Here is a 54,958-nt window from a genome sequence, read left to right as displayed (position 1 = left end):
CCACCGACGACTCGTCGCTGCCGTTCACCAGCAGCTTCCAGTTCTTGATCTCGTCGGCGGAAAGGCCGGAAGCGGCGATCAGCTTCTTCGCCTTCTCCAGGTCATAGGCATAGGTCGCGTTGTAGCTCTCGTCATAGGCCGGGCTCGCCGGCGCCCAGGGCAGCGCCACGACCTTGCCCATGCCGGCATAGCCGACGCGCAGGATGCTCGGCCGGTCCATCAGATGATTGAAGGCCTGCCGGAACGCCTTGTTCCGGAACGGTCCGCGCGTCGAGTTGATGCGGAAGACCTGCACCAATGGCCCCGGCCCGGCGAAGACCTGGAAACCGGCATTCTTGAGCCGTACCGCACTGCGCGAGGAGCCGTTATAGACGATGTCGACCGCGCCCGATTCCAGCGCCGCGCTGGCGGACGCATCTTCGCTGAACACGGTGAAGACGAGGTCCTGTACGATCGGCTGCTTCTCGCGCCAGTATTTTGGATTGGCCTTGAGCGTCAGGCTCTGGCCGACGGCGCGGTTGACCAGCGTATAGGGCCCGGTGCCGGCCGGCACGGTCTCGACCGTGTCGATGCCCTTGGGGTCGATCGGGATCAGGAATTGCAGGAGGTCGAGGATCTGGCGCTCGGGCACCGACGCCTTGAAATTGATCGTCACCGTCGCATCGTCCGGCGCCGACCAGTCCTTGACGATCGACATCGTCGGGAAGACGTTCTTGCCGCGCTTGGGATCGGCGCCCTTCTGCAGGGTCGCCAGCACGGAATCCGCTTTGAACGGCGTGCCGCTCTGGAAGGTCACGCCGCTGCGCAGCTTCAGCGTGACGGATTTCTTGTCGGCGGCGATAGCCCATTCCGTCGCCAGGCTCGGCTCCGGCTTCCCCTCCGGCGTGTATTCGATCAGGCTGTCATAGAGGTTCTTGATGACGTGGAAATTCACCGTCGAGAGCTGCTGCGGATCGTAATTCGCCAGCTCGCTCAGCACGGCGACGCGCAGCCTCCCACCCTTGAGCTGCTGGGCTGAGGCCGGCAAGGCCCCCGCCAGGGATACGCCCGCCAGCGCAAGGCCGGCCATGCCGAATTGACGTCGCGACAGCTTTGTCATCGCTTTCCCCTTTGTCGTGTTGGTTTCGTCTCAGCGCGTCCCCGCTCCCGGCTGGGACGAATGTGCCCGCCAGTCGCTTATTGTCTCCAACGGATAGACCGGGCGCGGAATCCGCTGCCACGGCAGGGTGAACACGTCCGATTGCCCCGGCCCACGCGTGTCGGCGCGGACGAGCCCGGAGGCGATCCGGTCAAAATACTGGAAGTTCGATGCCGTCTTGAGCACCGCCATCTTGTAGTCGGAGAGGTCGATCCCGAAGGCCTCGTAGACATCGGGCACGTTGCCCGCGACGCCGCGCAGTTCCGAGATCAGCAGCGTCACCGGCCCGACATCGAAGACCGCGACCCGGCCCATATCGACCTCGGGCTGATGATTGAAGTTCAGCGGGATCGAGCCGCCGCCGAGCTTCCTGACCTTGCCCGTCACGGTCAGCGGCTTGAAGAAGGCGGTTGCCGCATCGCCCCCGAGCGGCAGCGTCACCTCGGCGCCCTCTCCCGCCGCCGTCAGCGTCGCGACGGCCTTGGGCGAGATCAGCGGGATCAGCGCCTTGCTTCTGATGCCGAGCCGCAGCATCGCTTCCAGCAGCAGGTTGCTGTCGCCGGCCGCGCCACCGAAAACGGTGTCGCCGGTATCGCTGACCACGACCATGCCGCGCTCCGCTGCATCGGCCTTGCGCACGGCATCGTCGATGGAGACTGCCTCGCGCACCTGGAAATCGTCGCGCATCGACCAGGCGAGATCGGCCAGCTCGTCAGCAAGCGTCTCGGCCAGCGCCTGATCGCCATCGGTGACCACGATCGTCGACCAGCCGCCCTCGGCGACATCGAGCCAGGGCTGCATCGGATAGTTCGAGGCCTGCAAGACGCGCCGGTCGGACTCGATGGCGCGGGCCCGATCGAACCAGACCTTCATCGGCCCCTTCGAGGTCAGGAACTGTTCCTGATGCGAGAGCAGCGGGATCTTGCGCCAGGCCATGACCGGCTTGCACTTCTCGGTGAGGATGCGCAGCAGCACCTCGGTCCCGACCTTGCCGGTGTCGAATACGTCATGCGGCTGGGTGCGATGGCCGACGATCGCCGTGCAATTGGCCATGATCTTGTGGGTGACATTGGCGTGGTGATCGAGCCCGAGCAGGATCGGCACGTCCGGCCCCAAAATCCTGCGGCAAAGTTCAGCCTGCTCGCCTTCGACATCGTCGATGCCTTCGGCCGCGCAGGCGCCGTGAAGATGTAGGACGAGCCCGTCGATCGGCCCGACCGTCTCGAGCCCTGCCCGGATCTTCGCCTGGAAGAAGTCGAAGGCCTCGCGCGAGATGCGTCCGCCCGCAACGGCCCAGGCGCGGATGACCGGGATCGTCTCGATCGCGAGCCCGCTTTCCTTCACCGCCGCGTAATGCCCGCCGATCTGGCCGATCTCGCCGAACTGCCGGGCGATCTCCTCGCCCTCGACGAGGCCGAACGCCTCGAAATCGGCGAGCGTCGTCAGCAGCGGATTGAAGTCGTTCGTCTCCTGAACGATGTGGATCAGCGCCAGACGCACGGGCATCCTCCCGGATTGCGACCGCTGCTCCGGCCGATGCCGGGCGAAGCGGTTTGTCGACTTCAGGGCATCGCGTTGGGCTGCATTCCAGTCGAACAGCAGCCCGGCCTCATCGTCAAAAGCGTAGTTGCGTCAGATATTTCGCGTCAAGGATTGGATGTTCCACCTGAAGGAACAGGCGCACGTCAGCGTCTTTAGGGGAACTCAGCCCTCATCCTGAGGAGCGCTCGAGACGCAGCCTCCGGATAAGGGCTGTGATGTGGAACCCAGCCTCAGAAGTAGGTCCGGATGGCGCCAGTGACGGTCCAGTCGTCATCGACCAGCATCAGCACCGCCCATTTGTCGAAGGTCGTGCAGGGATGGCCGATGCCGAAGGCGACCATGTCGCCGACCTGCAAGGGGCTCTCCTCAGGCGTGCCGAGATGGCAATGCTGGTCGTTGAGCCCCAGCACCGTATGGCCGGCCGGCATCGGCTCCGGCCGCTTCATCGCTCCGCCCGGCCGATACCAACGTAAGGGCACCGGCATGCCGGAATCGAACGAGATATCGCGCTTGCCGACGGTGAGCAGGCTGCGCCCGCGCTCCGGCCGCGACTGGACATAGGCCCAGACCTCCAGCGCCGGCTCCAGCCCGCCCGGCGGCAGCTTGAGGCTGGTCTCCAGCGTGATCCGCCGGAAGGCAGCCGAATAGACCGTGGAATCATGCGTGAGGTAGCAACCGGAGCGCAGCACCTTGATGATCGGTCGCTTGAAGGCGGCCGCGTTGAAGGCCTCGCCGACTCGGTCGAACAGCGAGGTTCCGCCGGCCGAAAGCACCATCGGCTCCGGCCCCAGCAACCCCTCGCCCTCCGCAGCCGCAGCGACCGCAACGACCTCACCGAGCAGCCTGTCGGCATTGGCGGTATCGCTGTGCAAACCCTCGAAGCATTCGAAGCCGGCGAGCCGCAGGCCCGGCGCACCCGCGATCGCCCGCGCCACGGCCAGCGCCTCCTCGCGCGTCCGCGCACCGGTGCGCCCGCCCATGAAGCCGATCTCGACGAAGATGCGTAGCGGATTTGCGCCCGCGTGGCCCCTCGCCGCCTCCGCCAGCAGGCCGACCCCGGCGACGCTGTCGGCAAGGCAATAGAGCTCGAAACCGGGTTCCCGCAGCGCCTCGAAACAGGCCGCAACCTCCTGCCGCCCGATCGGCTGGTTGGCGAGGATGACGCGCTTCACGCCGAAATGCCGGGCGACGGCCAGTTGCTGCATCGTCGCGACGGTGATCGCCCAGGCACCGTCGGCGATCTGGAGGTCGAAGAGCTGCGGCGCCATCGTCGTCTTGCCATGCGGCGCGATCAACAGATCATTGGCGGCGCTGAACGCGCTCATCCAGGCGCTGTTGGCCCTGAGCACGCTCTCGCGGATCACGGCGAGCGGCATCGGCAGGTCGCCGGCGAGCACGTTCCAGCCCTGCTTGCCGACATCGCCCAGCCTGAGCGAGGCACCCGGCGGCAGTCCCTTCACCAGCACATCGAGGCGCTGGTCCTCGATTTCGCGGAGCGACAGGCGCGGGAGCGGAGCGGAAGCAGTCACAGCCATGGATTCGGGTCCAGCGGAGAGAAGGGGCGTTTCACCTTGGTGTAGGGGATCTTGCTCGCATCGGGCGGGTAGGGTCCACCGCTGTCGAGATAAAGCACCTGTGCCGCGATCGGCGCGAAGGCAGCGTGGAAATGGTTGGAGGATTTCACCACCACCACCGTCTTCGCCGAAAGGTCGATGCCGAGATCGGTGAAGACCGGCGGGCTGAAGGTCTGCGCCCGCGTCGAGGCCAGCACGATGTCGAGCTGGCCGATCCGGATCGCCGCCGCCGGCCCGAGCGACACCCAGCTCTGCGCGAACGGGATCAGCAGGTCCCCGGTCGTGCCCGTAACCGTCACCACCGCATCGATTGGCCGGCCCGAGGATGGCGCCGCCTTCCCGATGAAGCGCAAGGGAATCTCGGCGCCGACGCCCGCCGCCCGGCACAGACTGACCGCCACCGGGTCCCACATGGCGCCGATCGCAGCCGGCACATCCGGATGCCGCAGCAGCGCCTCGACCATCACGGATGAATCGCCGGCGACGCCGCCGCCCGGATTGTCCCAACGATCGGCCAGCACCACCGGCTTGCCGGGTTGGGCCAGTTCCAGCGCCGCCGCGATCCCCTCCTCGGGCTTGTAATGCTTCGGCGAGGCGCCCTGCCCCCAGCGCAGGATTTCGAGGCCGAGCTGTTTCGCCAGCACAGCCGCCTTCGCCTCGTCGCCATCGGCGATCACCAGCACCTTGGTCCCGACATCGGCGACATCCGCCGCCTGGAAGCCATGCGCGACCGAGATCGAGAGGATATCGTCCTTGCCCTCCATCGCAAGCAGCCGGTCGACGAAGCTGCGGCCGGGCTCGCGGCTGGTCATGAAGGCGGCGAGCCCGTGGCAATCGAACACGGCGCTGACCGGTTTCACCTGCTTGCGCGCGGTCTTGAGGCACAATTCCAGCAGATCCTCGGCCCGCGCCAGAAAATCCGTATGCGGAAACTCCTTGAAGGCGACGATGATGTCGGCACCTGCGACCATCTCCGCCGTCAGATGGCAATGCATGTCGAGCTCGGCTCCGACGACGCAATTCGGCCCAACCAGCGCCCTCACCCGCGCGATCAGGTCGCCCTCGCAATCATCATAGCCGCGCGCCACCATCGACCCATGCAGGCCGAGCAGGACGATGTCGATCGGCAGCGCCGCCTTGAGCTGATCGAGGATTTCGTCGCGCAGGCTCTCGTAGCCCTCCTGCGAGACGAGGCCGGCAGGCTCGGCCCAGGTCGCGGTGCCTTCGACCAGCTCGTAGCCCTCGCTGGCGGCGCGGCGCCGTGCCGCGACAGTCGGCGCCGAGCACAGCGTCGGCGTATCCGGATGCGTGCCGGGTGGGCAGTAGAAGGCGCCCTCGAAGGCGCTGCGATCGACGAAGAGCGGTGCAAAGGTGTTGGTTTCCGTCGCCAGCGACGCAGTGAAGACGCGCATCCGCATGCTCTCTCGATCAGGCGCGGCAGCCGCTTCTTCGGGTTGCCGACCGGCCTCATGAAACCGGGACAGGGCGCGGCCTGTCAAAGCACCCGCGTTCCTCCGAACGGAACAATGTCGGCTTGATCCGGAACAGATCGGCGGCCGAGATGCGCAGGCCTCGCAAGCCTGGGAGATTCAGCCGATCATGTCCCGCCGCCGCATCCTGCTGGGATCGCTGTTCCACGAGACCCACAGCTTCATCGACGAAGAGACGACGCTCGCCGATTTCAGCATCCGCAAGGGCGCGGAGCTGCTGGCCCGGCGCGGCGACGGCTCGACGGTGGACGGCTTCCTCGAAGTCGCCGAGGCCGAAGGCTGGGAGGTCCTGCCGACCATCGACTACACCGCCCTGCCCGCCGGCACGGTCGATCATGCCGTGTTCCGGCGTTTCCTTGCGGAGTTCGACACCGGCCTGAAGGCGGCGCTCGCCAATGGCGGCCTCGACGGCATCTGGCTCGCCCTGCACGGTGCCATGGTCACGACCGAATGCCTTGATCCGGAAGGCACGCTCCTCGCCCATATCCGCGCGGTGCCCGGTTGCGAGACCTTGCCTGTCTTCGGCGTTTTCGACCTGCATGCGAACTTCACCGCCGCGATGGCGGAACATGCCAACGCGCTCGTCGCCTATCGCGAGAACCCCCATACGGACGCGCGCGAATCTGCCGTGCGATCAGCCAGGCTGCTGGCGCGAGCGCTCGCGCGCGGCGAACGGCCCCGCATGCTCTCCTGCAACGCCCCAGTGATCTGGCCGCCGACCGGCACCGGCACGGCCGACCGGCCGATGCGCGATCTGGAGGCGCTGGCACGTCGGATCGAGCAGGAGAACCCGGATATCTGGGTGGCCAATGTCGTCGGCGGCTATTCCTTCTCGGATGTGCCCGAGGCCGGCGTCGCCTTCGCGGTCGCCTTCACCGGCCCGGGAGCTCCCGCTCGCGAAGCGCTGGAGCGCCTGTCCGCGACCGCTACGGAACTGCGCGAATTCGGCCTGCCGGCGGAATGGGACATCGACGAGGCCGTGGCCGAGATCCTGCGCTCGGAGGGCGGCCCTTATATCGTGGTCGAGCCGGCCGACAATATCGGCGGCGGCGCACCGGGCGACTCGACCTCGGTGCTGCGCGCCTTCCTGCGCCATGGCGTGGAGAATTGCGCGGTCGCCATTGCCGATCCCACCGCCGTCGCCGCCATGGCGGGCGCCAAGCCCGGCGAGGCCCGCAAGCTCTCGATCGGCGGCAAGGGCAGCGCCATCGCCGAAGGACCTGTCGAGATCGAGGCCAGCTTCATCAGCGCCAGCGACGGCGAATTCGCGCTGGAGGACCTCAACAGCCATCTCGCGGCCTCGCAGGGCTCGCGCTTCAGCATGGGGCCGTGTGTCGTTGTTCAGGTCGAGGGCGTCACGGTGCTGCTGAGCAGCCGCAAGACCCCGCCTTTCGACCTCGGCCAGCTCCGCTCGCAGGGCATCGAGCCGGAGACGCTGAAGGCGATCGGCGTCAAGGCGGCGGTCGCGCATCGGCGCGCCTATGACAAGATCGCGAAGGGGAGCTTCACCGTGACGACGCCGGGCCCCTGTACCAGCGGGATCGCCGGCCTGCCCTACAAGCGCCTGCGCCGGCCGGTGTTCCCGCTGGATTGAAACAGGCCGTCATTCTCGGGCGAAGCGCCTCTCATATCGCACGGAACCACTCCGTCATCCCGGACAAGCGGCAAAGCCGCGCAGATCCGGGATCCATCGTAAAGCGCTGAACCCTCCGATGGATCCCGGCGCTCCGCTTCGCTGCGGCCGGGATGACGAAGTGGTTCCGTGCAAGAACAGCAGCCTGGATCGAGAAAATGGTTTCCGTCATGCTCGGGTCAAACCCGAGCATGACGCCCATGCGGCCGACCTGCATTTTCCCCCTTGAACCTGAAGTGGCTACAGCTTGTAGAGAGGTGTCCGTAACGCAAGAAAAACGGAGACATGTCATGGCCGCCCGCCCCGAAACCCCGAGCCAGACCCTGTCCTGGAAGGTCGGCGGCATGGATTGCGCGAGCTGCGCGACGAAGATTCGCGGTGCGGTCGAGCGCCTGCCCGGCGTCAGCGACGTCAAACTCTCGGTGATGTCGGAGACGCTGACACTCGCACTCGATGCCGGCGCGACCACGCCGGAAGCGATCGAGAAGCGCGTCAACGGCCTCGGCTACACCACGGCAGCACTGGCCGCCCCAGCCGCCGAGCGCCCGGCTGCCAAGCAGGACAATTGCGGCTGCGGCCATGACCATGGCAGCCACGACCATCCCCATGAGCACGCCAAGCATGAGCATGGCGACGACCACAAGCACGACCACGATCATTCCGGCCACGATCACGCTGGCCATGACCACGGCCCGAAGACCGCCGCCACCGCGAACGATCAGGGCCACGGCCTGCCCGGCCATGTCCATGAGGCGACGCCAGAGGGCGCGAGCTGGTACCAGACGGCCAAGGGCCGCCTCGTCATCGCGACGGGCCTGGTCCTCGGCGCGGCCTATGCCGCGGGCGTGATCTGGCCGGGCATCGGCCACCCGGCCTTCATCCTGGCCTGTATCGTCGGCGTCGCCCCCGTGGCGAAGCGCGCCTTTGCGGCGGCCCGCGCCGGCATCCCCTTCACCATCGAGATGCTGATGACGATCGCCGCCATCGGCGCGCTCTTCATCGGCGCCGCCGAGGAAGCGGCGCTGGTCGTCTTCCTCTTCGCGGTCGGCGAAGTCCTCGAGGGCGTCGCGGCCGACCGCGCCCGCGCCTCGATCCGGGCGCTCGGCGATCTCGTCCCCAAGACCGCCATCGTCGAGGAGAACGGCGCGACCCGCCAGGTCGATGCCGCGAGCCTCAGGATCGGCCAGACCGTGCTGGTCCGCCCCGGCGACCGCATCCCGGCCGATGGCGAGATCACCGACGGCACCTCCGGCATCGACGAGAGCCCGGTGACCGGCGAATCCGTGCCCAAGACCAAGGGCGTCGGCGAGCCCGTCTATGCCGGCTCGGTCAACCGCGAGGCGGCGCTGCGCGTTCGCGTCGACAAGGCGGCCGAGGACAACACCATCGCCCGCATCATCCGTCTCGTCGAGGAGGCGCAGGAGGCCCGCGCCCCGACCGAACGCTTCATCGACCGCTTCTCGCGCTGGTACATGCCGGCGATCGTAGGCCTCGCCGTGCTGGTCGCGCTGGTGCCCCCGCTCCTGCTCGGCGCCGAATGGTCGGTCTGGATCTACCGGTCGCTCGCCCTGCTGCTGATCGGCTGCCCCTGCGCGCTGGTCATCTCGGTGCCCGCCTCGATCGCCGCCGCCTTGTCGGCCGGCGCCCGCCAGGGCCTGTTGATGAAGGGCGGCGTCGTCATCGAGACCGCCGCCAAGACCGGCCTCGTCGCCTTCGACAAGACCGGCACCCTCACCCAGGGCAAGCCGCGCGTCACCGATGTCGTGGCACTCAGTGGCAGCGAGGCGGAGGTGCTGGCCTTCGCCGCCGCGGTCGAATACGGCTCGTCACACCCGCTGGCCGAGGCCGTGCTGGAGCGCACCCGCACCGACGGCATCGCCTATAAGCCTGCGACCGAAGCCGCAGCACTGGCCGGCCAGGGCGTCACCGGCAAGGTCGATGGCCGCGCCGTCTTCGTCGGCGCCCCGCGCCATGCCGAGAGCCGCGCGCCCTTCGACAAGCGGGCCCGCGTCACGGCCGAGGAGCTGGAGGCCGCCGGCAAGACCGTCGCCGCCGTCATCGTCGACGGCGCGCTCGCCGGCTTCATCGCGCTGCGCGACGAGCCGCGCGAGGACGCCGCGGCAGCCATCGCCGAGCTCAAGGCCATGGGCATCCGCTCGACCATGCTGACCGGCGACAATGCCCGCACCGGCGCCGCCATCGCCGCCGGCCTCGGCATGGAGCACAAGGCAGAGCTGATGCCTGACGACAAGGTCGCGGCGATCAAGGCCTTCTCCGGCGAGACGTCGGTGATGATGGTCGGCGACGGCATCAACGATGCGCCGGCTCTGGCGGCCGCCAGCATCGGCATCGCCATGGGCTCGGGCACCGATGTCGCGCTGGAGACGGCGGACGGCGCGGTGCTGAAGAGCCGCGTGCGCGATGTCGCGGCGCTGATCCGGCTGGCACGCGCGGCGATGGGCAATATCCGCACCAACATCACGATCGCGCTTGGGCTGAAGGCGGTGTTCCTGGTAACCAGCGTGCTCGGCTATACCGGCCTCTGGGTCGCGATCCTCGCCGATACCGGCGCGACCGTGATCGTCACGGCCAACGCGCTGCGGCTCCTGCGCTTCGACGCCGGCAAGGTGAGCTGAACAGTAGCGCCACACAGTTGTCATTCCGGGGCGCGCCGCAGGCGCGAACCCGGAACCCACGACTGGGTGGGAGTGTGGTGTTCAGTTGCAAGCGGCTCGCCCGGTCGTGGCTTCCGGGTTCTTCGCTACGCGAAGCCCCGGAATGACAAGGTGGCTCGAAGCGTGCCTCAGACCCGGATATCGGCGAGCGCGCCGGTCTTCTTCGCGCTCTCGCCCTTGGCTTCCATCTGCTTCAGCATCTCGTCGCGGATCTTGGTCATGACGTCGGCCTTGGCTTGCGCGTCGAGCTTGTTGAATTCCTCCTCGCTCATGCCGAGCTTGGCGAGGAGCGCGGCCTGAACCCGCTCCTCCGGCGTCATCCGCGCGATCTTCAGGAATTCGGCTTCGGTCGAGGACGAGGAGGCAGAGGACGAGGCGGAAGCGCCGCCCCCCTGCTTCGAATCCTCATCGGCTACCTGTGTGGCGGCGTAGGCCTTCGGCAGGTTGACGGGCCAGTTCGAGGTCGAGAATGAGACGGTCATCGCGCGCTCCTTTCTGTTGACCACCGGCAGGCAAGCTCCGGGCCGCGGCGGCGCTGCGAAAAACCGCTATTGATTTCAACGAACTGGCTGATATCCGACTCAGACACCGGCGGGCCATCGACCGTCGAATCGGCAAGTTCTGCCCGGCAAGCGCTGCCGCACGCGGAGTATTTCGAGTCGTGCCGGAAACCTCCGCTGCGACCCGGCATCGCAGCCGCGCCGCTCCTGCTGCAACGCAAAATTGCCCTGCCGCAAGCGCTCGCCATTTAGCAACTGCAACATGCCTACTTAATAGGCAATCATTCTCGCAGCCACCCGTCCGGGCTGACGAATGCACAATTCGAAGGCTGTCGATTTCCTCAGTTTCGCCGCAAGCGTTACGTTCAGCGCAGAACGATCCCCCGAAAATGACCGGAACCTTAACTCGTCATGCGTTGAAAGCATATCGGAGCTGACGACGTGCCCCTGTTAGAAGCAGGCTGTCCGGTTTATATGCAGTGCACAACGAAATTATCGCTGTGGGCACCGCCCCGGTCCGGAATATCGCTAAGGAAAACCACCATGTTCGTCACCATGATCGCTGCCAAAATCCGCGCCTACCTCCGTTATCGCGAGACCGTTCGCGAGCTCTCCCGTCTGACCGACCGCGAGCTCGACGATCTCGGCCTGTCGCGCTCGGAGATCTCCTTCATCGCGCGTTCGCACGCTGCGGCCTGAAGGCTTTGGAATAAGAACCGCCGCGCACAGGGTGCGGCGCGTTCCGTGTAGTTTCTCCTGAGGCTCGTGTTTCCCCTCCCCTCGAGCTTCGGTCGAAGAGCGAATGCCCGCCTCACGGCGGGCATTTTGCATTTCAGGCCGCCTGTCCCTTGACCTGCGGCCCGGCTGCGGACACATCCGCAAGCCATGGAACCCGTTCATATCATCGGCGGCGGTCTCGCCGGCTCCGAAGCCGCTTGGCAGATCGCCGAGGCCGGCATCCCCGTCATCATCCACGAGATGCGGCCCGTTCGCGGCACCGACGCCCACAAGACGGAAGGGCTCGCCGAGCTCGTCTGCTCGAACTCCTTCCGCTCCGACGATTCCTCCAGCAATGCCGTCGGCCAGCTCCACTGGGAGATGCGCCGGCTGAACTCGCTGATCATGGCCAAGGGCGATGCCCATCAGGTCCCGGCCGGCGGCGCGCTTGCAGTCGACCGCGACGGCTTCTCGCAGGCGGTCACCGCGGCGCTCGAAGCGCATCCGCTCGTCACCATCGATCGCGGCGAGATCGCCGGCCTCCCCCCGGCCGAATGGGACAATGTCATCATCGCCACCGGCCCGCTGACCTCGCCCGCGTTGGCGCAGGGCCTGCAGTCGCTGACCTCCGAGGACGCGCTCGCCTTCTTCGATGCGATCGCGCCGATCGTCCATTTCGATTCGATCGACATGGACCAGGCTTGGTTCCAGTCGCGCTACGATAAGGCAGGGCCCGGCGGCACCGGCGCCGACTACATCAACTGCCCGCTCGACCGCGACCAGTACGAGGCCTTCATCGACGCGCTGCTCGCTGCCGAGAAAACCGAGTTCAAGGAATGGGAGGGCACGCCCTATTTCGACGGCTGCCTGCCGATCGAGGTCATGGCCGAGCGTGGCCGCGAGACCCTGCGCTGGGGCCCGATGAAGCCGGTCGGCCTCACCAACAAGCACAACCCGACCGTGAAGGCCTATGCCGTGGTCCAGCTCCGGCAGGACAATGCACTCGGCACGCTGTTCAACATGACGGGATTCCAGACCAAGCTGAAATATGGCGAGCAGGCCGCGATCTTCCGGATGATCCCCGGCCTGCAGAACGCCGAGTTCGCCCGGCTCGGCGGCATCCACCGCAACACCTACCTGAACTCGCCGAAGCTGCTCGACGAGCGCCTGCGCCTCAAGGCCGACACGCGCCTGCGCTTCGCCGGCCAGATCACCGGCTGCGAAGGTTATGTCGAGAGCGCCGCGACCGGTCTGCTGGCAGGCCGCATGGCCGCGGCCGAGCGGCTCGGCCGCGACCTGCCGATGCCGCCGGCGACGACGGCGCTCGGCGCCTTGGTCAACCACATCACCGGCGGCCATATCGTCACCATTGACGAGGGGCCGCGCTCCTTCCAGCCGATGAACATCAATTTCGGCCTGTTCCCGCTGATCGAGGGCGTTGCGACGACCGGTCCCGACGGCAAGCGCCTGAAAGGCCCGGCCAAGAGCCTCGCCCGCAAGCAGGCCCTGACGGCGCGCGCCAAGCAGGTCATGGACGAATGGGCCGGCGGCGTCGAGGCGAAGGCGGCAACGGAACTAGAGCCCAGCTAAATCCGCCCGCGGCCGGCAAACTTGATCCACGCACCGATTCCGCCGGCCACCACAGCCAGTAGGGACAGCGGCAAAGCGAAAAACAGCCAGAAAAGCTCGGGATAGAACTGCTTCGTGTCTTGCCCGAGCCACCGGGCAAGCTCGAAATGCAGCGGAGTGAAGCTAAAAAGCAGTGAAATCCCGGTCGCAATCAAACCGAGCGAGAGCAGCCTGAAACCTGGCTGGACTGGGAAGAGGAACCACCGCACTCTCCTTAACCCCGCCCGCTTACCGCTTCCGTGACGCCCGCCACAGCACCCACTGCCGGCGCCAGGCCGGCAAGGTGATGATGGTGCGGTAGGGGTCGTAACCGCCCACCTCCATCCGCTTGAGATAGGGCTCGACCAGCGCGACCGGCAGGAAGGCCGGCTTCAGCCCGGTGGGGATCGTCTCGCCAAGGCTGGTGAGCTTCTTCAGGTGCCCGCGCGCGATCTCGCGCAGTTCCTTGAGCGTATAGAGCACGCCCGGCCCGCCGCGCCCGCGCACGATGTCGTCGCGCGTCACGCCGTTGCGGGCGAGGATATCGGCCGGCAGATAGACCTGCCCCTCGGCCGCGTGCCAGGGGAAGGCGCGCATCAGCCCGGTCAAGGCGTAGGCCACACCAGCATGGCCGCAGGCCGTCGCCCCGCCGGGATCGCGCCCGCCGGCCAGGATGATGCAGGCAAGCCGCATCACGGCACTCACCGTCTCGCCGGCATAGCCTTCCAGGTCGCGCAGGGAGGGCATGGGGTCGTCATAGAGGTCGAAGATGCGCGCATCGATCAACGCAGTCAGCGGCGCGACCGGCAGGCGATAACGCCTGATCGTGTCGAGCAGGGCCGCAGCCACCGGATGGGCCTGCGTTTCGCCGCCAGCTTGTCCCTCCAGCACGTCACGCCACCATTGCAGGCGCACCTCGCCCGGCAGCGGCTCGCTGACCAGCCCCCTGACCCGCGCGATCTCCAGGCTGAAGGCATAGAGCGCATAGAGCGCGACGCGGCGATCCTCGGGCGCATAGAGCCCGGCGATATACCGGTCCTGATCCTGCTCGCGGACCAGCGCGGCGCAATGGGCATAGGCCTCCGGCAGGCGCGCCGGCGCGGTCTCTCTGCGGTCGTCGGTTTCGGTCTGCGGCATCGTTCCGCCCTGGCCCGTCATCATTCGCCCTCGGCCCAAGCCCAGTCTAGGCCAAGCGCGGCGTCATCGCTACGCGCCACTCACATGGCCGGCTTACGAAGCGATCCTAGTCGACCGCGATCAGCGCCGCCGCCACCCGTCGGTCCTCGCCGACGAGGACATTGTAGGTCCGCGCCGCCGCGCCGGTCGCCATGCCCTCGACCGCGATCCCGGCCTGCTTCAGGGGATCACGCAGGGCGGGCGGAATGAAGGCGATGTCCGCGCCCGTCCCGATCAGCAGGAAATCGATCGCCCCGGCCTCGTCGAGCACCGGTTGCAGGCTCTCGATCGTGACTTCGGAAAAGCGCGTCACCGGCCAGATGCGGATGCCGGCCGGCGTCGCGATGATCGAGCCCTTGTGGCTCATCTCGGCGAAGCGGAACCCGCCCGCGCCGATGGCGTCGAGCGGGAAACGGCCGGGAACGAAGCCCTCGAAGCGCGGCACGGCCGCGATCAGGCCTTCGCCTTGGCGGCGGAAGCCTTGGCGGCCCGCGCCGCTTCCTGCGCTTCCTCACGGGCGCCAGCGGAGCGGACGTCCATGTAGAGCAGCACGGGGGTCGAGACGAACATCGCCGAATAGGTGCAGACCACGACGCCAAACAGCATGACCAGCGCGAAGCCCTCGATCGCCGTGCCGCCGAAGATCACGAGCGCTAGCAGCGACAGGAAGGTCGTGGTCGCCGTCATCGCGGTGCGCGACAGGGTCGAGTTCACGGAGAGGTCGAGCAGCTCGGCCACCGGCATGGTCTTGTAGCGGCGCAGCAATTCGCGCGTGCGGTCGAACACCACGACGGTCTCGTTCAGGGAATAGCCGACGATGGTCAGGATCGCCGCGATCGAGGTCAGGTTGAATTCGAGCTGCGTGATCAGGAAGAAGCCGATCGTCAGCACGATGTCGTGCAGCGTGCCGAGGATCGCGCCGATCGCCAGCGGCATCTCGAAGCGGAACCAGAGATAGATCAGCACGCCGACGATCGCGAGCACGACGCCGAGCGTGCCGGCTTGCACCAGCTCGCCCGAGACGCGCGGACCCACGGTCTCGACGCGGCGGAACTCGTAGCTGGAGGCGAAAGCCTCACGCGCCTTGACCACGACGGCCTGCTGCGCCGTCTCGCCGCCCGGCTGCATGCCGAAGCGCATCGAGACTTCGCCCCCGCTGCCGAATTCCTGCACCTCCGCCTCGCCGAAGCCGAGCGCGTTGGCGGTTTGGCGGATCTGGGCGATATCGACGGCCTGCCCCTTCGTCTGCATCTCGATCAAGGTGCCGCCCTTGAAGTCGATGCCGAAATTCAGGCCGACGGTCAGGAACAGCACGATCACCAGGATCGAATAGGCGGCCGACAGCGGGTAGCTGAAGCGGCGGAACCAGACGAATTTGAACTTGGTGTTGTCCGGAACGATACGAAGCAGGCGCATGGCCAATCTCCTGAAGGGTTGGCAGCGTCAGAACGGCAGGCGCTTGGGCTTGGCCCAGCGATACCAGATCGCGATCAACATCCGCGTCAGCGTCACCGCCGTGATCACGGTGGTGAGGATGCCGAGAATGAAGACCACCGCGAAGCCGCGCACCGGGCCGGAGCCGAGCGAGAACAGCGCCACGGCCGCGATCAGCATCGTGACGTTGGAGTCGATGATCGTGGCGAAGGCGCGCTGGAAGCCCGCTTCGAGCGCGGAGACGAGGCTGCGGCCGGCATGCTCTTCTTCGCGCATGCGCTCGTAGATCAGCACGTTCGAGTCGACCGCCGTGCCGATGGTCAGCACGATGCCGGCGATGCCGGGCAGCGTCATCGTCGCGCCGAGGAAGGACATCAGGCCGAAGATCAGGCCGACATGGACCAGCAATGCGATGCTCGCGATCAGGCCGAAGATACCGTAGGTCAGGAGCATGTAGATCACCACCAGCACGGTCGCGATCAGGGTCGCCATCTTGCCGGCCTGGATCGAGTCGGCGCCGAGGCCGGGGCCGACAGTGCGCTCCTCGACGATGGTCATCTTGGCGGGCAGCGCGCCGGCGCGCAGCAGGATCGCCAGGTTGTTGACCTGCTCGACCGTAAAGTTGCCGGAGATCTGGCCCGAGCCGCCCGTGATCGGCGACTGGATCACCGGCGATGAGATCACCTTGTTGTCGAGCACGATCGCGAGCGGCCGGCCGAGATTCTCGGTGGTGATCTGGCCGAAGCGCTGGGCCCCGCTGATATTGAAGCGGAAGTTCACGATCGGCGAGCCACTGCGCGAATCGAAGGCCGGCTGCGCGTCGATCAGGTTGGCGCCGTCGACGGAAGGCTCGCGCAGCACCGGAACGAGCTGACCGCCGGAATCCTGCGACGGCAGCATCTCGACATCGGCACTGTTGGCATCGCCGACGAGACGGAACTTGAGATTCCCGGTTTCACCGAGAAGGATCTTGAGGCGTTGCGGATCCTGCAGGCCCGGCACCTGGACCAGGATGCGATCCAGCCCCTGGCGCTGGATGTTTGGCTCAGTCGTGCCGGTTCCGTCGATACGGCGCCGGATCACCTCGATCGCCTGTCCGACCGCGCGACCGATACGTTCGTTGACGCCGGCATCCGTGTTGTTGACCTGAACGAGGCCGTCGCCCGAATCCACGATTTGCAACGACATGTTGCCCGAAGGGCCGAATGCTCCAAGCGTCCCGATCGGTTGAGCGAGTTCACGCAGCTTGGTCACGACGCGGGCGCGCTGGGCCGTATCCGCGATGCGGAACTGGACGCCTCGCGGCGTCGTGGCGATGCCGCCCTGCAACGTCACGTTCTCGTCGCGCAGGATGCGGCGAACGTCCTCGCGCAGCTGGACGATCTGGCTGCGGATCAGCTCGGCCCGGTCGACCTCCAGCAGCACATGCGAGCCGCCCTGCAAATCAAGGCCGAGCACCACCGCATGGATCGGCAGGAAGGCGCGCGGGATCCAGGACGGCGCGTTGGTTTCGATGGCCTTGCGCGTCTCAGGCGACAAGAGGTTCGGCACGGCGAGCCCGCAGCCGATGAACAGCACGAGCAGGACGAGAATGACCTTGCGGGCCTGGAGACGAAGCATCTGCGTGAACAGCCTTGTTATCGTGCCCGGGCTCCCGAATCGGGAGCCCTAGCCACCGCATTCTCAGTTCTTGACCGGCTCGCCCTTGGAGCGGACGTCCTGGATCATGCCGCGCACGATGCGCACGCGCACGCCGTCGGCGATCTCGACCTCGATCTCGCCATCGTCGACGACCTTCGAGACCTTCGCGATCATGCCGCCGGAGGTGACGACCGTGTCGCCGCGGCGCACGTTCTTGATCAGCTCCTGATGGGCCTTGGCCCGGCGCTGCTGCGGCCGGATGATCAGGAACCACATGATGACGAAGATCAGCAGGAACGGCACGAGCTGGATCAGCATGTCGGCGCCGCCACCGGCTCCTGTGGCCTGGGCGAAAGCGGGGGTGATCACGAATACACTCCTCTGGTACGGCGGCGGCACGCCGCCGACCGCGAATCTCTAAGTAGGAAGACGCAAGCCAAAACCACCGCCCGGCCGCAAAATCGCGCGGACTATAGCCAGCAACGCCGTGAAATCAATCGGACGCGCCCGGTCTCCCATGCGCGATCCCTCACCTATGGGCTGGCTGCCATTCGCGCAATGCCCCTTGCGCGCGATCCACGGCGTGGTTTAGCTAGCAACGTGAACCGTACCGGACGGTACGGTACGGTTCGACGGAACGAAACGAAGGCCCCGCCGCCATGACCACGACCGAGACCGACCAGACGCTCGCCACGCTGCTGCGCATCGCCGACGCGCTGGAGCGCATCGCCCCGCCCCGCCGCAAGGCCGCCAACCTCAAGGCGGCCGACGCCTTCGTCTGGCAGGCGTCGGGCTCCGAGCTCGTGCCGGTTCCGAAGGTCAACCGCGTCGCGCTCTCGCTTTTGCGCGGTGTCGACCGTGTCCGCGACACGCTGGCCGAGAATACCGAGCGTTTTGCCAGGGGCCTGCCGGCCAATAACGTGCTGCTCTGGGGCGCGCGCGGCATGGGCAAGTCCTCGCTGGTCAAGGCCGTTCATGCCGACACCAACCTGCGCCTCGCCAAGGACGCGCTGCCGCTGAAGCTGATCGAGATCCACCGCGAGGATATCGAGAGCCTGCCGGGGCTGATGAGCCAGCTGCGCAACGATCCGCACCGCGCCATCGTCTTCTGCGACGATCTGTCCTTCGACAGCGACGACACCTCCTACAAGTCATTGAAGGCGGTACTCGACGGCGGCGTCGAGGGGCGCCCGGACAATGTCGTGTTCTATGCCACCTCGAATCGGCGCCACCTCTTGCCGCGCGACATGATGGACAACGAGCGCTCGACCTCGATCAATCCGGGCGAGGCGATCGAGGAGAAGGTCTCGCTCTCGGACCGTTTCGGCCTCTGGCTCGGCTTCCACAAGTGCAGCCAGGACGAGTACCTGGAGATGATCAACGGCTATGCCGGCCATTTCGGGCTGGATGTCGCCACAGACGAACTGCGCCGCGACGCGCTGGAATGGTCGACGACGCGCGGCTCCCGCTCCGGCCGCACCGCCTGGCAATACATCCAGGACCTCGCCGGCCGTCTGGGCCGGAAGCTGGAAGCGTGAAGACGCGTCATTCTCGGGCTTGACCCGAGAATCTCATGACCAGAGGCACTGGGTTCCGAGATGCCCGGGTCAAGCCCGGGCATGACGACCTAGAAGAAGCACAAACGAAAACGGGGCCGCCCTTTTCTGGGGCAGCCCCGTTCTTTTCGATCGGGAGGGTCTCGCGGAACCGATCGAAGGGTGAAACCTTGTCCGCGGCTCCGGTATCAGTTGTTCAGGTAGGGTGTCGGATCGACCGGCGCGGAACCCTTGCGCAGTTCGAAATGGAGCTGCGGCGAGGAGACGTTGCCGGTCTGGCCCGAGTTGGCGACGACCTGACCGCGCTTGACCGTATCGCCGCGCTTCACCTTGAGCTCGCCGTTATGGGCGTAAGCCGAGACATAGCCGTTCGGGTGGCGGATCAGGACGAGGTTGCCGTAGCCCTTCAGCTCGCTGCCGGCATAGGCGACGGTGCCGCCCTCGGCCGCCTTGACCGGCGTGCCTTCGGGAACCGCGATGTTGATGCCCTCGTTGCCGCCCTTGCCGCTATAGCCGGAGATCACGCGGCCGCGAGCCGGCCAGCGGAAATCCGCCTTGTCGGCCGAAGAGGTTTCCTCTTCCTGCTTCGGAATGCTGGCGGTGGTCTTCGGCTCGGGCGCGGGCTCGGCCTTCGGGATCGCGGTCGGCTTCGGCTCGGCGGCCGGCGCGCTCGCCACGACCACCGGCTTGGCGGCCGGCGCAGCGGTCTTGAGCGGCTTCGCTTCGGGCGCAGGCTTCACAGCGACAACCGGCGCAGCCGCGGGCTTGGCAGCCGGCGTCGGCAGGGCGGCACCCGTCTTGCGGGCATCGGCCTTGGCCTTCGCTTCGGCAGCGAACCGGGCGCGCGATTCCTTCATGGCCTGCGCATCGGCGGCAACCTTCGCCTTGGCTTCAGCGGCAGCAGCAGCCTTCGCTTCGGCAGCGGCCTTGGCCTGCGCCTTCGGATCGACGGCGGCCGGCGGGGTCACACGCGGGGCGGCCGACGGGCCGGCGACGAAACGCTGCGTCTCGGCGGGAGCCTGGGCAACCTGACGGGCGGGCGCCGGAGCCGAGGCAGCAGAAGCGGAAGCGTTATAGACGGGAATGGTGATGCGCGTGCCGGGGGCGACATTCGCATTGCTCAGCCCGTTCGCCGACATGATGGCGGCACGCGGCACGCCATAGCGCGACGAGATCGTGTCGAGCGTCTCACCCTGAGCAAGTACGACGGGCGTGCCACCCTGCGCGGACCAGCCGGCGGAACCGCCGGAAACGGACTGCGGAGCAGGCGAGCTCAGCGCGACGGAGGATTGCGGCGGCGGCAGGGGCTGCGCCCGGACCAGCGGCGCGGAAGCCACCGGCTGCAGCGGCGCGCTCGACACCTGGCCGATGGAGCCGGTCGTAACCGGATCGCGCATGGGAGCAGGCGCCTGAGCCGACTTGAAGGGACTGTCGAATGGCGTCTCGGTGAAACGCATCGTATCCGACGAGCACGCGCTGACGCCGATGGCGAACAGGCACACCGTGGACAAACGACGGAGAGCGCGGGGATTGATCGATCCGGCTTGGCTACGCATGAACTGAGTACTCGCGAACGACGCAACTCGATGAGGTCGATTAAAGTCCCGTTGAGCTTAATTTCGCGTAAACGCCCTCGAAAATCTGGTTGATGCCGCTGGCGGCGCGAATAGCCCGAGGCCGGATGCACGCACTTGCCGCTCACCGGCTGGATCACCGAATTGCGGCGGCATCGCGCTTGCGCTAACGCAACGGCATGTTTCGAGTGGCACTCCCCTGTTTCGCGCTTCTTTTCGGTCACACGGCCCTGTCGGCCGAGCCGATCCTGAAGCAGATGCACGGAACCTGGCGCTCGGAGAAGCAGATGGTCGTGATCGACACCGAGAGAATGCTCGGCAATATCGACAGCGCCCGGCCGTTCCAGCGCGATGCGCTGAGATTACGCGACATTTCCGGTCGGATGGTCGTCTTCGAGATCGGCAGCAGGCGCTTCATCGGCTTCTTCGACCGCAACGAGCTGCGCCTGACCGGCGACGGCATCGAGGGCTCCGATATCCTGCGGCGCCGATAGCCGCATCGGCAAATCGTTACAGGGCGCGCGACCGACCGGGGATCAGCGGCGGCAGGCGCAGCGCCGGACCGGTTGCGTGATCGAACTGCCCATCTTCGAGATGCGTGACGACCACCCGCCGCGCCGCGCCATCGATACGCAGCGCACCGACGAGCCTTCCGCCCGGTGACAGCCGCGCCAGCAGCGCCTCCGGCACCGCCTGGGTGACGCCGTTGACGAGGATGCGGTCGAAGCGCCCGAGCGTCCGGTCCGGCTGGAAGCCGTCGGCATGACGCAGATCGATCGCGCCGCCGAAACCGCTGCCGGAGACCCGCTCATGCGCCGCCAGCGCCAGCGACCGGTAGCGCTCCAGCGAGACGACCTCGCCGCCCATCGCGGCGAGCAGCGCGGAGACATAGCCGGACCCGGTCCCGACCTCGAGCACCCGCGCGCCCGGCTGCATGTCGAGCGCACCGAGCAGGTTGGCGACGGTGTGCGGGGCCGTCATCGTCTGGCCGCAGGGCAACGGCACCGAGACGTCCTGCCGGGCGAGATCGGCGAAGCGGGCCGGCGCGAAACGGTCGCGCGGCACCCGCTCCATCGCGCGCAGCAGCGCGAGATCGCGCACGCCCCGCGCGCGGAGCGAGAGCAGGAAGGCGACGGTGCGCTCGCCTTCGCTGGCCGGCGCGTCCTCGCTCATGCCCCTCCCCGCTCCCGGCTCAGGCGAAGAGCTGCGCGAAGCGCGTTAGCGTCGGCTCATGCGTCAGATCGAGTTCAAGCGGCGTGATCGAGATGCGCTTCTCGGCCAGCGCCTTCAGGTCGGTGCCGTTGGCCGGCTCCTTGCCGCTGCGCTGGAAGGCGATCCAGTAATAGGGATTGCCGCGGCCGTCCTTGCGCGGCTCCAGCTGCACCAGCTCCTGGTCGCGCCGGCCCTGCACGGTGACGGCGACGCCCTCGACCTCGTCCGGCCCCGCATTGGGGAAGTTGAGGTTGAACAGCACGCCCTCCGGAATGCCCTCCTCCAGCAACCGGCGGATGATGCCCGGCGCATGGCTCTCGGCGCAGTCCCAACGGATCGAATCGCGATTGCCGGGCGAATAGGCCTGGCTCACCGCGATCGAGGGCACGCCGAGCAGCGTGCCTTCCATGGCAGCCGCGATGGTGCCGGAATAGGTCACGTCCTCGGCGACGTTCGAGCCCCGGTTGACGCCGGAGAGCACGAGGTCGGGCCGCGCATCGGCCATGACCGAGCGCACCGCCATGATCACGCAATCGGTCGGCGTGCCCTGCACCGCGAAGCGCTTCTCGTCGATCTGGCGCAGGCGCAGAGGATTGGACAACGACAGCGAATGCGCGACGCCCGACTGGTCGGTCTCGGGCGCCACGACCCAGACATCGTCCGAGAGCTGGCGCGCGATGCGCTCCAGCACGGCGAGGCCCTCGGCATGGATGCCGTCATCATTGGTGACGAGGATACGCATGTCTCAGGCCGCCTTCTCGATCCGCGTCACGCCGCGCATATAGGGCACCAGCACGTCGGGCACGGTGATCGAGCCGTCGGCGTTCTGGTAATTCTCCATCACCGCGATCAGCGCGCGGCCGACCGCCGTGCCCGAGCCGTTGAGGGTGTGCACGAAGAACGGCCCCTTGCCGTCCTTCGTCTTGTAGCGGGCGTTCATGCGCCGCGCCTGGAAATCGCCGCAGACCGAGCAGGACGAGATCTCGCGATAGGTCTTCTGGCCGGGCAACCAGGCCTCGATGTCCCAGGTCTTCTGCGAGGCGAAGCCCATATCGCCGGTGCACAAGGTCATCACGCGATAATGCAGGTCGAGCTTCTTCAGCACGGCCTCGGCACAGGCGAGCATGCGCTCATGCTCCTCGCGCGACTTCTCGGGCGCGGTGATCGAGACGAGCTCGACTTTCTCGAACTGATGCTGGCGCAGCATGCCGCGCGTATCGCGCCCGGCCGAGCCGGCTTCCGAGCGGAAGCAAGGGGTGAGCGCGGTGAATCGAAGCGGCAGCTCCTCCTCGGAGAGGATTGATTCCCTTGCGAGATTGGTCAGCGGCACCTCGGCCGTCGGGATCAGCCAATGCTCCTCGCCAGCCCGGAACTGGTCCTCGCGGAACTTCGGCAGTTGCGCCGTGCCGAACATCGCATCGTCACGCACGAGCAGCGGCGGGTTCACTTCGGTATAGCCGTGATCTTCCGTGTGCGTATCGAGCATGAACTGCCCGATCGCCCGCGACAGCCGCGCGATCTGGCTCTGCAGCACGACGAAGCGCGAGCCGGAGAGCTTGGCCGCCTTCTCGAAATCCATCTGGCCGAGCGCCTCGCCCAGCTCGAAATGCTGCTTGGGATCGTTGACGCCCTTGAGCAGCCCGCGCTCCTCCGGCTTCACGCCATGGACATGCAGCACGACGTTGCCATGCTCGTCGGCGCCATCCGGCACATCGTCGAAGGGCGCGTTCGGGATCGCGGCGAGCTTCTCGTCGAGCGCATCCTTGGCGGCCTTCTCCTCGGCCTCCAGCGCCGGCTGCTGCTCCTTGAGCGCCGCAACCTCTGCCTTCAGTTTGTCGGCGAGCGCGACATCCTTCGCGCCCATCGCCTTGCCGATCTCCTTGGAGAGCGCGTTGCGGCGCTCCTGCGTGGCCTGCGCCTTGGCGATCGACGAGCGGCGGACGTCATCGAGTTCGAGCAGCGAGGACGACAGCGGCGCCAGGCCCCTGCGCTCAAGCCCCTTGTCGAACGCCGTGGCGTTCTCGCGAATCCATCTGATGTCGTACATCGTCGTCCGGCCATGCCATCGCTGCGGAATACAGCGACGCATGCTCTAGACCGGGATCGCGCGCGAGGGAACCACCCCTCGCGTCATTCCGGGCGGAAGCGGAGATCGGTTACTCCGCCGCGTCCTCTTCCGCCTTCTTCGCCTCGCTCTTCTTCTCGACACGGCGCACCGAGAAGATCGAGAGCTCGTAGAGCAACATCATCGGGATCGCGAGCATCAGCTGCGAGATCACGTCCGGCGGGGTCAGCACCGCTGCCACGACGAAGACGAAGACGATGGCGTAGCGACGCTTTTCCTTCAGGAACTTCGAATCAATGATGCCGGCCTGCCCGAGCAGGGTCAGGATCACCGGCAGCTGGAAGGCGATGCCGAAGGCGAAGATCAGCGTCATGATCAGCGAGAGATATTCGCTGACCTTGGGCAGCAGCGCGATGCCGGCCTGCCCGTCCGTCGCGGTCTGCTGCATGCCGATCGAGAACTTCATCAGCACGGGCATGGCGAAGAAGAACACCATCGCCGCACCAGCGATGAAGAAGACCGGCGTCGCCACCAGATAGGGCGCGAAAGCCTGCTTCTCGTTCTTGTAGAGCCCCGGCGCGACAAACTTGTAGATCTGCGTCGCGATCACCGGGAAAGCCAGGAAGCCCGCGCCGAAGGCCGCGATCTTGATCTGGGTGAACAGATATTCCAGCGGCGCGGTGTAGATTAGCTGGACGTTCGCGCCCGGCCCTGCCGCCCAGATATAGGGCTGGACCAGGATGTTGTAGATCTGCGTCGCCAGCGCGAAGCAGAGGAAGAACATCAGCAGGAAGGCGATCAGCGACTTGATCAGCCGCGAGCGCAATTCGACGAGATGCTCGATGAGCGGCGCGCGCGAGGCCTCGATCTCGTCCTCGCCGTCGCGAGGATTGGCGACGCTCATGCGGAATTCTCCTCGCCCTTGGCGGTCTTGCGCTTGCGGGCGGCAGGCTTGGCGGGTTCAGGCGGCGCGGCAGCGACCGCAGCCTTCGGCTTGCGCGCAGCAGCGGCTTTCGGAGCCTTGGCCGGCGCGGCCGCGACCGGAGCAGGTGCTTCGACGATGGCCGGAGCCTCGGCAACCTTGGCACTACGCTTGCGGACAGTCTTCGCTGGTGTCGGCTCGGCCACGGCAACCGGAGCAGCAGGCGCCTCCACGACGACAGGAGCAGGCGCGGCAGCGGCCTTACGCGCCCGCTTCGGCTTGTCGGCGAGCTTCGGCGGCTCAGTTGCGATCTCGACCGGCGGCAAGGGAGCCGGCGGCGGCAGCGAAGCGAGCTTGGCCTCTGCCTCCTTCAAGGCGGCCTCGTCCGGCTTCGAAGCATCCGGCTTGGCCGTATCGAACTCCTTCGGGATATCGATCGGCTTGAAATCGTTGTTCAGCGCGCTCGACACCGATCCGCCGACATCCTCGACCTGCTTCTTCAGGTCGGCGAGCTCGGCCTCGCGCATCGCGTCGTTGAACTGCCCCTGGAACTCCGAGGCCATGCGCCGGACCCGGCCAATCGTCTGGCCGACCGTGCGCAGGGCCTTGGGCAGGTCCTTCGGGCCGATCACAACCAGCGCCACCGCGCCGATCAGCACCATCTCGCTCCAGGCGATGTCGAACATCGACGGCTCGTCCTCTCAAGCCCGTGCCCCGAAGGGCACGGCGGCATCAGGCCTTGTGCTCGGCCTTGGCCTGGGCCTGGGCGGCGGCGTTGTCGGCCTTCGTCTGGTCGATCACCTTGGGGTCGACGGTCGTGGCGGTCGGCGCCGCCGTCTCGTCATCCTCGGCCATGCCCTTCTTGAACGACTTGATGCCCTTCGCGACGTCGCCCATCAATTCGGAAACCTTGCCGCGCCCGAACAGCAGCATCACGATGACGCCGACGACGATCCAGTGCCAAATGCTCACGCCACCCATGGCGAAACTCCTCCGAAATTGCGTCGACCGGGGAATGGCCCCAACCAAATCCTTGCCCGGTCGCTTGTTCGGCGGCGGAACCTATTGATCCGCAGCCGGAAACACAAGGACTTCGTCCGACGGAATCTCGACCCCGATCTCGTCGCCCACCTCGATCTCGTCCGAGAGTGGCGCGCGCACCGACAAGGCCCGATCGAAGCCGTCCACGCTCACCTGAAGGTGATCGGCCTCGCCGAGGAAGCGCCGTGCCGTCAGTCGTCCGCGCAGATAGTAGCCCTTCGGCACGATGCGGACGCGATGGGGCCGGATGCAGGCGACGGCCATCGATCCTTCCGCCACTCCGGGCGCCGCGAAGCGGCCGAGCGGCGTATCGACCGCCCCATCCGAAACCCGGCCCTCGATCTCCGTCAGATCGCAGAAAAATCGGGCGGCAAAGAGGCTGGCCGGGCGTCGATAGAGCTCCTCGCCCGTCCCGACCTGGACGATGCGCCCTGCCCGCATCAGCACGATCCGGTCGGCGATGCGCATCGCGTCCTCCGGATCATGCGTGACGATGATCGAGGTCGCGCCGGTTTCCTCCAGCAGGGCGGCGGTCTCGTCGCGCACAACGTCGCGCAAACGCCGGTCGAGATTGGAGAAGGGCTCGTCCATCAAGAGCACGCCCGGCCGCGGCGCGATCGCGCGGGCCAGCGCCACGCGCTGCTGCTCGCCACCCGAGAGCATATGCGGATAGGAATCGGCGAGATCGGCGAGGCCGACCCGCCCCAGCGCCCGCAAGGCGGTCGCATCCGCCGCGGCAGGCGCCTGGCCGCGCAGGCCGAAGCGGACATTGTCGCGCACCGAAAGATGCGGAAACAGCGCATAATCCTGGAAGACGAAGCCGACGCCGCGATTCTCCGGCTCGACGAAGCGATCGGGCGCCGAGACATCGCGCCCCTCCAGCAGGACGCGGCCCGCGCTCGGCCGCTCGACCCCGGCCGCGAGCCTGAGCAGCGTCGTCTTGCCGCAGCCGGATTGGCCCAGAAGCGCGACGATCTCGCCGGGTTTGACGGAAAGCGAGACATCGGACAGCGCCGTCACCGCACCGAAGCGCTGCGTGACGTTCTCGAAGCCGAGCGCCATCGGGATCGCCGCGCCGGCCGTGCCGCGCCGGCCCCAGCCGAGCCATCCTGATTTGGTTTCCGCCAAGGTCGATACCGCTCCGGCCGTTCCATCCCGGTCGATGGCCGGGTTCCTCACCCCTGTTGCGATCCGCCTTCGCCGTCGTCAAGCGGGCTGAACAGGTCGCCGAGCGGGTCCTCATCGTCGCGCAAGGACGGATCGTCGTCAGGGACCGGCACGGCGAGGTCGCGCGTCAGGCGCCCTTCGATGAAGCCTGTGCCCTTCAATTCCTCCAGCCCCGGCAGGTCGTCGATGCGATCCAGCCCGAAATGATCGAGGAAGCCCGGCGTCGTGCCATAGGTGATCGGCCGGCCGGGCGAGCGCCGCCGCCCGCGCAGACGCACCCAGCCCGCCTCCAGCAGGATGTCGAGCGTTCCCTTGGCGGTGGCGACGCCACGGATCTCCTCGATCTCGGCCCGCGTCACCGGCTGGTGATAGGCGATGATCGACAGCACCTCGAGCGCGGCACGCGACAGCCGGCGCGGCGGCTCCGCCTCGGCGGCGAGCAGGTAGCCGAGATCCGGCGCCGTCCGGAACGCCCAGCCGCCGGCGACCTGACGCAGATTGATCCCGCGCAAGGCATAATTCTCCGCGAGCCGGGCCAGCACTTGCTCGATCGCAATGCCGGCGGGAATGGCGCGGCCAAGCGCCTCGGCGGTCAGCGGCGCTGCTGAGGCGAAGAGCAATGCCTCGACGACGCGCAGCGCCAGCGAAAACGCTTCCGCCCCGCCATCGGTCTCGACATCCCCGGGTTCAGCCGCCGCGCCGGTCATGAAGCATCCTTGGCGGCGAAGGGCAGCCCTTCCGGCCGGGCCGAGCGGCGGCGCACCTGGATCGGCGCGAAGGCCTCGTCCTGCCGGAGGTCGAGCACCCCTTCCCGCACCATCTCCAGCATCGCCGACAGGGCGGAGGCCCGGACTGTCGCCCGCATCTCCCGTGCCTGCAGACCGTGCGAGGCCATGTACTGCATGAGATAATCGTCGAGCTCGGTCCAGTCGCCGGCCGCGCCGACCAAACGTTGCAGCGCCTCGCGCGCCTCGACCAGAGACCAGGCGGCACGGTGGCCGACCGAGATATGCCCCTGCACCCGCTTCTGCCGCTGCTGGGCATAGGCTGCAAGCAGGTCGTAAAGCTCCGCCTCCCAGACCGGCCGGGCGCCAGCCACGATCTCCTCCGGCGCACCACGCGCGAACACGTCCTGCCCCAGCCGCTCGCGGGCCGAGAGCTTGTTCGCGGCGGCGCGGATCGCCTCCAGCCGGCGCAGGCGCAAGGCGAGTGCCGTCGCGAGATCGGCGGCGCTCGGCTCCTCGCCCTTGGGCGGCTCCGGCAGCAGCAGGCGCGACTTGAGATAGGCGAGCCAGGCCGCCATCACGAGATAGTCGGCGGCGAGCTCCAGCCGCAGCGCCCGCGCCTCCTCGACGAAGGTGAGGTATTGCTCGGCCAGCGCCAGGATCGAGATGCGGTGCAGATCGACCTTCTGCCGGCGCGCGAGATCGAGCAGCAGATCGAGCGGGCCTTCATAGCCGTCGACATCGACGACGAGCGAAGGCTCGCCCGCGCGCTCGGCGCGGTCTTCCTCGAATGGCAATTCGGCCGTCATCGAAGGCCCTGCCCCACCTGTCATCCCCAAAGGCGCAGATTCGGCCGTTCAGGCGCTCAAGGCAAGCGCGGCGGCGATCTCGGCGCGCGCGGCCTCAAGATCGACCGGCTCCGGCTCATGCCGGATGCGGCCGAGCGCAGCGTTAGCGCGGCGGGCGCGGGCGCCGGTCATCTCCGGCACGGCCCCGGCGACGGCGATCATCTCGTCCATGATGCCGTGGCAATGCAGGATGACGTCGACGCCGGCGCGGATCGCGGCCCGCGACTTGGCCTCGAACGAGCCCGACAGCGCCTTCATCGAGATGTCGTCGGTCATGATCAGCCCGTCGAAGCCGAGTTCGCCGCGCATGATCTCGCGCACGATCTTGCGGGAGATGGTCGCCGGGTTCTTCGAATCGAGCGCGGTGAAGACGAGATGCGCGGTCATCGCCAAGGGCATGTCGGCGAGATGCCGGAACGGCCGGAAATCATGCGCCCTAAGCTCGTCCAGCGAGGCATCGACGATCGGCAGGTCATGATGGCTGTCGGCGCGTGCCCGGCCATGACCGGGCATGTGCTTGACGACCGGCAGCACGCCGCCGGCAATCAGCCCCTCGGCCGCCGCCCGGCCGAGCCGCGCGACTTGGTCGGGGTCATGCGCATAGGCGCGGTCGCCGATCACGTCATGGCTGCCGGCGACCGGCACGTCGAGCACCGGCAGGCAATCGACATCGATGCCGACGCTCTTCAGGTCATGCGCCATCAGGCGGGCATTGAGCCGGACGATCTCGCGCTGGCGGATGGGGTCGTTGATCGCCAGGAAGGCGCGGGCCGACTGGTATTTCGGCCAGTTCGGCGGTCCCATGCGCTGGACCCGTCCGCCCTCCTGGTCGATCAGGATCGGCGCGTGCCAGCCGACCGTCTCGCGCATCTCGGCGGTCAGCGCCGCGACCTGCTCGGGCGTCTGCGTGTTGCGCTTGAAGACGATGAAGCCCCAGGGCCTTGCGTCGCGGAAGAAGGCCCGCTCGTCCGCGGTGAGGCTCGTGCCGAGGCAACCGGCGATGAAGGCGCGCGATGTCATGGCACCGGGTTACGGCATCGGCCCGAAAAGGGAAATGCGGTTTTCGGACAATGCCGGCGCGGGAATACAGAAAGCAGTGCGGGCGCGGTCATGAACCGACTGCGCCCGCACAACTTGTCACTTCACCTGCTGGTAGTTCTGCGCGTTGAACGCATCGAAGGGCAGCTCGGCGATGCGGAACCAGAGCTGCTCCTTCTTCCAGTACGGCAGGAAGGAATCGTAGAAGGTCTTGAAATTGGCATTGCTGGCGGCGAGCTCGCCATACATCGCGAAAGCCTCCTTGAACGCCGCCGTCATCACCTCTTGCGGGAAGGGGCGCAGCTCGGCGCCAGTGCCGGCAAGGCGAATCAGCGCGTCGGGGTTGTTGTGGTCGTACTTGGCCAGGCAATTCATGTTGGCCTCGGCGCAGGCCGCCTCGACGATCGCCTTGTAGGAAGCCGGCAGCTCGTTCCACTTGTCCTGGTTGGCGAGGAAGCTGACATTGGCATTCCCCTCCCAGAAACCGGGATAGTAATAGTACTTGGCGACCTTCACGAAGCCGAGCTTCTCATCGTCATACGGACCGGAGAACTCGACCGCGTCGAGCGTGCCGCGCTCCAGCGCCGGGTAGATGTCACCGCCGCCGATGGTCTGCGGCACGACGCCGAGGCGCGCCATGATCCGCCCGCCAAGGCCGGCGATGCGGAACTTCAGGCCCTTCAGGTCTTCAAGCGACTTGATCTCCTTGCGGAACCAGCCGCCCATCTGCGCACCGGTATTGCCCGACGGGATGGTGTGGACGTTGTAGCCCTTCATGAAGGCGCGGCAGAGCTCGAGACCGCCGCCCTGATAGAGCCAGGCATTCTGCTGGCGGGCGTTGAAGCCGAAGGGCAGCGAGGTCTCGAAGGCGAAGGCCGGGTCCTTGCCGATATAGAAGCTCGCCAGCGTATGGCTGCACTCGACGGTGCCGTTCTGCACGGCGTCGAGTGCCTGCAGGGCCGGCACGATCTCGCCCGGCGCGAAGACCTGGATCTGGAAATTGTTGTCGGTCGCCTCGGCCACGCGCTTCGCGACATGGGTCGAGATGCCATAGAGCGTGTCGAGGCTCTTGGGATAGCTGGAGGTCAGGCGCCAATTGATCTTGGGCTGCGACTGCGCAATCGCGGGCGCGGCGATGACGGCGCTGCCTGCGGCGCCGGCACCGGCGACCTTGACGAACTTGCGGCGATCCATGGGTTTACCTCCAGCGTTCTGCCGGCCCGCCATTTCGCGGCAGGCCACACGTTGTTGGGGAGGCTACTCGCATGGCCGAACGCATGAAACAAGCGTGGCAAGACACCCTGTCATGCGTCTGATTCAAATGAGAACGGCGGCGCCCGATGGGCGCCGCCGTCATGTCTCGTCACAGGTCGATCGCGATCAGTTCTTCGCGATGAAGCACTGTCCGCCGGCAGCCTGGAGCGCCGAGCACATCGAGGTCGCATCCTCGCGGGAGTAAGGCCCGACGCGGAGGCGGAACACGGTCTTGCCACCGGCAAGCTCGGTCTTGCGGACGATCGGCGCCTGGCCGCCGAGCTGCTGCGGATACTTGCGCTGAAGCGCCGCGAAGGTCGCGCGGGCCTCGGTCTCGCTGCCGGGCGCGCCGAGCTGCACCACGAAATCGCCGGTGCCAGCGCGCACGGCGGCCGTCGCCGGGGCCGGCGGCACGGCAGCCGGAGCAGGCGCAGCGCTGGCGAGGCGGGTCGGCGCGGCAGGCGTGGTCGCAGCCGGCGGCGTGGTGGCACGAGCCTCGACCTTGGGGGCGGCCGCGGGAGCCTGAGCAGCGCGAGGCTGCGCAAGCGCGGGATTCGTCGCCTGCCCGCCGATCGAGCGGCTCGGCGCCGAGCCGGTCGCGATCGGCTGATCGACGGCGATCGGGTTCTGTGCCGGCGTGCCGTCCGGACGGATCGAGACGGTACGGACCTTGCGCGGCTCGCCGAGACCCGGCACCGGCGGCATCGGGGTCAGGCCCGGCTCCGGCGGCGCAATGCTGCGCTCGGGCGCGCTCGGAGCGGCGGCCAGTGCCGTGCCGGCACCGGTGACCACGCGCGGCGGCATCGAGCGCGCGGCCTGCTGGACGTCGACCGGCTGCTCCTCGTTGTTCACGACCTTGCTCTGCGCCTGGGGGGCATCAGGGCTGCGCTCGTAGATCTGCTTGTTCTGGTTCGGAATCTCGGCGCCGCCGGGATTGGCGGGCGCGACCTTGACCGGGCTGGAATCGGCCGCAATCACCGGAGGCTGGCCGTCCTTGGTCGCCGAGCCACCACGCAGGGTGAAGGCGGCGCCAACGCCGACGAGACCGACGGCGATGACCGCAGCTGCGGCCCAGAGCCCCTTGCGCGAGCGGCGCGGCTCCAGGTCCGGCATGTCGTCTTCGCCATATTCGGGAGCCGGCATAGCCTGCTGGGCGTGGCCGTAATCATAGGCCGGCGCCTCGTCGGCATAGGCAGCCTGCGCGTGATGCGGCAGCGGAGCCTCATCGAGATCGCGCGGCTGGGCCGCGCCCTGGATCGCAGCCGGGCGGGCATAGGGCAGCGGCTCGGGCAGATCGAAATCAGGCTCGAAATCGCGTTGAACCGGGGCAGGCGCAGGCGCCTCCGCCCGACGCGGCTCGGTGCGGCGCAAAAGCGCCTCGAACTCGTCGAGCGCGCCGCGCATCTCGGCCGGCGGCTGACTCACCTCGGGCACGGCCGGAGCAGGCTGCTGCGGCACGACCTCGAAGCTGGGCTCCTGGCGCATCGCCGGGCGCCGCTCGGCGAAGATGTCCTTGAGCGGATCGTCCTGCCCGACGATGCGGGTCAGTTCCGCAAGCGGGTCGGCCTGCTGCCCCGGGCGGGGCGTCTGCCCTGCTCCGCGCAGCTGGCGCTCGAGATCTTCGAGATCGAGCGCGAAACGGTTCCTAGCTGGCTCACTCATGGTACGATCCATTCCAGCACAAGCCGCCTCTTCCTATGGAAGAACCGGGAACTCTGTGCGGTCAACCTGACCTTGTGCGCGCCGCCGGAAAAAGCTTTTCCGTCAGCGCATCTCTTCCGGCGCCGCAACTCCGGCGACAGCCAGACCGGAGGCAAGGACGCTGCGCACCGCGTGCACGAACGCCAATCTCGCCAAGGTCGACTTTCGATCAGTTTGATTAACGAACCGTAATTGCGGCGAGTCTTTGCCCTTGTTCCAGAGAGAATGGAAGGCGCTCGCCAGTTCATGCACGAAGAAGGCCACGCGATGCGGCTCGTGAGCTGCGGCAGCGCCTTCGATGATTCGCGGATAGGAAGCGAGCATCTTGACGATGCCGACCTCCGCCTCGTCGGTCAGGATCGAGAGATCGGCCCCGGCCAGCGCCGGCATCGACAGATCGAGATCGGGAAACGCCTCGCGCGCCTGCCTGAAGATCGAGGCGCAGCGCGCATGCGCATACTGGACGTAGAAGACCGGGTTGTCCTTCGACTGCTCGACCACCTTGCCGAGATCGAAATCCAGCGTCGCATCGTTCTTGCGGAAGATCATCATGAAGCGCACCGCATCGCGGCCGACTTCGTCGATGACCTCGCGCAGCGTGACGAAATCGCCGGAGCGCTTCGACATGCGCACCTGCTCGCCGTTGCGCAGCAGGCGCACGAGCTGGCAGAGCTTGACGTCGAGCGAGCCCTGCCCGCCCGTCACAGCCTTCACAGCGGCCTGCATGCGCTTGACATAGCCGCCATGGTCGGCGCCCCAGACGTCGATCATCTCCGGGAAGCCGCGCATGAACTTGGAGCGGTGATAGGCGATGTCGTTGGCGAAATAAGTGTAGCTGCCGTCGGACTTCAGCAGCGGCCGGTCGACATCGTCGCCGAACTTGGTGGCGCGGAACAGCGTCTGCTCGCGGTCCTCCCAGTCCTCGTCCTTCTGGCCCTTCGGCGGCGGCAGGCGGCCCTCATAGACGAGATCCCGCGCGCGCAGATCCTCGATGGTCTGGTGCACCGCGTTGGCATTGCCGTCCCGCCCCTGCAGCGAGCGCTCCGAGAAGAAGAGCTCGTGGACGACGCCGAGCGCGGCGAGATCGTCGCGGATCATCGCCATCATGCCGTCGATCGCCGCCTGCCGGACGAGCGGCAGCCAGTCCCATTCCGCCTTGTCGCGCAGCGACGGCCCATACTGTTCGGCCAGCGTCTTGCCGACCGAGACCAGATAGTCGCCGGGATAGAGCCCCTCGGGGATCGCGCCGATATCCTCGCCCAGCGCCTCGCGGTAGCGCAGGAAGGCGGAACGGGCGAGCACATCGACCTGCGCGCCGGCATCGTTGATGTAATATTCGCGGGTGACGTCATGGCCGGCAAAGGCGAGCAGGCTCGCCAGCGCATCGCCGAACACGGCGCCGCGGCCATGGCCGACATGCATCGGCCCGGTCGGGTTGGCCGAGACATACTCGACATTGACCCTGGGCTGGGGCTTCGGCGTGCCGCGCCCGTAATCCAGCCCCGCCTCGATCGCCGCCTTCAGCACTGCGGTGAACACCGCCGGCTGCAGCCTCAGGTTGATGAAGCCGGGGCCGGCGATCTCGGCCTTGGTGATCTCCGGGTCCTTGGACAGCTCCTCGACCAGCAGCGTCGCCAGCGCGCGCGGATTGGTGCCGGCATCCTTGGCCAGAACCATCGCGGCATTGGTGGCGAGATCGCCATGGGCCGGATCCTTGGTCGGCTCGACCACGACACGCGCGAGATTGAGGCCGGCCGGAAGCGCGCCTCGCTCGGCGAGGCCTGAGAGCGCAGCGTGAAGACGGGCGGAATAGATCTCGAACAGGTTCATTGCGGCCACGATTGCGGATGGGAAGCCGCCCGGCCCTATCGCAGCGAGGGGGTGGCGTCAAACAGGCGGCGGTGCTCGTCGAGCGCGTACCAGTCCGTCATCCCCGCGATATAGTCGGCAATACGGCGGGCGCGGCGGTGTTCGTCGAGCGGATCGCAGCCCGCCGCCCACTCCTCCGGCATCGTCGCCGGATCGGCGCTGAAGCGCTGGAACAGGTCGCGCACCACCTGCGCCGCATCGGCCCGGATCGGCGCGATGCGCGGGTGGCGATACATGTTCGGATAGAGAAAACCCTTGATGTCGCGATCGGCGGCCTCGATCGCCGGCGAGAACGCGATGACCGGAGCATCCGCCCGCCGGATCGCGTCGGCATCATCGGGCATCAGCGCTATCAGGCGCCGCTGCGATTCCGCGATCACGTCCTCGACGAAGCGTGTGATCACCCGCCGTACCAGTTCGTTGGTGGCACGCGCCCGCTCCAGCCCCGGATGACGCCGCTCGATCTCGTCGAGCAGTTCGGCAAGGAACGGCACCGCCTGGAGCTCGGCATGGCCGAACAAACCGGCGCGCAAGCCGTCATCGATGTCATGGGCGTTGTAGGCGATGTCGTCGGCCAGCGCAGCAGCCTGCGCTTCGGCCGAGGCATAGCTGTCGAGCCAGAGGTCCTGACGCTCCTGATACTCGACGATCGCGATGGGGATGCCGTTCTTGACATAGCGCGCCGTGGGCCTGCCCTGATGGTCGAGCAGCGGGCCGTTATGCTTGACCAGCCCCTCCAGCGTCTCCCAGCTCAGGTTGAGCCCGTCGAAATCGGCATAGCGCCGCTCCAGCCGCGTCACGATCCGGAGCGTCTGGGCGTTGTGGTCGAAGCCGCCGAACCCGGCCATGCACTCTTCCAGCGCATCCTCGCCGGTATGGCCGAAGGGCGTGTGGCCAAGGTCATGCGCCAGCGCCAAGGCCTCGGCCAGATCCTCGTCGAGGCCGAGCGCACGCGCCAAGGCTCGGGCGATCTGCGCCACCTCGATCGTATGGGTCAGGCGCGTGCGGTAATGGTCGCCCTCATGCGAGACGAAGACCTGCGTCTTGTGCTTCAGCCGGCGGAAGGCGGTCGAATGGATGATGCGGTCGCGGTCGCGCTGGAACTCGCCGCGCGTCGCCGAGGCCGGCTCCGCCACGAGGCGCCCGCGGCTCGTCGTCGAGCGGCAGGCATAGGGCGCGCGCCAGCGCTCCCCCGGCTCGGTACCGGGCGCGAAGGAAAAGCCGGGCGGCTGGTTCTGTGGATGCGGCATGGCTGCCCCGTCGCGCGCCCGTGCTTGTAGAGGCGCTGCCGGGCCATTACCTTCCCGGGTAACCAGGGTGCAAGGAGCATCTGCCCAAGGAGCCCCGAATATGTCGACCGATCTTGCGGTCAACCCGCGCGGCATCGCAGTCACCGCGAATGCCGCCAAACGGATCATCTCGGTGATGGCGCAGGAGCCGCCGGGATCGATGCTGCGCGTCAGCGTGGCCGGCGGCGGCTGCTCCGGCTTCCAGTACATCTTCGATGTCGATCGGGAAAAGACGGCGGACGATCTCGTGATCGAGCGCGACGGCGCGACCGTCCTGATCGACGAAACCTCGCTCGACCTCCTCGAAGGCTGCACGATCGACTTCGTCGACGACCTGATCGGTCAGTCCTTCCGCATCACCAATCCGAACGCGACCAGTTCCTGCGGCTGCGGGACATCCTTCGCGGTCTAAGGCTCAGGCGGCATTCCCGGCAGCGCGCTTCAGGACGGGCTTGCCGTACTGGCCGAGACGGGCGATCTCGGAATCGAGAACGACCTCGCCGAAGACCCTGACGAGATCGCGGTCGAGCTTTCCGCCCATCGCGACGAGCGTCGCATAGGCATCGCCCGGCGGCATCGGCGGCTTGTAGCTGCGCCGCTCGATCAGGGCGGCATAGACGTCGCAGATCGTGATGATCCGCACCGGATCAGGAATCTCACCCGCACCGAGGCCGTGCGGGTAACCCGAGCCGTCGAGATATTCGTGATGCGAAAGCACCGCGGCGAGGACCAGTGGCGCGAATCCCCCCTGCGCGACCAGCATGTCATGGCCGATCCCGGGATGCTCGCGCATGACCTCGCGCTCCTCCGGCGAGAGGCCCGCGGGCTTGCGCAGGATATCGAGGGGAATCCGGGCCTTTCCGATATCATGCAGAACGGCCGCCTCTGCGATCAGCCGCCTGTCGGCTTCGCGGAAACCGAGCCGCTGGGCGAAAGCCGCGGCCAGCCCTGAGACGAGCAGACAATGCTGGTAGGTGGCATCGTCGTGCCGCCACACCATGTCGAGCCAGGCGTTCAGGTCGCCGCCATCGGCTGCACGGTTGAGGGCCGTGACGCTGTCCTCGATCGCCTTCATCGGCAATCCGGCGCCGGCCTCAGCCGCCGCCATCAGATCGGAGAGTGCCGCCGAGGCCGCTACGAAACGCTTCCCGAGCGCGGCCGCGGCACCGGACTGGCCGGGTGGGGCCAGCAGCAGCCCGACCTTGTCGAGCAGCACGGCAGTGGGAACATCGGCCGGCAGGATTTCCGTCGCGCCGAGCGCATTGGCCTGAATCTGGCAGCGGCTCGACATGTCGCGGAGCAGGAAGATGCAATGCACACCGGCATGCAGGCGCGGCGCGAGCGCCGCACGCGCCGCCTCGATGCTCGATCGTTCGGAGAGGTCGACATCGACGACGAGAAGGCTGGCGCCTTCACGCGGGGCATCCCCGCCACCGCCAGACGACAGCACCGCGCACGGACCCCAGATCGAGAGAATCCGCTGCAGCGCCTGACGGCGTTCGTCGTGATCACTGAGCAGAAGAACGATGACGCGGCCTCCGAGGAAGCCAGCATCTGAAAACCGCGCGGATTGATGAACCGTAAAGCCGGTCGCGAATACTGGGACTGATCGCAAACAAAATGGAACGCAAAGCGAAACCGAAGGGGCGGTTGCCTCTCCGGTCTCCGCGCAACTCAGTGCGCGACGGTGGCGCCGCCGCCCTGTTCCAGATGGATTTCGGCAGCCATCAGGCCCTTCGGTCCGGGTCCGTAGCGCACCAGGACCGTCTGTCCCGGAATGAGCTCGACGAGACCGTAGCGGCGCAGCGTCTCCATATGGACGAAGATGTCCGGTGCACCCTCGCCCTTCGAGACGAAGCCGAAGCCGCGCAGGCGATTGAACCACTTCACCACCATGCGCTCGAGCCCGCTCGTCGGCGAGACCGCGACATTGGTGCGCGCCATCGGCATCTCGGAGGGATGGCGGCCGGCGGAGGTGTCGATCGAGAGCACGCGCACGGCCTGGCGGCCCCGCGCCTTCTCGACGGCTTCGAGCACGATGCGAGCCCCTTCCGCTATCGTATTGAATCCGTCGCGCTTCAGGATCGTGACATGGAGCAGGACATCGGCGCCGCCGGTCTCCGGCACGACGAAGCCATAGCCCTTGGAGACATCGAACCACTTGACGTAGCCGGTGACCTCGACCGGTACCTCCGTCGCGTGGCTGCCCGGCCCATCGAGCCGCATGACACGATTGAGTGACTGGATGGGACCCATCGGTGGCCGCCCGCTCTCACCGAATTCGTCGGACATGTGCCGCTCACCCCCACGCGCAACGCTTGATTCGCGTTGTCACGATACCATTGCTGCCGATTCAGGATACAGCCCCGAAAAATTCGTCCACATCATCCAACGCCTCCGATGGCCGGGCGGGATCAGCTCATCGCCAGACGCGTAACGGCCGAGGCCAGGGCCGTGGCATGATGCCGGAACGCCACATCATCGGGATTCGCCATGCTCGACCTGTCCACGCTCGCGCTCTTCACCGCCGCGGCGGCGGTCCTCACGGCCACGCCCGGCCCCGACATGCTGCTGATCGCCTCGCGCAGCCTCAGCCAGGGGCGGATGGCCGGCCTCCTCACCTATGCCGGCATCGCGATCGGCAGCTACCTCCAGGCCTTCGCCGCGGCCTTCGGCCTGTCCCAGCTCTTCCTCCTCGTGCCCACGGCCTATGACGTGCTGCGCTGGGTCGGCGCGGCCTACCTCGCCTATCTCGCCTGGACGACCCTGCGCTCGCAGGCGCCGCTCTTCGCGCCCGGCCGCGTCGCCACCGTCCCGCTGCGGCGCATCTTTCTACAGGGGCTCTGGACCAACCTGCTCAACCCGAAGATGGCTCTGTTCATGCTCGCGCTGCTGCCGCAGTTCCTGAAGCCGGAACTGGGCTCGATCGCGCTTCAGGTCGTCGTCCTCGCGACGATCCTGAACATCATGGGCCTGCTGATGAACGGCATCGTCATCCTCGCGGCGAGCCGCATCGGCCAGGCGCTGGCCAGCCGGCCGGCTCTGGCGCGCCTGCCGCAAAGGCTGATGGGCGCGGTGTTCGGTGGCCTTGCCCTTAGGCTCGCGCTCGCCTCGCGCGATTAACCCGACAGCGCGCCCAGCACCGCCCCGCTCTCGGCACGGATGACGAGATCGGCGATCGGATCGAGCTCGGTCGGCTCGCGATTGAGGATGACGAGCTTCGCCCCCTGCCGCTTGGCGATCACGGGCAGGGTCGCCGCCGGAAAGACCACCAGCGACGAGCCGACGACGAGGAAGAGGTCGCATTCCAGCGCCAGCATCTGCGCCCGCTTCATCGCCTCCTGCGGCATGGCTTGCCCGAAGGAGATCGTCGCGGATTTCACCGGCCCGCCGCAGATCATGCATTCGGGCGGCTCGCCGGTGGCCTCAAAGACCGGCCGGATTGCCGCCAGTTCATGTCGCCAGCCGCAGGTCAGGCAGGTCGCGTAGGTGCCGTTGCCATGGAGTTCGATGACCTTGTCCTCGGGCACCCCGGAGGCCTGATGCAGGCCGTCGATATTCTGGGTGACGATGGCGGGCGAACGCCCCTCCGCCACCAGCCGGGCGAGCGCGCGATGGCCGCTATTCGGCTCCGCACCGCGATAATGGTCGTCCATCGTGAACTTGCGGCGCCAGGCCTCGATGCGGACCTCGCGGCTCTCGACGAAGGCGTCGTAGGGAATCGGCTTGTTGACCATCCAGGGCGACCCGGGCGTGCGGAAATCCGGCACGCCCGATTCCGTCGAGATGCCGGCGCCGGTGAAGCTGACAATGCTGTCCGCCTCGTCGAGCAGTTCCTGCAGCGCAGCGATGGCATCCTCGGTCTCGTCCTGCATGCGCTCGCCCGATCGCTGGATTGGAAGTGCTCCAGATATGGCGCGGGTTTGCTGCGCTTCCAAGGCGATTGACGCCAACGCCCGCGCGCCGCAAACCAGTAAGACCATGCCGACGACCGCCACAGCCCAACTCAATCCCGATCTCATCGATACCGGCACGCCGCCGATCCCGGAGGCGCAGGGCTGGGCGCGCGCCTATGGCGGCGCCCGCGGCCCACTGATCGATCTCTCGCAGGCGGTTCCCGGCGCCCCGCCGCCGACGGCCCTGCTCGAGAAGCTCGCCGCGGCCGCAGCCGAGCCCGGCAGCACGCGCTATGGCGGCATCACCGGCGACGCGGCCTTGCGCGAGGCCTATGCCGCTGAAATCTCCCGCATCTACGGCACGGCCTTCGCGCCGGCCGAGGTCGCGATCACCTCGGGCTGCAACCAGGCCTATGTCGTGACGATGATGGCGCTGGCGCGGGCCGGCGACAACGTGCTGCTGCCGACGCCCTGGTATTTCAACCACGAGATGACGCTGACCATGCTCGGCGTCGAGGCCCGCCCGCTCCCTTGCGCGCCGGAGGCCGGCTTCGTGCCGGATGCCGCGACCGCCGAGGCGCTGATCGACGACCGCACCCGCGCCATCGTGCTCGTCACGCCCAACAACCCGACCGGCGCGGTCTATCCGCCGCAGACCATCGCCGCCTTCGCCGCGCTCTGTGCAAGGCGCGGCATCTGGCTCGTGCTGGACGAAACCTATCGCGATTTCCTGCCCGCCGAGGTTGCGAAGCCGCACGAGGTCTTCGCGACAACGAGCTGGCAGGATTCGGTGATCGGCCTTTACAGCTTCTCGAAAGCCTATGCGATTCCGGGCTGGCGCCTCGGCGCGATCACGGCCGGCGAGCCGGCGCTCGCCCAGATCGGCAAGGTGCTCGACTGCGTGCAGATCAGCCCGGTCCGGGCCGGGCAGGCTGCGGTGACCTGGGGCATCGATGGCATCCGCGACTGGCGCGAGCGCAACCGCGCCGAGATCAACGCCCGTGCCGATCTCTTCCGCAAGGCGATGGCACCGCTCAACGGCTGGCGCGTGCTCTCGGCCGGCGCCTATTTCGCTTATGTCGCCCATCCCTTCGAGGGGGTGCCAGCGGCTGAGGTGGCGCGCCGCCTCGTCGAGGATTGCGGCGTGCTCGCCCTGCCCGGCCCCTATTTCGGCCCCGGCCAGGAGAACCACCTGCGCATCGCCATCGCCAATGTCGCGGCCGACAGGATCGAAGGCTTGCGCGAGCGGCTGACGGGGTTTTCGTTCTGAGATCTCCAGCGCGTCATGCCCGGGCCTGACCCGGGCATCTCGTGAAGGAGAAGGCTCCTGAAGCCTCCATCGGCCTGAGATTCCCGGGTCGCAGCTTCGCTGCGCCCGAGAATGACGGGTAATCCTACCGGAACAGCTCCGCGTAGCGGTCGCGATAGGCCCAGACCAGCATCGAGCCCAGCACCACCAGGATGACAGCCACCGGCAGGCCCTGTGGATTGATCGTCGCGTGGAACAGCACGATCACCGCCATCACGGGCGCGATCAGCGCCAGGCCGAATGCCGGCACGACATTCGAGATCAGGCTGAGCGCGCCCGTCAGGTTGATCGCCTTGATGAAGGGCCAGATGAAGCCTGAATCCTGCAAGGCGGTCTCGAAGACGACGCCGCGCGGGCTGGTCGGCGGATGGATCAGGTTCACGCCCGTGGCGAGCCACCAGAAGCCGTCGACGGCGCTGATCAGGAAGATCACCCCGAGCAGGACGCGCGGGATGGTGACGAGGAAGAAGGTCTTCATGGAGATCCGGACCGATGGAAGAAGTGCCCCCGAGATCGCTGGCAACCAGCGCCGGAGCCATCCTTGGTCGCGGCTCGCAATGGTCCGGTTCAATCGGCACGACGAAAATTCCAGCGCCCCCGGCGCACCTGCCCACGCGCTTGTGAGATGCGCCGGCGCCCTCTCCCGTTCATGACGACAGCAGCAGCCACGCCAGCCTCATGCCTCGACCGATGAACAGCACCCAGACCCGCCGCTTCCTGCTCCAGCTTGCCGGTACCGCTTCGCTCGCAAGCGCCGCCAGCCTCGCCGCTCGCGCCGAGGGCGGCCCCGTCGCCGCGCCGTCCGCCGGACCGGGCTTCGCCAGCAAGACGCCGATCCGGATCGGTGCGGCCGCGCTCAGGGTGCGCGATGTCGAGCGGATGACCAGCTACTACCGCGACGTCATCGGCCTCGTCGTGCTGGCGCGTGGTACCGCCTCCGTCACGCTCGGCACCACTGAGGGCGCCCTGCTGACGCTGGAACCGAAGCCGGGCGCTGCCCTTGAGCCGCCGACGGCCGCAGGCCTCTTCCACATCGCTTTCCTGATGCCGAGCCGGCGGGATCTGGCACGCTGGCTGCTCCATGTCGCGCGCAACCAGACTCCGCTGACCGGCTTCGCCGACCATAGCGTCAGCGAAGCGGTCTATCTCAACGATCCCGAAGGCAACGGCATCGAGGTCTATGCCGACCGCCCGGCCGAGAACTGGCGCTGGGACAACGGCCGCGTGGTGATGGGCACGCATCGGCTCGATGTCGACGGCATCCTGTCGCTGGCGAATACCGGCATCAGCGACTATGCCAAGGCGCCGGACGGGCTGCGCATCGGGCATATCCATCTGCGCGTCGGCGATGTCGATGCCGGCGACAGATTCTACAAGGACCTGCTGGGCTTGGCCCCGACCAGCCGGCGCGACACGGCGAGCTTCCTGTCCTCAGGCGGCTACCATCACCATCTCGCGCTCAACACCTGGAACAGCGCGGGTGCCGGGCTGCGCGACGAGGCCAGCACCGGACTCGCCTGGTTCTCGCTGATGACGCAGAAGCCGGAATTGATGACCGCGCAGGCCGAACGCCTCGCCGGAGCGAAGCTCACGGCCACGCCGATCGCGGGCGGCTTCGAAAGCCTCGACCCCTGGGGCACGCGCGTCAGGCTGCTGCAGGGCTGAGATCGCCCTGCCTACCTCTCACATCGTCGCGCCGATCTGCCAGGGCACGTATTCAGCATCGCCATAGCCGAGCTCTTCGGACTTCGAGCGCTCGCCCGAGGCGACCTTCAGCAGCTTGTCGAAGATTTCGCGGCCCTTCTGCTCCAGCGAGACGCCGTCGAGCACATCGCCGCAATTGATGTCCATGTCGTCGATCATCTTCTCGTAGATCGGCGTGTTGGTCGCGAGCTTCACCGAGGGCGTCGGCTTGCAGCCATAGGCCGAGCCGCGCCCGGTGGTGAAGGCGAGGATGTTCGAGCCGCCGGCCACCTGCCCGGTCGCCGCGACCGGATCGTAGCCGGGCGTGTCCATGTAGACGAAGCCCTTCTCCTTCACCCGCTCGGCATAATGATAGACCGCCGAGAGCGTCTTGGTACCGCCCTTGGCCGCCGCGCCGAGCGACTTCTCCAGGATGGTGGTGAGCCCGCCCGCCTTGTTCCCCGGCGAGGGGTTGTTGTTCATGCTCATCCGGGCGCGCTCGGTGTAATCCTCCCACCACTTGATGATGCCGACGAGCTTCTCGCCGACCTCGCGCGTCGCGGCGCGACGCGTCAGCAGATGCTCGGCGCCGTAGATCTCGGGCGTCTCGGAGAGGATCGCCGTGCCGCCATGCTCGACGAGGATGTCGACGGCGGCACCCAGCGCCGGATTGGCGGTGATGCCGGAGTAACCGTCCGAGCCACCGCATTGCAGGGCCAGCATCAATTCGGAAGCCGGCACCGTCTCGCGCACGGCACGGTTGGCGATCGGCAGCATCACCTTCAGCGCATCAATGCCGGCGGCGACCGCCTTCTTGGTGCCGCCGGTCTCCTGGATCGTCAGCGTGCGGAAGACGTCGCTCTCGCTGATCCCATAAGCTTCCTTCATGCGGCTGATCTGGAAGCCTTCGCAGCCGAGCCCGACGACCAGCACCGCCGCCATGTTGGGGTTGCAGGCATAGCCCCAGGTGGTGCGCTTCAGCACCTCGAAGCTCTCGCCATTGTAGTCGATGCCGCAGCCGGTGCCGTGGGTCAGCGCGATCACGCCGTCGACATTGGGGTAATCGGCGAGCAGCCCGGAGCGCTTCACCTCCTCGGCCATGAAGCGCGCGGCCGAGGCCGAGCAGTTCACCGAGGTCAGGATGCCCACATAGTTGCGCGTGCCGGCCTTGCCATTGGCGCGACGGAAGCCCTCGAACGTCGCCTGCTGTTCGACCGGCAGCACGAATTCGGGCTTGGCCTCCGCAGCGAAGGCGTAATCGCGGTCGAAGGCGTGGAAGCCGGTATTGTGCTCGTGCACCCAGTCGCCCGGCACGATATCGGCCGTGGCAAAGCCGATGATCTGGCCGAACTTGCGGATCGGTTGATCCTTTGCGATCGGCACGATCGCCATCTTGTGCCCGCGCGGGATGCGCTTCAGCGCCTCGACGCCGGCCGCGGTCACACCGAGATCGACGGGATCGACGGCGACGACGACATTGTCGGCGGCGTTGAGCTTCAGCGTACGGGGCGGCGCGGACTTGTCGAGCATGGCGGGAACCGAAATCTCCGGGCACCGCGACGGCGGCGCGCGCTCCTAGAGATGCGCCGATCCGGCGCTGTTTTCAATCGGTTCAAATGAGGAAACGGCCATGCGCCGGCTGAGCTAGTAGTCCAGGCGCGCGCTCAGGCCGGCGCGAACATCGCCCATCGTCAGCGAGCGCAGATAGGCATGCAGGGCGAGCGGCGCCCGGAAACCGAGCTTGCCACCCTTGTCCCAGACGGTGACGATCACACCCTTCAATCCGGCATTCTCAGCCGATTGCCCGATATGGTCGATGATCTTCTGCTGAGCGCTCCGGCACAGATCGGAGAACGATGCCTCGACCGGCACGATCACCATGTCGGACTGGCGGTCGCGCGCGAAGGCGACATTGAATGCTTCCATGGCCCCTTCCCCTGTCATGGCGTCGCGCGTTTTCGCGCTTATCCGAGCCGCCATGTTCACGCATTGATAACCCAAGATGACGCGAGCCCCCTCATTCAAATGACGGAGGGTCACCTCTGCTTCCGGCCCCTTGCGGATATTCAGGCATCGACGGGATCATCCGCCAGCAGCCGGGGCATCGCGAGCCGCGACATCGGCGACGATCAGGGAAGCATAAAGCGATGCCACAGCCGTCGACGGGCACCTCCAATCAACCTGAGATCATTGCCATCGAGCCGGATGAACGCCTCGTGGTGCTGGCGCGCACCCTGGACGCCCGGTCGGCAGCAGCCGGAGAGACGCTGGAGCAGGCGGCGCATGAGTGGAGGCACTTTGGCGAGACCTGCCTTGGCCGCGCGCTCTACCGCCATCACGCGATCTTCAAAAGCCAGTCCGACGCCCCCGTCTGGAGCCATGCCGAGTTCATCTACTTTCGGGATATCGTTCCAGGCGAGGTCGTCGCAGAGCTCGTCCATGTCCCGCAGCCATCCGGCCTGCATCTGCTCCGCGCGGAACTCCTTCTTACGACTCCCGCTTCCTTCATCTTTCCGCGTGGTTGGGCCGGATCGTCTCACCGGCCGCATCGCAAGCCGTCGATCGAGTATCTCGACGTCGCTCCCGCCCATCTCCGCGACTATCGCGAGATCATGCGGCGCTATATCGGCCCCGCCGCCTCGAAACTCGTCACGATGGGAAAGCTCGGGACATTCAGGACAATGGAGACGGCCGCTGTTCTGTTCGAAGATCCGTCGCTGGGCACGACATGGAACCAGATCCATCTGAGCGAGGTGGACGCCGAAGGGTTTCAAGGGTTCGGGCGGGAGCTCGACGCGGCGCTACGCGAGATCGCTCCGAATGGCGGCTTTGCCGAGCTTTTCGCCGGGCTCGACGGAATGCGGACGATTCCGCGCTGGACGCTGAACGATGCCGTGCTGGAGGACGACGCTGCCCTCGGTGAATGGAGCACGGCCCGAGCAGCCGGTTGAACCGCGCGGCGACATAGCATTGGCGCCCGGCGCAACCTGCATTTCCAGTTCATTAAGAACGCCCGAAACGCGAGTTCACCCGACAGTAACCATCCAAGCCGATGTATCTCCTCAGACCTTCCCGAGAGATACCCGATGCTGACCCGCCGCTCGTTTACCTTTCCCGCCCTGTCCATCGCGGCAGCGGGCCTGGCCGGATGCGGCTCGCGAAGCATCGTCGCCCTGCCCGAGATCGGCTCGGCCCCGAAGGGTCTGACGACCCGCACGCTCGCCCGGCCCAACTATGCCGAGGTCTATACCGAATACCCCGGCGAGCGCTTCCCGATCATGGCGATCGACTATCAGCGCATCGATTCCCGTTACCTCCGGCAGACGGTCGCGTTCCCGCGCGACGAGAAGCCCGGCTCGATCGTGGTCGACCCCGCCGGCTACCATCTCTATTTCGTCGAGTCCCCGCGCGTCGCGACGCGCTACGGCGTCGGCGTCGGTCGCGAGGGCTTCGGCTGGTCCGGCCCGGCCCAGATCAACATGAAGCGCGACTGGGCCGACTGGGTCCCGCCCCCGGAGATGATCGCGCGTGACCCCGCGATCAAGGCCCAGCTTGAGCAGACGCCACGCGGGCTCGGCGTGCGCGGCGGCTCGAAAAGCCCGCTCGGCGCCCGCACGCTCTACCTCTTCGGCGAAGGTCGCGATCTCGGCTATCGCATTCACGGCACATTCGAGCCCTACACGGTCGGCACCAATGTCTCGTCGGGCTGCATCCGGATGATCAATCAGGACATCGCCCATCTGTACGCGCGCGTCGCGCCCGGCACGCCGGTGACCGTTCTGCCCGTGTGATCTCGCCAGATGAACGGCAGCCAACAGACCGGTTCAGGTTTCGTTGAGGTGCCGCGTGGTTTGATCGCCATCGAAAGGAGTTTGCCATGCGCAAGCTGTTGATTTTTGCCACGATTGCAATCGGGAGCGCGCTCGCCGCACCGGCCATGGCCTCCGAGGCCCTGCCGAAGGCCCTGGCCGAGCGCCTCGACAAGGCGCCGGCCGAGTATTCCTGGTCGGCCGCGGCCGAGCGTCGGCACATGATCATGGAAGAGACCATGCGCCAGCAGCGCTATGGCCGCGGTGGTGGCTACGGCCCGCCGCGGGGCTATGGTCCGCCGCGCGGCTATGGTTACGGCCCCGGCCCGGGCTGGGGTCCGCCGCCGCCGCGCTATTACCCGCCTCCGCCGCCTCCGGGCTGGTGGTGATCGCAAGAGCGACGGGCAACCGTCGCTCTTTTTTCGCCTGCGCCATCACGCCTTTGGCGCGGAGCAGGTCCCACGACGAAGGCTGGCGCTTGCCAGCCCGGCCCTCTGGCGGCAATCTCCGCCCCGCTATCGAGTTCAACGCGTGCATGCCGGAGCGAGGCCTCGCCGGGCAGCAGGACATGGGAAATCCTGGATCATGATCATTGACGGTAGGAATGCCGGTGCCGGCGAGATGGCTTCGCTCGGGCGCCGGTCGGGGCTTGTCGATCGCCGCTCGTTCCTGGTCGGCTCGGCGGCCGGCCTTGGCGCGCTCGGGCTTGGCGGCTGCGCGGCAACCGACGGCATGAGCCTCGCCGAGGCACAACTGGTCTACGGGCCGGTGCCCGACAAGAAATTCGCGATTCCCGCCGCCGAGATCGCCAAGGTTGATCCAAAATACTGGCGCCGCACCGTCCGCTACGAGACCAAGGAAGCGCCGGGCACGATTATCGTCGATCCCGCCAACTACTACGTCTACCGCATCGAGGAAGGCGGCAATGCGACCCGCTACGGCGCCAATGTCGGCCGTGACGGCTTCCGCTGGAACGGCGATGCCTATGTCGGGCGCAAGTCGGAATGGGCGACCTGGACGCCTCCGCCGGAAATGATCAAGCGCCAGCCCGAAGCGGCGAAATATGCCCGCGGCATGCCCGGAGGGCTGGAGAATCCGCTCGGCGCCCGCACGCTGCATCTCTACCAGAACGGCAGATACACGCTCTACACGATCTATGCGTCGAGCGACGCGGAATCGATCGGCTCCGGCATCACCAGCGGCTGCGTCGGCCTGCTCAGCCAGGACATGATCGATCTCTACGATCAGACGCCGGTCAAGACGAAGGTCGTCGTCCTACCGGCCTGAGCTCCGGGCATCAGCCGGATCGACGGGGCGGCGCCAAGCGCCGCCCTTCTTCATAGAAGGATGGCGCATGTCGGTTGCTTTGAGACTGCGTAGCGTTGCCGGCGTCTATGGCGTCGCACGGCTCGGCCCGACTTCTCCCATTCCGAACTGGTTCGACGGCCCCGGCTTTTCCGCGCTGATGCGCGCGGAGGACGAACTGACGCTCGTCTGCCTGCAGGAGCGCATACCTGAGACCGTCGAAGTCGAGAGGAACTGGCGCTGCTTCCGCAGCCTCGGCCCGATCCCCTTCAATGCGACCGGAATCGTGCAGGCGCTGATCGAGCCTCTGTCCAGCCAGGCTATCGGCGTTTTCGTAGTCTGCACCTTCGATGGCGAGCATATCCTCGTCGCCGATGCCGATTGGGAAAAATCGAGGCGCCTGCTCGAACGGGCAGGCCATGTCTTCGAATCCTAGAAGCCGCTGCTCCTGCGAAAGCAATCGGCGATCCCTTTCGTCATGACCGATCTCGTCATTCGCGCAGCCGAGCAGGCCGACCTGCCCGCGCTTCAGGATCTCTATCGCCACCTCATCCCGGAGGATGAGCGCTGTCCTGACGGCAAGGCAGCGGACATTCTGGAAAAGCTGCGGAGCTTCGAGGGCAGCGCCGTCCTGCTCGGCTTCCTCGGCAACGACCTCGTCGCGAGCTGTACCGTGATCGTCATCCCGAACCTGACACGCGGCGGGACGCCCTATGCGCTGATCGAGAACGTCGTCACGGACACTCGCCATCGCAACCGAGGGCTCGGAAAGGCGATCCTGAAGGCCGCGATCGACCGTGCCTGGGAAGCCGGTTGCTACAAGGCGATGCTGATGACGGGCTCGAAGAAGTCATCCACGCTTGCGTTCTACGAGGCTGCCGGCTTCGAGCAATCCAAGACCGGGTTTCAGGCGAGGCGGCTTCCCGTCCGCGCGGAATAGCGGCGACCCGCGTTATCCTGCGCCACCGCCCCTTAGCGCAGCACCATCCGCAGCTTGGCCAGCGCCGATGAATCGGCTTCGTGATAGTCGATCATCGTGCGGAACGCGCCCTCGCCGGTCATCAGATAGACATTGGCGGTATGGTCCATGGTGTAGCCACCATCGGCGGGAACCTTCTTCGCATAGGCCTTGAACGCTCCGAGCACCGCATCGACCTGCTCCTGCGAGCCGGTGAGACCGGTCACGCCCGGATCGAAGGATTGCAGATAGAGCGCGAGCTGCGCCGGCGTATCGCGCTCCGGATCGACCGTGATCAGCAGGATCTTCAGCCGTGCCGCATCCGTGCCCAGCTGCCGGGTCAGGCCGCCCAGCCGCAGCAGCGTGGTCGGGCAGACCTCCGGACAATGCGTGAAGCCGAAGAACACGGCGAGCGGGCTGCCACGGAAATCGGCATCGGTCACCGCCTTGCCGGTATGGTCGACCAGAGAGAATGGGCCGCCGATCGCGGCCTGCTGTTCAGTCCGTGATCGATCCGACATCCACCAGCCCATCAGGATCGAGGTCGAGACGAAGCCGACGATCAAGACGAGCGCCCAGGCTCCATAGCGTACGAGTTTCAGCATGGCCTGCCGACCCAGCGGTTCACCCGGCGCTGGTAGGCGAGATAGGGCGCGCCGAGATCGCGGCGCAGCACGCCCTCCTCGATCCGGACCTGCAAGGCGATGGCGAACAGGACGGCGAATGCGAGGGCCAGTTCGACCAGGCCCGGCCGAACAAGGAACAGGCCGATGAAGAGGAGCGCCTGGCCGACGAAGGCGGGGTTCCGCGAGACAGCGAAAGGACCGCTATCGACGATCGCCCCGCTCTCGCCCTCGGCAGAGCCGATACGCCACGACCGCCCCATATGAAGCTGGGCCCAGAGCGCCAATCCCGCTCCGGCGACCATGAGCGTCAGGCCGGGAACGCCGGACGGCACGCCAAACAGCGTCTCTCCGCCAAGCCAACCACGAACCGGCGGCCAGAGCACGCTACCGGCAAAGCCGAGCTTGAACAGGAGCGCGGGCAAACGCTGCGATCGGCCACCGCGCGTGAAGATCCAGACAGGCTCGCCGCTGTCCCGCGCCTGCTTCAGCGACAGAAACAAGAAGGCTCCGACATAGCCGAGCGTGACCAGGTAAGCGGCAATCTCTGTCTCGGACAAAACACGGTCTCCGGCTCACGGCGGCGGCGGGACCTCTCGTCTACAAGCTGAAGTCACTAGAGCTTCAAGCCCTAATCGGGAGCCGGGCTCAATGCCGCCCGATGCCGCAGGCTCGCGGGGCCCACCAACGAAAAACCCCGGCCTCACGGCCGGGGTTCGCAAACGCAACTGAACTCACAGGGCTTCGGCGGCCTGTCGGCCGCCGGCCGCAATCACGCCTTCGGGGCGGTCGGGACAGCCTTGGCAACGATGCCTTCGAACGGCTTGTAAGCGTCCTTGGCGAGAGCGGTGTAGAGCTCGCCCATCTTGGTGAGCTGGGCAACGGCGCCCTCGAACGAGGTCTTGATGAAGTCGGCCTGGATCTCCAGGGCCTTGTCGAAGGTCTTCACGCCAGCGAGCTTCTCGAGCGTGGCGGTGCCGGCCTCGAAGGACTTCTTGGCATAGTCGGTGGTCTCGACGGCGATCGCCTGGACACTCTTCGAGGTGGTGCCGAAGGCCTTCAGAGCGGCGTCGACGTTGTCCTTGGAAGCCTTCTGGATGGTCTCGAACTGCTGGATCATGGGTCGTCTCCTGGCACTCTGCGGTGCCGCCTTAGGTGATGGGCCGGATCGGCCCGATACGTCGCCCCAAGGTCGTGTGACCGTGATCACCACCGGGGACTGCCTGCATATTGTGCATTGCAACATGAATGTCAAGAGAACGCTGCAATGCACCAAACGCAGATCGTTCCACTGGCAACCGTTCAAGTTTTAACGGCTCCGTAACCGCAACCGCCTAACCTCTCCAACTGTGTCCCCTGCGCCACGATGAGCCAGGCGCGGGATCGGCCCATGGTTGTGTGTTCGAGGCGGGTTCATGTTGTCTGGTTGCGTTGGGTTGCGGCGGCCGCGTCTGCGGGCTGTCGCCGGTCTGATCGGTGTCGTTGCCGTAGCGGCCACGATCGCTTCCTCCCCCGCCGAGGCGCGCAAGCGCCGTCATGCCGGCGGTGGCGGCTACACCCCTCCCTATGCCGCAATGGTGGTCGATGCGAAGACTGGCCGCACCTTGCATGCGGTCAACGAGGATGCTGCGCGCATCCCGGCCTCGCTGACCAAGGTCATGACGCTCTACATGCTGTTCGAGCAGATGGAGCGCGGCCGCTTCACTATGGATTCCGAGCTCAAGGTCTCGTCCTACGCGGCCTCGCAACCGCCGACCAAGCTCGGCCTGCGCGCCGGCTCGACCATCGCGGTCGAAGACGTGATCAAGAGCATGATCACGCTCTCGGCCAATGATTCCTCGGTCGTCGTCGCCGAGAACATCGCCGGTTCCGAGGAGGCCTTCGCCGAACAGATGACGCGCAAGGCGCGCTCTCTCGGGATGGGCTCGACCCGCTTCTACAATCCGCACGGCCTGCCGCATTCCCCGCCGAACCTGACGACGGCGCGCGACCTCACCATTCTCGCCCGCGCCATCCAGGAACGCTTCCCGAAATACTACCCGCTGTTCTCGATGCGCGCCTTCCAGTACGGCAGCCGCACGATCCGCGGGCATAACCGCCTGCTCGGCAAGGTCGAGGGCGTGGACGGCATCAAGACCGGCTACACCCGCGCCTCCGGCTTCAACCTGATGACCTCGGCCAAGTCGGAAGGCCGCCATGTCGTCTCGATCGTGCTCGGCGGCCGTTCCGGCGCGTCGCGCGACAAGATCATGACCGATCTCGTGCTGGCGAGCCTGCCGCGCGCCTCGACCAGCGGCCGCTCCTCGGTGATGGTCGCCGAGGCTCCGGAGCCGGAAGAGCGTCCGCGCTCGATCCAGCAGGCGGCAGTCGCCGAGCCCGCGCCGATCCCGGTGCCGCGTCCGCGCCAGCAGCCGCAGGTTGAGGAGCAGCCCGCTCTCCCGGCCGCCGCCCGCGCCTATGCCCCGATGCCGACCACCACGCCGATCGCGCCGCCGCGCCCGATCTCTGTCGCCGGCAGCCAGCCGCTGCAGGTCTCCGGCATGCGCCCGGTCGCCGCGACCACCACGCCGTCTGCCATGCGCTGGTCGATCGGCGCCCAGCCGGCAGATGCCAAGGTCCTGCGCCCGCCGGCGAATGTCGACGTCACCTCCTCGATCGCCAGGGCGCCCGAGCCCGTCGCCGAGCCGGTGAAGGTTGCCGAGGCCAAGATCGACGTTCCCGCCGCCCCCATCGCTCGCAAGGTCGAGGCCGCCCCGGCCAAGGTCCAGGCGCCGGAGCCCGCTCCCGCCATGTCGCATCAGGCCGCGATCGTCGCCTCCGGCAAATGGGTGATCCAGCTCGGCGCCACCGATGACGAAGGCAAGGCCAAGGAAATCCTGGCCCGCGCCAAGGCCAAGGCCTCCGGCTCGCTCGCCAGCGCCTCGGGCTTCACCGAGAAGGTCGCGAAGGGCGGCTCCACCCTCTTCCGCGCCCGCTTCGCCGGCTTCGACGACTCGAAGGACGCGCAGAACGCCTGCAACCAGCTGAAGCGCGGCGGCTTCTCCTGCTTCGCCACCCGCAGCTGACCGAGGATCCGGGAAAGGAGTTCACGACATGTCGCAGACCCACTCCCCGACCCCTTCGCTAGCGCTGCTTCAGAAGGACGTCCTTGGCCTGGTTGACGCGAGCGGCAAGGCCGCTGGTGCCCCCGGCATCCGGGTGGATGCGCTTCATCAGGGCCCGATGGGCTTCGCGGATCGCCTCCTCGCCCGCCCCCGGCTGAAGCCCCAGGATATCGTAGGCCTCCTGCTGCGTCATCGCGCCCGCGCCCGGCGCGCCGCGCTGCCCCGCGTCGCCATCACGCTGAGCGTCTTCACGCCAGCCGGGCGTCCGGCGGTCGAGATATGCCTCTAGCAGCCGGGCTCCGTCCGGATCGCGCGTGAGGCAGTCGCGCATCAGCGCGGCAAGCTCAGCCATATCCAGGCTGTCGAGCGCCCGCCCCGCATAGGGGCCGGTGGTGACGCTGCCGGTCATGCCCCCGCTATCGTGGTCGAGTTCCATCTCCAGCAGGGCCGATTTGACCTTCGAGGTCGCCCCCGGCGTCGGGCCGGCGCGATCGGCCCAGGGAAAGCGGATGCCACCGGGTCCGGTCGCGCTCCAGCCGAGCAGCCAGGCGCCGACGCCGCCGAGGAAGATCGCCATATCCATCCGGCCGCGCACCATCAGCAGCCCGGCAACGCCGAGCGCGGCCACACCGCCGCCTGTCTTCGCCAATCGCGCCAGCACCTTGGGATTGGCCCCGGCGAAGAGCTTCGCCAGCCACCAGACAATGATCAGGACGGCAACGCCGTAAAGCAGGCTCACCGGCGGCCTCCATCCATCGCGGCGATCAGCCCCTTCACCGCGGGCGTCGAACCCGCCAGCCGCAGCATCGCCTCGCGCCCGCCGGCCGCATAGGCGGCCGCCCCGCGCAGGAGATCGAGCAGGGAAGCCGGCGCATTCACGTCGAACCGGGCATGGGCTCCGCCGGTCAGCCGCGCGATCGTCGCGAAGGCGCCGCTCGCCGCCGGGTCATGCCCCTCCTGGAAGACGAAGCCGCGGATGCCGCGCAGGCCGAGTTCGCCGGCGAGCGCCGCCAGAGCATCGACATCCTCCTCCATCGCGTCGCCGACATAGACGAAAGCCCTGACTGGAACGGATTTCGCCTCATCGCGCACATGACGCAGCACACGCGCGATCTGGGTCTGGCCGCCCTCGCAGGCGATGCGGCGCATCAGACCGGTCAGACGCGCCGGCTCGCCGACCCAGCCCGAGGCGCGGCACTCGCCGATTCCCCGGAAATAAACGAGCTGTACGGCGAGCCCCCCGCTTTGCGAGGTGACATCGAACATCCGGGCCTGCAGCGAACAGGCGAGGTCCCAGGTCGGCTGGCGGCTCATCGTGGCGTCGAGCGCGAAGACGAGCCGCCCCGCCTGCCCGCTCGCCAAGGGCGCGAGCTGCTTCGCCGCACCGAGAAAACGATCGATCTCGCCCGGCTGCGAGTGCGTTGCCGGTGCGGTCGTCCCCGCCTTGCCGACGGCCCGGTCCTTCCTCTCGCTCATCGACCCCTTCGTTCCGCCTGAATCATCCTTCGCCCTGATATTGGCCATGGCGGCGGCATTTGCTACCCGTGCGGCGAACGGAGGGCGCGCAAGTGGCTGGGATTACGGTTTTCGAGACGGTCGCCGCGATGCGCGAAGCCGTCGCCGGCTGGCATGCCGCCGGCGAGAAGGTTGCGCTGGTCCCCACCATGGGCGCGCTGCACGAGGGCCATATCGCTCTCGTCAGCGAAGGCCAGCGCCATGCGAAGCGCGTTATCGTCACGATCTTCGTCAACCCGACGCAGTTCGCGCCGCATGAGGATTTCAAGAAATACCCGCGCACCTTCGACGACGATTGCGCCAAGCTCGTCGCAGCCGGCGCCGACGCCGTGTTCTTCCCCTCGGTCGAGGAGATGTACCCGGCCGGCTTCGCCACCCGCGTGCTGCTGCTTGGCCCGGCCGCCGTCGGACTGGAGGACCGCTTCCGCCCCACGCATTTCGAGGGCGTCGCGACGATCTGCTGCAAGCTCTTCACGCAGTCGCGTGCCGATTACGCGATCTTCGGCGAGAAGGACTACCAGCAGCTCAAGGTCGTAACTCGCATGGCCGCCGATCTCGATCTCGGCATCAAGATCATCCCGCTGGCGACGATCCGCGAGGCGGACGGCCTCGCGATGTCCTCGCGCAACCGCTACCTCTCGGACGAGCATCGGGCGCTCGCACCGCTGCTTCAACGCGTGATGCAGGATCTCGCCGCACGTATCCGCAATCGCGATGACCTGTTCAAGGCGGTCGCAGACGCGCAGAATGCAATTATCACCGCCGGTTTCGAACTCGACTATCTGGAAGCGCGCCATGCCGAGACGCTGGCGCCGGTCGCCTCGCTGGCGGACGGCCCGATCCGCCTGATCCTCGCCGCGCGCATCGGCAGCACGCGGTTGCTCGACAATATTCCGGTGTGAACCGCGTCATTCTCGGGCGAAGCGTAGCGCAGACCCGAGAATCTCAGGACGAGAAGGTACTGGTTTCCGAGATGCTCGGGTCAAGCCCGAGCATGACGTCTCCTAGAGCAGCCCCAGCCCCGCCAGCTCGCGCCGCAGCTCCTCCGGCATCTCCCCGATCTCGCCGCCATGCTCGGAAAGGTCGCGCGGGGCGTCCTTGACCTGCAGGTAGCGCCAGCCCTGGAAGGGCCGGAACGGCCGCGGCTCGACCGGCACCACGACCGGCTCCATCACCAGATGGCAGCGGCCGATGCCTTCGCCATCAGTGAAGGGGCGGATATCGGTGAGGCGCTGACGCGCCGAGATCTGGCCCTTGATCACCCAGTAGAGCGAACCGCCATCGAGGATCTCCTCGATCTTCTTCGGCACCATGCGCGTTGTGTGCAACTGCTCGGCCGGCTCGCCGCAGGCGCGCCGCTGCGCCTG

57 protein-coding genes (2 of these 57 cut by a window edge) are annotated in these 54,958 nt (G+C 67.1%); 19 read left to right on the top strand and 38 right to left on the bottom strand.

Features of this window, described 5'->3' with window-relative positions:
* From AC07NY_RS19735 to AC07NY_RS19720, 4 genes are all read right to left on the bottom strand, one after another.
* On the bottom strand, positions 1-1,099 hold the 5' portion of the coding sequence (locus AC07NY_RS19735) for an ABC transporter substrate-binding protein (protein WP_494585219.1). It extends 440 nt beyond the left edge of the window; 1,099 of the gene's 1,539 nt are visible here — the first part of the coding sequence; it begins with the start codon at positions 1,097-1,099; the stop codon falls past the left edge of the window.
* Positions 1,100-1,129: 30 nt separating this feature from the next.
* Positions 1,130-2,638, bottom strand: coding sequence for a M81 family metallopeptidase (locus AC07NY_RS19730; protein ID WP_494585218.1), 1,509 nt, complete (start codon positions 2,636-2,638; stop codon positions 1,130-1,132).
* Positions 2,639-2,910: 272 nt separating this feature from the next.
* On the bottom strand, positions 2,911-4,215 hold the full coding sequence (locus tag AC07NY_RS19725) for an alanine racemase (RefSeq protein WP_494585217.1): 1,305 nt from the start codon (positions 4,213-4,215) through the stop codon (positions 2,911-2,913).
* Positions 4,206-5,666: a M81 family metallopeptidase gene (locus tag AC07NY_RS19720; protein WP_494585216.1), complete on the bottom strand. Its 1,461-nt coding sequence runs from the start codon at positions 5,664-5,666 to the stop codon at positions 4,206-4,208. Before AC07NY_RS19720 ends, AC07NY_RS19725 begins: the two co-directional genes overlap by 10 nt.
* Positions 5,667-5,853: 187 nt before the next feature.
* On the opposite strand from AC07NY_RS19720, the gene AC07NY_RS19715 reads away from it, so the two are divergent.
* Complete coding sequence (locus tag AC07NY_RS19715; RefSeq protein ID WP_494585215.1) at positions 5,854-7,338, top strand: M81 family metallopeptidase; 1,485 nt, start codon at positions 5,854-5,856, stop codon at positions 7,336-7,338.
* Between the two features lie 329 nt (positions 7,339-7,667).
* Positions 7,668-10,013 (top strand): heavy metal translocating P-type ATPase, encoded by a 2,346-nt coding sequence (locus AC07NY_RS19710; protein WP_494585214.1) that lies wholly within the window; start codon positions 7,668-7,670, stop codon positions 10,011-10,013.
* A gap of 167 nt (positions 10,014-10,180) precedes the next feature.
* Here the strand turns inward: AC07NY_RS19710 and AC07NY_RS19705 are convergent, their stop codons facing one another.
* On the bottom strand, positions 10,181-10,534 hold the full coding sequence (locus AC07NY_RS19705) for a hypothetical protein (protein WP_494585213.1): 354 nt from the start codon (positions 10,532-10,534) through the stop codon (positions 10,181-10,183).
* A 561-nt stretch (positions 10,535-11,095) separates the two neighbouring features.
* On the opposite strand from AC07NY_RS19705, the gene AC07NY_RS19700 reads away from it, so the two are divergent.
* Together AC07NY_RS19700 and trmFO are read left to right on the top strand one after the other, a co-directional pair.
* Entirely contained in the window at positions 11,096-11,251 is a 156-nt protein-coding gene (locus AC07NY_RS19700) for a DUF1127 domain-containing protein (protein WP_082009515.1), read from the top strand.
* Positions 11,252-11,437: 186 nt separating this feature from the next.
* Positions 11,438-12,859, top strand: coding sequence for a methylenetetrahydrofolate--tRNA-(uracil(54)-C(5))-methyltransferase (FADH(2)-oxidizing) TrmFO (gene trmFO / locus AC07NY_RS19695; protein ID WP_494585212.1), 1,422 nt, complete (start codon positions 11,438-11,440; stop codon positions 12,857-12,859).
* On the opposite strand, the gene AC07NY_RS19690 is transcribed toward trmFO, so the two are convergent.
* From AC07NY_RS19690 to yajC, 6 genes are all read right to left on the bottom strand, one after another.
* Entirely contained in the window at positions 12,856-13,107 is a 252-nt protein-coding gene (locus AC07NY_RS19690; RefSeq protein ID WP_494585211.1) for a hypothetical protein, read from the bottom strand. The two genes, trmFO and AC07NY_RS19690, sit on opposite strands and share 4 nt — an antisense overlap.
* A 19-nt stretch (positions 13,108-13,126) precedes the next feature.
* Positions 13,127-14,014, bottom strand: a complete 888-nt coding sequence (locus tag AC07NY_RS19685) for a phytoene/squalene synthase family protein (RefSeq protein WP_494585485.1) — start codon at positions 14,012-14,014, stop codon at positions 13,127-13,129.
* Between the two features lie 106 nt (positions 14,015-14,120).
* On the bottom strand, positions 14,121-14,498 hold the full coding sequence (locus AC07NY_RS19680; RefSeq protein ID WP_492286522.1) for an Mth938-like domain-containing protein: 378 nt from the start codon (positions 14,496-14,498) through the stop codon (positions 14,121-14,123).
* 8 nt (positions 14,499-14,506) lie between these two features.
* The gene (secF, locus tag AC07NY_RS19675; RefSeq protein WP_494585210.1) at positions 14,507-15,469 is read right to left on the bottom strand and encodes a protein translocase subunit SecF; all 963 of its coding nucleotides are present in this window, start codon (positions 15,467-15,469) and stop codon (positions 14,507-14,509) included.
* Positions 15,470-15,496: 27 nt separating this feature from the next.
* Complete coding sequence (gene secD / locus AC07NY_RS19670; RefSeq protein ID WP_494585209.1) at positions 15,497-17,107, bottom strand: protein translocase subunit SecD; 1,611 nt, start codon at positions 17,105-17,107, stop codon at positions 15,497-15,499.
* Between the two features lie 63 nt (positions 17,108-17,170).
* A complete protein-coding gene (gene yajC, locus AC07NY_RS19665; protein WP_257733051.1) occupies positions 17,171-17,446 on the bottom strand; it encodes a preprotein translocase subunit YajC in 276 nt (91 codons plus the stop codon).
* A 341-nt stretch (positions 17,447-17,787) separates the two neighbouring features.
* On the opposite strand from yajC, the gene AC07NY_RS19660 reads away from it, so the two are divergent.
* A complete protein-coding gene (locus AC07NY_RS19660; protein WP_494585208.1) occupies positions 17,788-18,666 on the top strand; it encodes an ATP-binding protein in 879 nt (292 codons plus the stop codon).
* Positions 18,667-18,872: 206 nt separating this feature from the next.
* Here AC07NY_RS19660 and AC07NY_RS19655 read toward each other — a convergent pair whose 3' ends face one another.
* Positions 18,873-20,081 (bottom strand): peptidoglycan DD-metalloendopeptidase family protein, encoded by a 1,209-nt coding sequence (locus AC07NY_RS19655; RefSeq protein WP_494585207.1) that lies wholly within the window; start codon positions 20,079-20,081, stop codon positions 18,873-18,875.
* A gap of 365 nt (positions 20,082-20,446) precedes the next feature.
* On the opposite strand from AC07NY_RS19655, the gene AC07NY_RS19650 reads away from it, so the two are divergent.
* Complete coding sequence (locus AC07NY_RS19650; RefSeq protein WP_494585206.1) at positions 20,447-20,752, top strand: hypothetical protein; 306 nt, start codon at positions 20,447-20,449, stop codon at positions 20,750-20,752.
* A gap of 16 nt (positions 20,753-20,768) precedes the next feature.
* Here AC07NY_RS19650 and AC07NY_RS19645 read toward each other — a convergent pair whose 3' ends face one another.
* From AC07NY_RS19645 to AC07NY_RS19580, 14 genes are all read right to left on the bottom strand, one after another.
* Positions 20,769-21,431 carry a protein-L-isoaspartate O-methyltransferase family protein gene (locus AC07NY_RS19645; protein ID WP_494585205.1) on the bottom strand — a complete coding sequence of 221 codons (663 nt, stop codon included), beginning with the start codon at positions 21,429-21,431 and terminating at the stop codon, positions 20,769-20,771.
* 19 nt (positions 21,432-21,450) lie between these two features.
* The gene (surE, locus tag AC07NY_RS19640) at positions 21,451-22,212 is read right to left on the bottom strand and encodes a 5'/3'-nucleotidase SurE (protein WP_492286529.1); all 762 of its coding nucleotides are present in this window, start codon (positions 22,210-22,212) and stop codon (positions 21,451-21,453) included.
* Between the two features lie 3 nt (positions 22,213-22,215).
* Complete coding sequence (serS, locus tag AC07NY_RS19635; protein WP_494585204.1) at positions 22,216-23,517, bottom strand: serine--tRNA ligase; 1,302 nt, start codon at positions 23,515-23,517, stop codon at positions 22,216-22,218.
* 109 nt (positions 23,518-23,626) lie between these two features.
* A complete protein-coding gene (gene tatC, locus AC07NY_RS19630) occupies positions 23,627-24,439 on the bottom strand; it encodes a twin-arginine translocase subunit TatC (protein ID WP_494585203.1) in 813 nt (270 codons plus the stop codon).
* On the bottom strand, positions 24,436-25,143 hold the full coding sequence (gene tatB / locus AC07NY_RS19625; protein ID WP_494585202.1) for a Sec-independent protein translocase protein TatB: 708 nt from the start codon (positions 25,141-25,143) through the stop codon (positions 24,436-24,438). The genes tatC and tatB overlap by 4 nt, the downstream gene beginning before the upstream one ends.
* A 46-nt stretch (positions 25,144-25,189) precedes the next feature.
* Entirely contained in the window at positions 25,190-25,438 is a 249-nt protein-coding gene (locus AC07NY_RS19620; protein ID WP_454656670.1) for a twin-arginine translocase TatA/TatE family subunit, read from the bottom strand.
* 81 nt (positions 25,439-25,519) lie between these two features.
* Positions 25,520-26,626, bottom strand: coding sequence for an ABC transporter ATP-binding protein (locus tag AC07NY_RS19615; protein WP_494585201.1), 1,107 nt, complete (start codon positions 26,624-26,626; stop codon positions 25,520-25,522).
* Between the two features lie 47 nt (positions 26,627-26,673).
* Positions 26,674-27,372, bottom strand: a complete 699-nt coding sequence (gene scpB, locus AC07NY_RS19610) for an SMC-Scp complex subunit ScpB (protein WP_494585200.1) — start codon at positions 27,370-27,372, stop codon at positions 26,674-26,676.
* Positions 27,369-28,199 (bottom strand): segregation and condensation protein A, encoded by an 831-nt coding sequence (locus AC07NY_RS19605; protein WP_494585199.1) that lies wholly within the window; start codon positions 28,197-28,199, stop codon positions 27,369-27,371. Before AC07NY_RS19605 ends, scpB begins: the two co-directional genes overlap by 4 nt.
* A gap of 48 nt (positions 28,200-28,247) precedes the next feature.
* Complete coding sequence (gene nagZ, locus AC07NY_RS19600; RefSeq protein ID WP_494585198.1) at positions 28,248-29,258, bottom strand: beta-N-acetylhexosaminidase; 1,011 nt, start codon at positions 29,256-29,258, stop codon at positions 28,248-28,250.
* 117 nt (positions 29,259-29,375) lie between these two features.
* Entirely contained in the window at positions 29,376-30,470 is a 1,095-nt protein-coding gene (locus tag AC07NY_RS19595; protein ID WP_492286537.1) for a TRAP transporter substrate-binding protein, read from the bottom strand.
* A 186-nt stretch (positions 30,471-30,656) separates the two neighbouring features.
* Positions 30,657-32,192, bottom strand: coding sequence for an SPOR domain-containing protein (locus tag AC07NY_RS19590; RefSeq protein ID WP_494585197.1), 1,536 nt, complete (start codon positions 32,190-32,192; stop codon positions 30,657-30,659).
* A 102-nt stretch (positions 32,193-32,294) separates the two neighbouring features.
* The gene (gene argS / locus AC07NY_RS19585; RefSeq protein ID WP_494585196.1) at positions 32,295-34,061 is read right to left on the bottom strand and encodes an arginine--tRNA ligase; all 1,767 of its coding nucleotides are present in this window, start codon (positions 34,059-34,061) and stop codon (positions 32,295-32,297) included.
* Positions 34,062-34,096: 35 nt separating this feature from the next.
* Complete coding sequence (locus AC07NY_RS19580; protein ID WP_494585195.1) at positions 34,097-35,350, bottom strand: deoxyguanosinetriphosphate triphosphohydrolase; 1,254 nt, start codon at positions 35,348-35,350, stop codon at positions 34,097-34,099.
* A gap of 100 nt (positions 35,351-35,450) precedes the next feature.
* Between AC07NY_RS19580 and AC07NY_RS19575 the strand changes: the two genes are divergently transcribed.
* Positions 35,451-35,801 carry a HesB/IscA family protein gene (locus AC07NY_RS19575; protein ID WP_492286541.1) on the top strand — a complete coding sequence of 117 codons (351 nt, stop codon included), beginning with the start codon at positions 35,451-35,453 and terminating at the stop codon, positions 35,799-35,801.
* A gap of 3 nt (positions 35,802-35,804) precedes the next feature.
* Here AC07NY_RS19575 and AC07NY_RS19570 read toward each other — a convergent pair whose 3' ends face one another.
* Positions 35,805-36,680: an HD-GYP domain-containing protein gene (locus AC07NY_RS19570; protein ID WP_494585194.1), complete on the bottom strand. Its 876-nt coding sequence runs from the start codon at positions 36,678-36,680 to the stop codon at positions 35,805-35,807.
* 21 nt (positions 36,681-36,701) lie between these two features.
* Here AC07NY_RS19570 and AC07NY_RS19565 point away from each other — a divergent pair, with 21 nt between their 5' ends.
* Complete coding sequence (locus AC07NY_RS19565) at positions 36,702-36,947, top strand: hypothetical protein (RefSeq protein ID WP_492286543.1); 246 nt, start codon at positions 36,702-36,704, stop codon at positions 36,945-36,947.
* A 116-nt stretch (positions 36,948-37,063) separates the two neighbouring features.
* Here the strand turns inward: AC07NY_RS19565 and AC07NY_RS19560 are convergent, their stop codons facing one another.
* Positions 37,064-37,615 carry a cold-shock protein gene (locus AC07NY_RS19560; protein WP_492286621.1) on the bottom strand — a complete coding sequence of 184 codons (552 nt, stop codon included), beginning with the start codon at positions 37,613-37,615 and terminating at the stop codon, positions 37,064-37,066.
* Between the two features lie 267 nt (positions 37,616-37,882).
* On the opposite strand from AC07NY_RS19560, the gene AC07NY_RS19555 reads away from it, so the two are divergent.
* Positions 37,883-38,512, top strand: a complete 630-nt coding sequence (locus AC07NY_RS19555) for a LysE family translocator (protein ID WP_494585193.1) — start codon at positions 37,883-37,885, stop codon at positions 38,510-38,512.
* Here the strand turns inward: AC07NY_RS19555 and AC07NY_RS19550 are convergent.
* On the bottom strand, positions 38,509-39,264 hold the full coding sequence (locus AC07NY_RS19550; protein ID WP_494585192.1) for an SIR2 family NAD-dependent protein deacylase: 756 nt from the start codon (positions 39,262-39,264) through the stop codon (positions 38,509-38,511). The genes AC07NY_RS19555 and AC07NY_RS19550 overlap by 4 nt on opposite strands.
* 106 nt (positions 39,265-39,370) lie before the next feature.
* On the opposite strand from AC07NY_RS19550, the gene AC07NY_RS19545 reads away from it, so the two are divergent.
* A complete protein-coding gene (locus tag AC07NY_RS19545) occupies positions 39,371-40,555 on the top strand; it encodes an aminotransferase (RefSeq protein WP_494585191.1) in 1,185 nt (394 codons plus the stop codon).
* Positions 40,556-40,679: 124 nt separating this feature from the next.
* Here the strand turns inward: AC07NY_RS19545 and AC07NY_RS19540 are convergent, their stop codons facing one another.
* Entirely contained in the window at positions 40,680-41,072 is a 393-nt protein-coding gene (locus AC07NY_RS19540; protein WP_306223942.1) for a hypothetical protein, read from the bottom strand.
* Positions 41,073-41,284: 212 nt separating this feature from the next.
* Here AC07NY_RS19540 and AC07NY_RS19535 point away from each other — a divergent pair, with 212 nt between their 5' ends.
* Entirely contained in the window at positions 41,285-42,259 is a 975-nt protein-coding gene (locus AC07NY_RS19535; RefSeq protein ID WP_494585190.1) for a VOC family protein, read from the top strand.
* 18 nt (positions 42,260-42,277) lie between these two features.
* Here the strand turns inward: AC07NY_RS19535 and AC07NY_RS19530 are convergent, their stop codons facing one another.
* Entirely contained in the window at positions 42,278-43,807 is a 1,530-nt protein-coding gene (locus AC07NY_RS19530; protein WP_494585189.1) for a UxaA family hydrolase, read from the bottom strand.
* Between the two features lie 114 nt (positions 43,808-43,921).
* Positions 43,922-44,203, bottom strand: a complete 282-nt coding sequence (locus AC07NY_RS19525) for a hypothetical protein (protein ID WP_494585188.1) — start codon at positions 44,201-44,203, stop codon at positions 43,922-43,924.
* A 221-nt stretch (positions 44,204-44,424) separates the two neighbouring features.
* Here AC07NY_RS19525 and AC07NY_RS19520 point away from each other — a divergent pair, with 221 nt between their 5' ends.
* The 6 genes from AC07NY_RS19520 (at position 44,425) to AC07NY_RS19495 (ending at position 48,331) form a co-directional block, all read left to right on the top strand.
* Positions 44,425-45,228, top strand: coding sequence for a hypothetical protein (locus AC07NY_RS19520; RefSeq protein WP_494585187.1), 804 nt, complete (start codon positions 44,425-44,427; stop codon positions 45,226-45,228).
* A 135-nt stretch (positions 45,229-45,363) separates the two neighbouring features.
* Positions 45,364-46,068: a L,D-transpeptidase gene (locus AC07NY_RS19515; protein WP_492286552.1), complete on the top strand. Its 705-nt coding sequence runs from the start codon at positions 45,364-45,366 to the stop codon at positions 46,066-46,068.
* 86 nt (positions 46,069-46,154) lie between these two features.
* Positions 46,155-46,475 (top strand): hypothetical protein, encoded by a 321-nt coding sequence (locus AC07NY_RS19510; protein ID WP_492286553.1) that lies wholly within the window; start codon positions 46,155-46,157, stop codon positions 46,473-46,475.
* Between the two features lie 196 nt (positions 46,476-46,671).
* A complete protein-coding gene (locus AC07NY_RS19505) occupies positions 46,672-47,373 on the top strand; it encodes a L,D-transpeptidase (protein WP_492286554.1) in 702 nt (233 codons plus the stop codon).
* 67 nt (positions 47,374-47,440) lie between these two features.
* Positions 47,441-47,827 (top strand): ACT domain-containing protein, encoded by a 387-nt coding sequence (locus tag AC07NY_RS19500; RefSeq protein ID WP_494585186.1) that lies wholly within the window; start codon positions 47,441-47,443, stop codon positions 47,825-47,827.
* Positions 47,828-47,869: 42 nt separating this feature from the next.
* Entirely contained in the window at positions 47,870-48,331 is a 462-nt protein-coding gene (locus AC07NY_RS19495; protein WP_492286556.1) for a GNAT family N-acetyltransferase, read from the top strand.
* A 32-nt stretch (positions 48,332-48,363) separates the two neighbouring features.
* Here the strand turns inward: AC07NY_RS19495 and AC07NY_RS19490 are convergent, their stop codons facing one another.
* The 3 genes from AC07NY_RS19490 to AC07NY_RS19480 all read right to left on the bottom strand — a co-directional run bounded on the left by AC07NY_RS19490 (position 48,364) and on the right by AC07NY_RS19480 (position 50,092).
* Positions 48,364-48,954: an SCO family protein gene (locus tag AC07NY_RS19490; RefSeq protein WP_494585185.1), complete on the bottom strand. Its 591-nt coding sequence runs from the start codon at positions 48,952-48,954 to the stop codon at positions 48,364-48,366.
* Positions 48,948-49,532 carry a methyltransferase family protein gene (locus AC07NY_RS19485; protein WP_494585184.1) on the bottom strand — a complete coding sequence of 195 codons (585 nt, stop codon included), beginning with the start codon at positions 49,530-49,532 and terminating at the stop codon, positions 48,948-48,950. The genes AC07NY_RS19490 and AC07NY_RS19485 overlap by 7 nt, the downstream gene beginning before the upstream one ends.
* Positions 49,533-49,744: 212 nt before the next feature.
* On the bottom strand, positions 49,745-50,092 hold the full coding sequence (locus AC07NY_RS19480; RefSeq protein ID WP_492286559.1) for a phasin family protein: 348 nt from the start codon (positions 50,090-50,092) through the stop codon (positions 49,745-49,747).
* Positions 50,093-50,387: 295 nt separating this feature from the next.
* Between AC07NY_RS19480 and AC07NY_RS19475 the strand changes: the two genes are divergently transcribed.
* Positions 50,388-52,037 carry an SPOR domain-containing protein gene (locus AC07NY_RS19475; protein ID WP_492286560.1) on the top strand — a complete coding sequence of 550 codons (1,650 nt, stop codon included), beginning with the start codon at positions 50,388-50,390 and terminating at the stop codon, positions 52,035-52,037.
* A 58-nt stretch (positions 52,038-52,095) separates the two neighbouring features.
* Here AC07NY_RS19475 and AC07NY_RS19470 read toward each other — a convergent pair whose 3' ends face one another.
* Together AC07NY_RS19470 and AC07NY_RS19465 are read right to left on the bottom strand one after the other, a co-directional pair.
* Entirely contained in the window at positions 52,096-52,815 is a 720-nt protein-coding gene (locus tag AC07NY_RS19470; protein ID WP_494585183.1) for a DnaJ domain-containing protein, read from the bottom strand.
* The gene (locus AC07NY_RS19465; RefSeq protein WP_492286562.1) at positions 52,812-53,552 is read right to left on the bottom strand and encodes a VWA domain-containing protein; all 741 of its coding nucleotides are present in this window, start codon (positions 53,550-53,552) and stop codon (positions 52,812-52,814) included. The genes AC07NY_RS19470 and AC07NY_RS19465 overlap by 4 nt, the downstream gene beginning before the upstream one ends.
* A gap of 92 nt (positions 53,553-53,644) precedes the next feature.
* Here AC07NY_RS19465 and panC point away from each other — a divergent pair, with 92 nt between their 5' ends.
* Positions 53,645-54,493: a pantoate--beta-alanine ligase gene (gene panC / locus AC07NY_RS19460; RefSeq protein ID WP_494585182.1), complete on the top strand. Its 849-nt coding sequence runs from the start codon at positions 53,645-53,647 to the stop codon at positions 54,491-54,493.
* Positions 54,494-54,595: 102 nt separating this feature from the next.
* Here panC and AC07NY_RS19455 read toward each other — a convergent pair whose 3' ends face one another.
* Positions 54,596-54,958: the 3' portion of a DUF1489 family protein gene (locus tag AC07NY_RS19455; RefSeq protein ID WP_494585181.1), read on the bottom strand. 75 nt of this gene lie beyond the right edge of the window; the window shows 363 of its 438 coding nt (coding positions 76-438); the start codon falls outside the window, past its right edge; its stop codon occupies positions 54,596-54,598.

The sequence above is a fragment of the Allobosea sp. GW821-FHT09G06 genome, assembly GCF_059416005.1.
Note: the sequence above shows the minus strand (reverse complement) of the source record. Positions and strands in the feature narration are given on the sequence as shown.

Bases quoted from the DNA above. Each gene is read 5' to 3' on its own strand.
- AC07NY_RS19725 (WP_494585217.1), bottom strand. From the start codon at position 4,215: ATGGCTGTGACTGCTTCCGCTCCGCTCCCGCGCCTGTCGCTCCGCGAA.
- AC07NY_RS19720 (WP_494585216.1), bottom strand. From the start codon at position 5,666: ATGCGCGTCTTCACTGCGTCGCTGGCGACGGAAACCAACACCTTTGCA.
- AC07NY_RS19715 (WP_494585215.1), top strand. From the start codon at position 5,854: ATGTCCCGCCGCCGCATCCTGCTGGGATCGCTGTTCCACGAGACCCAC.
- AC07NY_RS19710 (WP_494585214.1), top strand. From the start codon at position 7,668: ATGGCCGCCCGCCCCGAAACCCCGAGCCAGACCCTGTCCTGGAAGGTC.
- AC07NY_RS19705 (WP_494585213.1), bottom strand. From the start codon at position 10,534: ATGACCGTCTCATTCTCGACCTCGAACTGGCCCGTCAACCTGCCGAAG.
- AC07NY_RS19700 (WP_082009515.1), top strand. From the start codon at position 11,096: ATGTTCGTCACCATGATCGCTGCCAAAATCCGCGCCTACCTCCGTTAT.
- trmFO (WP_494585212.1), top strand. From the start codon at position 11,438: ATGGAACCCGTTCATATCATCGGCGGCGGTCTCGCCGGCTCCGAAGCC.
- AC07NY_RS19685 (WP_494585485.1), bottom strand. From the start codon at position 14,014: ATGCCGCAGACCGAAACCGACGACCGCAGAGAGACCGCGCCGGCGCGC.
- secF (WP_494585210.1), bottom strand. From the start codon at position 15,469: ATGCGCCTGCTTCGTATCGTTCCGGACAACACCAAGTTCAAATTCGTC.
- secD (WP_494585209.1), bottom strand. From the start codon at position 17,107: ATGCTTCGTCTCCAGGCCCGCAAGGTCATTCTCGTCCTGCTCGTGCTG.
- yajC (WP_257733051.1), bottom strand. From the start codon at position 17,446: ATGCTGATCCAGCTCGTGCCGTTCCTGCTGATCTTCGTCATCATGTGG.
- AC07NY_RS19660 (WP_494585208.1), top strand. From the start codon at position 17,788: ATGACCACGACCGAGACCGACCAGACGCTCGCCACGCTGCTGCGCATC.
- AC07NY_RS19655 (WP_494585207.1), bottom strand. From the start codon at position 20,081: ATGCGCGATCCGGTTACGACCGGCTCCATCGGCCAGGTGTCGAGCGCG.
- AC07NY_RS19645 (WP_494585205.1), bottom strand. From the start codon at position 21,431: ATGAGCGAGGACGCGCCGGCCAGCGAAGGCGAGCGCACCGTCGCCTTC.
- surE (WP_492286529.1), bottom strand. From the start codon at position 22,212: ATGCGTATCCTCGTCACCAATGATGACGGCATCCATGCCGAGGGCCTC.
- serS (WP_494585204.1), bottom strand. From the start codon at position 23,517: ATGTACGACATCAGATGGATTCGCGAGAACGCCACGGCGTTCGACAAG.
- tatC (WP_494585203.1), bottom strand. From the start codon at position 24,439: ATGAGCGTCGCCAATCCTCGCGACGGCGAGGACGAGATCGAGGCCTCG.
- tatB (WP_494585202.1), bottom strand. From the start codon at position 25,143: ATGTTCGACATCGCCTGGAGCGAGATGGTGCTGATCGGCGCGGTGGCG.
- AC07NY_RS19620 (WP_454656670.1), bottom strand. From the start codon at position 25,438: ATGGGTGGCGTGAGCATTTGGCACTGGATCGTCGTCGGCGTCATCGTG.
- scpB (WP_494585200.1), bottom strand. From the start codon at position 27,372: ATGACCGGCGCGGCGGCTGAACCCGGGGATGTCGAGACCGATGGCGGG.
- AC07NY_RS19605 (WP_494585199.1), bottom strand. From the start codon at position 28,199: ATGACGGCCGAATTGCCATTCGAGGAAGACCGCGCCGAGCGCGCGGGC.
- nagZ (WP_494585198.1), bottom strand. From the start codon at position 29,258: ATGACATCGCGCGCCTTCATCGCCGGTTGCCTCGGCACGAGCCTCACC.
- AC07NY_RS19595 (WP_492286537.1), bottom strand. From the start codon at position 30,470: ATGGATCGCCGCAAGTTCGTCAAGGTCGCCGGTGCCGGCGCCGCAGGC.
- AC07NY_RS19590 (WP_494585197.1), bottom strand. From the start codon at position 32,192: ATGAGTGAGCCAGCTAGGAACCGTTTCGCGCTCGATCTCGAAGATCTC.
- argS (WP_494585196.1), bottom strand. From the start codon at position 34,061: ATGAACCTGTTCGAGATCTATTCCGCCCGTCTTCACGCTGCGCTCTCA.
- AC07NY_RS19580 (WP_494585195.1), bottom strand. From the start codon at position 35,350: ATGCCGCATCCACAGAACCAGCCGCCCGGCTTTTCCTTCGCGCCCGGT.
- AC07NY_RS19575 (WP_492286541.1), top strand. From the start codon at position 35,451: ATGTCGACCGATCTTGCGGTCAACCCGCGCGGCATCGCAGTCACCGCG.
- AC07NY_RS19570 (WP_494585194.1), bottom strand. From the start codon at position 36,680: ATGTCGAGCCGCTGCCAGATTCAGGCCAATGCGCTCGGCGCGACGGAA.
- AC07NY_RS19565 (WP_492286543.1), top strand. From the start codon at position 36,702: ATGCACACCGGCATGCAGGCGCGGCGCGAGCGCCGCACGCGCCGCCTC.
- AC07NY_RS19560 (WP_492286621.1), bottom strand. From the start codon at position 37,615: ATGCGGCTCGATGGGCCGGGCAGCCACGCGACGGAGGTACCGGTCGAG.
- AC07NY_RS19555 (WP_494585193.1), top strand. From the start codon at position 37,883: ATGCTCGACCTGTCCACGCTCGCGCTCTTCACCGCCGCGGCGGCGGTC.
- AC07NY_RS19550 (WP_494585192.1), bottom strand. From the start codon at position 39,264: ATGCAGGACGAGACCGAGGATGCCATCGCTGCGCTGCAGGAACTGCTC.
- AC07NY_RS19545 (WP_494585191.1), top strand. From the start codon at position 39,371: ATGCCGACGACCGCCACAGCCCAACTCAATCCCGATCTCATCGATACC.
- AC07NY_RS19540 (WP_306223942.1), bottom strand. From the start codon at position 41,072: ATGAAGACCTTCTTCCTCGTCACCATCCCGCGCGTCCTGCTCGGGGTG.
- AC07NY_RS19535 (WP_494585190.1), top strand. From the start codon at position 41,285: ATGAACAGCACCCAGACCCGCCGCTTCCTGCTCCAGCTTGCCGGTACC.
- AC07NY_RS19530 (WP_494585189.1), bottom strand. From the start codon at position 43,807: ATGCTCGACAAGTCCGCGCCGCCCCGTACGCTGAAGCTCAACGCCGCC.
- AC07NY_RS19525 (WP_494585188.1), bottom strand. From the start codon at position 44,203: ATGGAAGCATTCAATGTCGCCTTCGCGCGCGACCGCCAGTCCGACATG.
- AC07NY_RS19520 (WP_494585187.1), top strand. From the start codon at position 44,425: ATGCCACAGCCGTCGACGGGCACCTCCAATCAACCTGAGATCATTGCC.
- AC07NY_RS19515 (WP_492286552.1), top strand. From the start codon at position 45,364: ATGCTGACCCGCCGCTCGTTTACCTTTCCCGCCCTGTCCATCGCGGCA.
- AC07NY_RS19510 (WP_492286553.1), top strand. From the start codon at position 46,155: ATGCGCAAGCTGTTGATTTTTGCCACGATTGCAATCGGGAGCGCGCTC.
- AC07NY_RS19505 (WP_492286554.1), top strand. From the start codon at position 46,672: ATGATCATTGACGGTAGGAATGCCGGTGCCGGCGAGATGGCTTCGCTC.
- AC07NY_RS19500 (WP_494585186.1), top strand. From the start codon at position 47,441: ATGTCGGTTGCTTTGAGACTGCGTAGCGTTGCCGGCGTCTATGGCGTC.
- AC07NY_RS19495 (WP_492286556.1), top strand. From the start codon at position 47,870: ATGACCGATCTCGTCATTCGCGCAGCCGAGCAGGCCGACCTGCCCGCG.
- AC07NY_RS19490 (WP_494585185.1), bottom strand. From the start codon at position 48,954: ATGCTGAAACTCGTACGCTATGGAGCCTGGGCGCTCGTCTTGATCGTC.
- AC07NY_RS19480 (WP_492286559.1), bottom strand. From the start codon at position 50,092: ATGATCCAGCAGTTCGAGACCATCCAGAAGGCTTCCAAGGACAACGTC.
- AC07NY_RS19475 (WP_492286560.1), top strand. From the start codon at position 50,388: ATGTTGTCTGGTTGCGTTGGGTTGCGGCGGCCGCGTCTGCGGGCTGTC.
- AC07NY_RS19465 (WP_492286562.1), bottom strand. From the start codon at position 53,552: ATGAGCGAGAGGAAGGACCGGGCCGTCGGCAAGGCGGGGACGACCGCA.